This window comes from Streptosporangium sp. NPDC050148 (assembly GCF_055586505.1).
On record NZ_JBVJIA010000039.1, the window covers coordinates 20133 to 74599 of the forward strand.

Here is a 54467-nt window from a genome sequence, read left to right on the forward strand (position 1 = left end):
GAGGGGGGGCGGCCCCCTCCCCCCCCCCCCCCCCCCCTCCCCCCCTCCCCCCCCCCCCCCCCCCCCCCCCCCTCCCTTCCCCCCCCCCCCCCCCCCCCCCCACGGAGGGAGGCGTCAGACCTCGATGACGACCGGGATGATCATCGGACGGCGGCGGTAGGTGTCGCTCACCCAGCGCCCCACGGTCCTGCGGACCACCCTGCGGACCTGCTGGATGTCCACCACCCCGTCGGCCGCGTTCTCCTGCAGGGCCCTTTCGACCTGCGGCAGGATGTCGTCGAACATGGCCGGGTCGATGCCCGACCCCCTGGCGTGGATCTCCGGTCCCCCGGTGAGCTTGCCGGTGGCGGTGTCGACCACGATGACGACGGAGATGAAGCCCTCCTCGCCCAGGATGCGACGGTCCTTCAGCGCGAAGTCGGTGACGTCGCCCACCGAGGTGCCGTCCACGTAGACGTACCCTGCCGGGACCGCGCCCACGATCTTGGCGCGGCCGTCGACCAGGTCCACCACGACGCCGTCCTCGGCGATCACGATGTGGTCGTCGGGCACCCCGGTCAGCGCGGCGAGCTTGGCGTGCGCCCGCAGGTGCCGCCACTCGCCGTGCACCGGCATGAAGTTGGACGGCCGGGTCAGGTTGAGCACGTACAGCAGCTCACCCGCGGCGGCGTGCCCGGAGACGTGCACCTTGGCGTTGCCCTTGTGCACCACCCGGGCGCCCCAGCGCGACAACCCGTTGATCACGTTGTTGACCGCGGTCTCGTTGCCCGGCACCAGCGAGGAGGCCAGCAGGACCGTGTCGCCCTCGGCGATCCGGATCGGGTGGTCGCGGTTGGCCATCCTCGACAGCGCCGCCATCGGCTCGCCCTGGGACCCGGTGCAGATCAGCACCACGTCCTCCGGCGGCCAGCCCTCGATCTCCTTGGAGTCGACGATCAGGCCCGGCGAGACCCTCAGGTAGCCCAGGTCGCGGGCGACGCCCATGTTGCGCACCATCGAGCGGCCGACCAGCGCGACCTTGCGGCCGTGCCTCTCGGCGGCGTCGATGACCTGCTGGACACGGTGGATGTGCGAGGCGAAGCTCGCCACGATCACCCGCTTGCCCGCGGTGCGGACGACCTCGTCGATGACCGGCGCGATCTCCCGCTCGCTGGTGACGAATCCCGGCACCTCGGCGTTGGTCGAGTCGGACATCAGCAGGTCGACGCCCTCGGCGCCGAGCCTGGCGAACCCTCCCAGGTCGGTCAGGCGCCCGTCGCTGGGCAGCTGGTCCATCCGGAAGTCACCGGTGTGCAGGACGATGCCCGCGGGCGTCCTGATCGCGACGGCCAGCGCGTCCGGGATGGAGTGGTTGACCGCGAGGAACTCGCACTCGAACGGACCGAACCGGTGCCGCTCGCCCTCCACCACCTCCCGCTTGACCGGCTGGATCCGGTGCTCGGTGAGCTTGGCCTCGATCAGCGCCAGCGTCAGCCTGGAGCCCACGACGGGGATGTCGCGGCGCTCGCGCAGCAGGTACGGCACGGCACCGATGTGGTCCTCGTGCGCGTGGGTCAGGACCACGGCCTCGATGTCGTCCAGGCGGCCCCGGATGTACTCGAAGTCGGGCAGGATCAGGTCGATGCCGGGCTGGTCGGGCTCGGGGAACAGCACCCCGCAGTCGACGATCAGCAACCGGCCCTCGTACTCGAATACGGCCATGTTGCGGCCGATCTCACCGAGACCGCCCAGTGCGACGATGCGCAGGGCGCCCTCGGGCAGCGCGGGCGGCGGCCCGAGCTCGGGATGGGGGTGACTCATCAGGCCACACCTCTCTCAGAGGTCTCACAGGTGGCGACGGTCCCCGCGGGCAGCAGGACTACTCCCTCGCCGAGCACCCCGTCCCCCAGCGGACCGACGTGTCTTCTCTCTCGCAAACTCTCGTTCCTCCCGGATGCGGCCGATGAAGGCCGCTCTGCTGCATTTCAGGTCACAACTTCGTCGGACGGCTTCACACCGCCCGCGATCAAGTCTTCGCGCAGCCTCGTCAGCTGCTCGCCGGTCGCCTCCGCAAGGGGAGGCCTCACCGGCCCCACGGGCCGCCCCACCATGCCCAGCGCCGCCTTCGCCATGATCGCGCCACCGGCCTGCATCATGATCCCCGAGATCACCGGGAGCAGCCGCCGGTGGATCGCGAGCGCGCCCGCGACGTCCCCGGCACGGTACGCCTCGATCATGGCGGCGATCTCCGCCCCCACGACGTGGCCGATCACGCTGACGCACCCCACGGCCCCCACCGACAGCCACGGCAGGTTGAACGCGTCGTCCCCGGAGTAGTAGGCCAGGCCGGTGGAGGCGATGACCTGCGACCCCTCGTACAGGTCGCCCTTGGCGTCCTTCACCGCGACGATCCGCTCGTGCCGGGCGAGCCGGGCGAGCGTCCCGCTCATGATCGGCACGCCGCTGCGCCCGGGGATGTCGTAGAGCATGACCGGCAGGGCCGTGGCGTCCGCCACCGTCACGAAGTGGCGGTAGATCCCCTCCTGGGGAGGCTTGCTGTAGTACGGCGTCACCAGCAGCAGGCCGTGGGCCCCGGCACGCTCGGCGGTGCGGGCCAGCTCGACGCTGTGCCGGGTGTCGTTGGTCCCGGCCCCGGCGACGACCGTGGCGCGGTCGCCGACCGCCTCGACGACGGCGCGCAGGAGGCGCTCCTTCTCGTCGTCCCCGGTCGTCGGGGACTCCCCCGTCGTGCCGCTCACGACGATACCGTCATTGCGCTGCTCGTCCACCAGGTAGGCGGCCAGCCGCCGTGCTGCGTCGTAGTCGACCGATCCGTCGTCGGTGAACGGCGTGACCATCGCGGTCAGCATGCGGCCGAAGGGGGCGTCGGAGGTTCCAGTTGGCGCTGCCATAGACCGAACGGTACCCGGATCCGTCGAAACGGTGGACCCCGCCACCCCGCCTGACCTCCGTCCACCGATGGGCACAAGAGCGAACATCCCGCCCACCGGCCCGCTGCACACCGTACACGCGGATATGCGCCGCCACCGTGACGACCCCGGTCGCGTCAGGGCGGATCCGGCCCGCAGGGACGGATCCCTCCCCGACGGCGCCCGGGGGACGGGGCCGGACGAGGCCGATCGCCCTCACCGCGCACGCGGGCGTGGCGCCCGGAGTTTCATGCCTCATATGATAGCGGAGAGGTGTTTTGACGGTTTTCGTAGGCCCAACGATCCCGGGAACGGCCCCGGAATGCCCCCGGGACACGAGAAGAGGCCGCCGATATGTGCTCGGGGGTACACACATCGACGACCTCTACCGTTGAATCGGCGCTTCTTACGCGGGCGTTACACGGTCTCTGAGATATTTTTGGCCACTTCTGGGAGCCGGCCCGCAAAGTTGGGGTTCCAAATCGTTACCATTACCCTGCGTTGCGCCTTGAATACGACAGGATGGGACAACCCCAGAACCCAGGGATGGACACGTGGCAAGCTCCGATCCTGTCTACCTGCGCGTCGTCGCCGACATCCGGCGCCAGATCGTCGACGGCTCCCTTCCTCCCGGTGCCCCCGTCCCCTCCCGCGCCCAGCTGACCCGCAGATACGGCGTGGGAGAGACCGCCGCCCGGCACGCGCTGCGGGTGCTCGCCGCCGAGGGCCTGATCGTCGGCCGCGTCGGTTCGGGACACTACGTCCGGGAACGGCCGGTGCTGCTCCCGCTGCACCGCTGGCGTTTCCACGACCACCACACCCCCTTCGGCGCCGACATCCAGTCCCAGGGCACCCGGGCCACCTGGGACTGGCGGACCGAGCCGGCCGAGGCCACCCCCGACATCGCGCACCGCCTGCGGCTGGACGAGTCCGCGCCTATCGTCCGGACCCGCTACGTCTTCCGCGGTGACGGCAGGCCGATCCAGCTCGCCACCTCCTACGAGCCCGCCGAGTTCGCCGAGCCCGCCGAGGAGGTCCCGCGCGGCCTGGTCGCCCGCCTGTCCGCCCAGGGCGTCAAGATCACCGACATCGTCGAGCAGGTCTACACCCGCGTCCCGCAGCCCGCCGAGAGCGACGCCCTGGCCCTGCCGGCCGGGGTCCACGTCCTGCACGTCGAGCGCACCCACTGGGCCGGGGACCGCCCCGTGGAGACCAGCGACATCGTCATCCCGGGCGACCGCTTCCGCCTGGTCTACAGCCACCCCCTGCACCCCTGAGTCCCGGCCTCCAGGGGTCGTCCCCGCGGCCCTCGCACGATCCGGTCCTTCCCCCACCCTGAGCCCTGTCCCTCAGGGGTCGCTCCCGAGGCCCTCGCACGATCCGGGAGCCCTCCGCTCCTTCTGATACCTCGCGTTCCGAGAGCCCTTCGTTCCCCCGGCAGACCCCGTGGCGGGCCCGGCCGGAATGTCGGCGCGCCCTGGTAGAACCGACCTGGTTTTCCGAGCCGGAGGTGCCGATGCGCGTCAAGGACATGCCCGCAGGTGACCAGCCCCGGGAGCGCCTCCTCGCCGGTGGCGCCACCGCGCTGGCCGACCGTGAGCTGCTCGCCCTGCTGATCGGCTCCGGCAGCCGTGGCACCAACGCCGTGGAGCTGGCCTCCCACCTGATCGCCCACTGCGGCGACCTGCACGGCCTGGCCCGCTCCGACGCCCACCGGCTGATGCGGGTCCCGGGCATCGGCCCCGCGAAGGCCGCCCGGGTCATCGCCGCCTTCCACCTGGTGCGGCAGGCACAGTCGGAGCCGGAACGCCGCCGCGTCACCTGCTCCGGAGACCTGGCCGCCGTGGTCGCCCCCCTGCTGCGCGGGCTCGGCCACGAGCGCGTGGTGGCCGTGGTCTGCGACCCGAGCGGCGCGGTGACCCGTACGGCGATCGTCAGCGAGGGGGGCAGCGACCACGCCCCCGCCCCGGTCCGGGAGATCATGAGCGTCGTCCTCACCTCCGGAGGCTCCTCCTTCGGCCTGGCGCACAACCACCCCAGCGGCTCCCTCGACCCCAGCCCGGCCGACCTGGCCGTCACCGACCGTCTCCGCGACGCCGCCGAGACCGTCGGCCTGCGCTTCCTCGACCACCTGATCGTCACCGACACCACCTGGCGCCGCGTCCCCTGCGGCCCGTCCCCCGCGTCCTGTCCGGAGGACCCGGCCTCCGGATCACGTCGTACGCGCGGCGGGTGAGGCGGAGGCCGCGTCCGTCCTCCGCCTCACCGCCCGGGGGTCACGCGGTGCGCGGAAGCGGCGGCAGCGGCAGGGGCAGCCCCGGAAGACCGTCGATGCTGGTCGCGACGTGATCCTTCTTCTGGAAGTACTCGTCGAGCGACTCGTCGGTCTCACGCGCGAAGCGCGACGCGTGCAGCGGGCGGTCCTCGTCGTACGTCATGAACGGGACGGCGTACCCGCAGGTGTCGCGGATCTTCTCCGCGGTCACGACGATGATCGCGCGCAGGCCGTGCAGGGTCGGGTCGATGTCCGGGAAGTGGCTCATCAGCTCGGCCCAGCGCGCGTCGTCGCGGAAGACCGGCTCTCCCCGGCCGTGCACGCGCACGATGTTGGGAGGGCCGTCGAAGGCGCACCACATCAGGGTGATGCGGCCGTTCTCGCGCAGGTGGGCGATCGTCTCGGCGTTGCTGCCGGCGAAGTCGAGGTAGGCCACGGTGAGCTCGTCGAGCACGGCGAACGAGCCGTTCAGGCCCTTGGGCGAAAGGTTGACGGTGCCGTCGCCGTCCAGTGGCGCCGTCGCGGTGAAGAAGATGTGCTGCGCCTCGATGAAGGCACGCAGCCTGCCGTCTATCCGCTCATAACTCTTTCCCATGGGCCGATTATGACAGGGCGATGATCTCTCCCCCAGGGCGTGAGACAGGGATCACTCGACGGCGGGACGGGCCATCGTCCCAGATCACGATCGACTTCCCGGTGCGGACGCCGCCTCGTGCGCGCTCCGCGAGCCCTGACGGCCGCTCGCTTGTCGGTGCCCGTCCCTACCGTGTGCCGGACGTTGGTCTCCGCCTCGGCCCCTCCCGGTTCGAGGCCGGCCGCACGGTGAGAAGGGCACGGCGTGAGCGATCTCGTACTGCGCGACACGATCCAGGACGACCTCCAGGCGTTCTACCGGCACCAGCTGGATCCGAAGGCCAACCGGATGGCGGCGTTCACCGCGAAGGACCCCTCGGACCTGGACGCCTTCACCGCCCGCTGGAGGCGGATCCTCGACGACGACAGCGTCAACGAGACGATCCTGCTCGACGGTGAGGTCGTGGGTCACGTCCTGACGTACGGCCCGCCCGACGAGCTCGAGATCACCTACTGGATCGCCCCGGAGCACTGGGGACGCGGCATCGCGTCCAGGGCGGTCACGGACTTCCTCACCCGCCAGCCGGCACGGCCGCTGTTCGCCCGGGTCACGAAGGACAACCTGGGATCCCTGCGGGTCCTGCAGAAGTGCGGTTTCAGCGTCTACGGCGAGGACAGCGGGTTCTCCCCCTCCCGCGGGGAGACCGTCGAGGAGTTCCACCTCAAGCTCACCTCGTGACGGCCGCCCGTCATCCCGATCACGACGTACACCCGAGCATCGGGAGCGGACGGGCTCCACCCGCGGGGGTTCTTCGGATGAGTGGGCTGCGAGGCGTTCCGCATGGACGGCCGGGCCGAACCAGGGCCGAAGTGGGTCGTACAGGGCGCACGAAGCCCGTACGGCTCGATTCATGGGCTGCGAGCAAGGGTTTTCCATGATCTGTTGGGATCGTTCCCATCCAACGAGAACGATCCCAACAGATCATGAGACTCCCTGTCCCCGAAACGAGAATTCGGACGAGGCGTTCGGGATTGATTACGAAAAATCAGGGCGAAAGGGGGCCCTTCCCCGTTCCGAGGCCTGTTCGTTCGGTGATCGAAGGGTTTCGAAGCCCGGCACAAGGCCCCATCCGCACCCTCGCCCCTTCCCCTCCTGTTCCTGATGTGACCTCTTCGGGAGATACGGCGCGTTCTCCAGGAGAAAGAGCCCGGCAGGCGTGTGGGAAGGGAAGCCTGCCGGGCGTCGTTCGGCGGTTCCGCACCGATCCCCTCCGAACTGTGCGGAACCGCCGCCCGACCTTCCCGGATCGTCATGGCCCCTCAGGAAGGTCGGGAGCTCGGGTGTGCCGGTTGGAGGGCTCCCCTCCTACCGGCACACCGGCGTCAGTGGGCGGCGCCCTCCAGGAGCCGAAGCCACAGATCCTGTGTTCGCCGGGCGATCGTCCAGGGCGACTCGTGCACGACCACTTCCCTTCTCGTCCGTTCCGTTCGCCGTACGAACATCAGCCCACCCGCCTGACAGAGCTCGTAGAAGATGGGCCGGCAGTCACAGGTGTGCTCCTTGATCCGCAACCGGCCGGCCCTGGGCCGCTCGGGCCGCCAGTCGACGAGCTGGTGCCTGTGCCGCAACGGCGCAACGTGGTGCCCGTGATGCCGTTCGACCAGCACTCCGATCACCGCTGACGCCCCCGTCTCCTACGTGCTCACCGGAGTGAGCATAAGTGAACTCGTCTCCTCCGGTCTACCAGCCCGTACATGTTCGTGCTGGTGAGTGTCTAGTTTGTAGGTGAACGTGCCTATTGGTCTAGCATTTAGCCGTGCTCGATCGCGATGGCCCAATACCGGTCTACAAACAGATCGCCGATGTCATTCGAGAGCGAATCAACAACGGTGAAATCGTCCCCGGTGAGGCGATGCCCAGCGAGACCGAGCTCGGGGACGAGTATGGAATCGCCCGGACCACCGCCCGCCGGGTGGCCCGCGAGCTACGCGAACAAGGGCTGGTCTACACGGTTCAGGGCGAGGGCACCTTTGTCGGTGAACCGGACGTTCCGCGCGCTCCTCGCAAAACACCGCTTTATCAAGAGATCGCCCTTGAAGTCGCCAAACAAATCCGTGATGGAGAATTCCAGCCGAACAGGGCCATTCCCAGCGAGAAGATGCTCATGCAGCAGTACGGCGTGGCCAAGGTGACCATCCGCAATTCCGTCGCCTTCCTGCGGGAGCAAGGGTGGGTCTTCACCGTCCGCCATCGCGGTACGTACGTGTCACAACCCGAGAGATGGCCCGAGTCGCCGAAGAACGAATGAAGAGGGCCCACAGGCGGCAGATCCCGGAATCACCCTGCCTCGAGGCCTGAGATCTCCGCACATCGGTGCTCTCGGCCCGGCCACCCGTCACCGGCTCCCTGACGCCGTCCCCCCTGCCGCTTCACCTTTTACGGCGGATGACCGTGACGAGCGGGGGACGACGGAGGACGTCTCCCGTGCCGCTCCGGTCGATGGAGATCATGGCTATCGGCTTGCGCGTCCGCGCGAGGGCGAGCAGGTGAGGGTTTATCCACAGAACGACATTCGGCTCAAGGGCTCTTCCGCAGGAAACGCCATTCTTTGAGCATGCGAACCCCGTCCTGCCGAGATCTCCCTCCGTCGCTGAAGGCCCTACCTACGAGCGATATCGGACGGTCGTCCATCTCGACGGCCGGGTCGGGCACCTCCACCGTGACGCCTTTCGCGACATGCGCAGGGACGACGCCGCCGCGGAAAGAGACTGCGCCTCGCTGAGATACGGCTACGCCGACGTCACTCATCGTCCGTGCACGGTCGCCGTCCAGGTGTGCCGTGTCCTGATGGCACGAGGCTGGAGCGGACCCCCCGCTCCTTGCCGACCGGACTGCCCGGTTCTCGATCTGTTGACCCAGCCATCGGCTCTCTGACAGAGATCCGACCGACCGAGGGAAGGGCGAACACGTGCGACTCGTCGTCCGATCACCGTTGAGGGCGGGAGCGGAGGACCTCCAGGGCCCGGTCGGCGTGGGACTGCATGGAGGTCTCGCTGTGGACGACCTCCAGGATGCGGTGGTCCACGTCGATGACGAAGGTCATCCGGCGGGTGAGGAAGGGGCCGACCGCGATGGTGCGGCGGGCTCCGAGCTGCCGGGCGACCGTGCCGTCCGGGTCGGAGAGCAGGGGAAAGCCCAGATCGTTGGTCCGGGCGAACCTCGCCTGCCGCTCGACCGTGTCGCGGCTGATGCCGATCCTGGTGGCGCCCACCTCCGCGAAGTCGGCCGCCATGTCACGGAAGTGACAGCTCTCGGCCGTGCATCCGGAGGTCATCGCCGCCGGATAGAAGAAGAGCACCACCGGTCCCTTGGCGAGGAACTCGCTGAGCCGTCTCGGCGTGCCCGTCTCGTCGAGAAGCTCGAAGTCCTCGACCTTGTCTCCCACCGCGAGGCTCACGCCCACGACCCGTCTCCCTACGTCATCGGAGGGCTCCCGCCCCGCCACCGGGTCGTACCGGCCGGCGGGAGCGAGAGTCAGTGTTCCAACCTATTGTCCGGTGGCGGGGAGTCGAGCAACAGAGGCCCCCGGCCGACTCGCCGTGGAATGTCCGTTCCTCTGCTCCGAGAACGAGGAGAGGACCGTCCAAAGGCCCGGGGAGCGCGCGTCGTACCCCGCTCAGCCGCCCTGGCAGTGCACGCCGGAGGCGATGGAGAAGATCTCCTCCGTCGAGACCGGGCGGACGTGCGGGTTGACGGAGAGCGTCATCGCGCGCCTGTCGTCGGCGCGGAAGGAGAAGGTCAGGTAACCGATCAGCTCGCCGCTGTGCCCCCAGACCGTCCTGCCGCACGGCAGCGTGTACCGCTGCAGGCCCAGGCCGTACGCGAAACCGGCACCGGTGTCGACGGCGGTGCGCATCTGCTCCAGCATCGCCGCGCTGGTCAGCCTGCCGCCGAGGAGCGCGGTGAGGAACGTGTTGAGGTCGCCCGTCGTCGAGATCATCTCTCCGGCCGCCCAGTCCAGGGACGGGTTCATCCGGGTGGCGTCCACCACCTTGCCCGAGGGCAGCGCCTCGTAGCCGTGCGCGTGCGGCACCGGCAGGCCGGGCGCGTCACCGGGGACGGAGGTGCGGGTCAGCTTCAGCGGACGCAGGATGCGCCGCTCCACCTCCTTCCCGTACGGCCGGCCGGTCACCTTCTCGATCAGCATCCCGGCGACGACGTAATTGGTGTTGGAGTAGCGCCAGGAGCTCCCGGGCGTCGTGAAGTACGGCGGCTTGGCGAGGGCGACCGCGAGCAGCCGCCGGGGACCGTACGACCGGAACCGGTCCGCTCCCCGCCACCGGTTGGTGGAGAGGCCCTCCTCGCTCATGTAGTCGTACAGGCCGCTGGTGTGGTTGAGCAGGTGCCGGATCGTGATCGCGTCGCCGTTCGGCACGAGGCCCGGCAGGTGACGCTGTACCGGGTCGTCGAGCCTCAGTCGGCCCTCGTCGGCCAGTTGCAGGATCACGGTCGCGACGAAGGTCTTGGTGACGCTGCCGATGCGGAAGTGGCCGTTGGCGGTGGCGGGGCGCCTCGTCCTCAGGTCGCGGACCCCGGCGGCGCTCGTCCGGGTACGGGTGCCGTCGTCCACCCGCAGCAGCGCGGCCGTCGCCGCCTTCGTGGCGACCATGCGCCGCAGCGGGTCCTCCTCGGTGACGGCCGTGCGCCGCGGCTCCTCTTCGGACGTGACCGTGTGCCGTGGCAGGCCCTCACCGTCGGCGAAGGCCGGGGACACCGGGAGCACGGACAGCAGGGAGAGCAGGGTGAGCAGGACGGCCGCCGTGAGCGGCGCGCGTCGATGAAGGATCATGGGAAGACGCTATGGACGGGACGCCTGCCGTCCCATGGGGCGGGCCGCCCGTCCGGCCGCGGGGCTCCGCAGCAGGTACCTGAGGAAAACCCCAGGGGCGTCCTTTCGACGACGGCCCGGCGCTCAGGTGCGCGTCCGCTGGGTCAGCGCGACGCACGCCAGTACGGCCAGGGCCGCCACGACCGTGGCGAGGCCGAACCGCTCGTCGAGCAGGAGCCAGGCCCACAGCAGGGTCAGCAGCGGCTGGGCGAGCTGGGTCTGCCCGGCGCGGGCGATCCCGCCCATGGCCAGCCCGGCGTACCAGGGGATGAAACCGAGGAACATCGAGATCAGGCCCGCGTACGCCAGCCCGGTCAGCGAGGCGGCGTCGGGCCGCATCTCGGTGGTCAGCGCCAGCACCGCGGTGATCGGCACGGTCAGCGGGGCGGCGACGACGAGAGCACGGGAGACCACCTGCCAGCCGGGGGTCTCCCGGGCCAGGCGCCCGCCCTCGGTGTAGCCGGCCGCGGCCGAGAGCAGCGCGCCGACGAGCAGGACGTCGGCCCAGCTGACGTGCCCCCCGCCCATGCTGAGGGTGAAGACCGTGATCGCGGCGGCGCCCAGGCCGCAGGAGACCCAGAACAGCGCCCTGGGCCGCTCTCCGGCGCGCAGCACGGCGCACGCGGCGGTGGCGGCGGGCAGCAGGCCGATCACCACGGCGGCGTGCGAGGTGGAGGCCCCGGCGTCGAGCGCCACCCCGCTGAAGATCGGGAAGCCGAACACCACGCCGCCCGCGATGACCACGTAGGACCGGAGCTGCGACCTGGGCGGCAGCAGCGGCACCCGGGCCACGAGCAGGAACGCGACCGCCGCGACCAGGGCGATGACGGCTCGGCCGATGGCCACCAGGTAGGGGTCGAAGCCCTCCATCGCGAAGACCGTGGCCGGGAACGACCCCGAGAACGAGAGCACCCCGAGCCCGGCCAGCACGGTCCCGCGCCGGGCCGTCCCCGGCCGCACCCCGCCCCGGCCCGGCGTGCCGGGTGACGTCGCACCACCGCCGGCGGCACCGGCACCGACACCGGGGTCCTTGTCGACCGCTACTGGATCCGGAACGATAGCGCTACTCTTATCCCTCATGAATGACGATAGCAGTATCGTCCGACTGGCCGCCATGCTCCGCGAGGAGGTCGGGCGCCTGCGTCCCGGCGACCGGCTGCCGTCGAGCCGCGAGCTGGTCCGGCTGCACGGGGTGAGCCCGGTGACCGTGTCACGGGCGATCGGCAGGCTCGCCGCGGAGGGACGGGTGGTCACCCGGCCCGGCAGCGGGGCCTATGTCGCGCCGGCCGTCACACCTGCCGTCGCGCGCGGTGACGACGGTGCCGACATGTCGTGGCAGACGGTGGCCCTCGGCGACCGGGTGGTGGACGACAGCGCGGTCGCGTCCCTGCTCACCCCGCCCCCCGAAGGGGTCGTCCCGCTCACCGGCGGCTATCTCAACCCGGCCCTGCGTCCGTCCAGAGCCCTGTCGGCCGCCGCCTCGCGAGCGCTCCGGCGCCCCGACGTCTGGGCGATGCCCCCGCAGGCCGGGCTGCCCGAGCTGCGCAGGTGGTTCGCCCAGGAGGTGGGCGGCGACGTCACCCCGTCCGACGTCCTCGTCGTCAGCGGCGGACAGGCCGCGCTCACCCACGCCTTCCGCGCCCTGGCCGCCCCGAACACCCCGATCCTGGTGGAGACGCCCACCTACCCGGGCGCGCGGGCCGCGGCACGGGCCGCCGGGCTGCGGGCGACGGCCGTCCCCATGGACCGCGACGGGGTCCGGCCCGACCTGCTCGCCGAGGCGTTCGCGGTGACCGGCGCGCGGGTCTTCTTCTGCCAGCCGACCCTGCACAACCCCACCGGCGCGACGCTGTCCCTGGAGCGGCGTGAGCAGGTGCTGGCGATCGCCCGCGCGGCCGGCGCGTTCGTGATCGAGGACGACTACGCCCGCTACTTCGCCTCACCGTCCGCGCCGCCGCCGATGGTCGCGCTGGACGCCCACGGCACGGTGGTGCACGTCAACTCGCTGACCAAGCCGCTCTCGCCCAGCATGCGGGTCGCCGGGGTCGTGGCCCGCGGGCCCGCGGCCCACCGGTTGAGGGCGAACCAGCTGGTGGAGTCGTTCTTCGTGGCCAGGCTCCTCCAGGAGACGGCCCTGGAGTTCGTCAGCTCGCCCGCCTGGCGGCGTCACCTGTCCACCCTGGAGACCGAGCTGACGCTGCGCAGGAACACGGTCGTCGCGGCCCTGGCCGCCAGGATGCCCGAGGCCGAACTCCACCTGGTCCCCCGTGGCGGCCTGCACCTGTGGTTGCGGCTCCCCGCCGACCGGGACGAGGACGCTCTGGTGGAGACGGCCAGGAGGGCGGGCGTCCTGGTGGGCCCCGGACGCGTCCACTACCCGGCCGAGCCCCCCGGGCCGCGCATCAGGATCACCCATTCCGCTCCGGTGCACACGGCCGAGCTGGTCGAGGGCGTCCGCAGGCTGGCGACCGCCCTGAACGGATCCTGACCGCTCACGACGGACCTCGAACGAGCCGCGGACGGGCCGCAGAAGGACCGAACAGGCCGCGGACGGGCCGCGAACGCGACACCGACGCACCAGGGACGAACCGCGAACGCGACATCCACGGGCCGCGGATGACACCCGGACGGCCCGGGGATCCCGATGCCCGCCCCCGAAGGCATCGGGATCCCCGGGGACGCGCCTTCCGAAACGCCCCCAAGGAACGCCCCGAAGGAACCCACGAAGGAACCCCCGATGGAACGGCCTGCGAGGAATCCCCATGAGGAACGCCCCAGCAATGGGACCGAAGGCTCACAGGGAAACGGCTCAGGATGCGGCGAAGACCTCGTGGTGGGTGACGACGAGCTCGCGCTCCACCAGGAAGCGGTCGTCCTCGTCGTAGAAGACGGCGCGCGACGGGTCCTCACCGGCGAAGGCGCGGATCGCCTCCCAGGACTCCCAGAGCGAGGTCAGCAGGAACTCGCTCCTGTCCCCCACGTCGCGGCGGGTGAAGCACACCCCGCGGTTGCCCGCGGTCGAGGTGTACCCCACGTAACCGGTGGCCAGCAGGTACTTCTCATAGGCGGCGGCGTCCTCGGCGCGCGTCCAGCCCCTCCACGTCCTCATGATCATTTTTTCTCCTCCGGTACGACTCCTGCCTGCGGCTCTCCCTGAAGGCGACATAGGCCAGGTACCACACGCGGAACTCCCATCACGAAACCAGCTATCACGTTATGACGGTGTCGCCGCGAGCACAACCCCCTAATGGCGTACAGTGGTTGTGAAGAGGTGAGCGACATGGACAATCCCTCCGGCCTGGTGATCGACTTCGTGAACACGTACGACGTCGAGACGGGCACCGAGTCGATCCCCTCCCCGGACGCCCTCACCGCCTGGCTCGGCCGGCGCGGCCTGATCGGGCCCGGGGACGCGGCCGGCGGAACGGATCTGGCGCGGGCCGTCGAGCTCCGCGAGAGCCTGCGCGAGGCGCTCCGCCACAACCACGACCGCCCCTCGGCCCGGGACCGTCCCCCCGCCACCGCCACCGGCACCGACGCGGGCACCGCCATCAACACCGCCACCGGCACCGCCACCGGCACCGGCGCGGGAGAGACCCGTGCCGGAACCGGTCACGACGAGGGGAACGGCCCGCCCCCCGGGCTCTCCCGGGCGTTCGCCGGGCTCCCGCTCCAGGTCGTGCTCGGCCCGGCCGGGCCGGTGCTCGAACCGGTCGACACCGGCGTGCCCGGGGGACTCGCCCGGATCGTCGCCGCCGTGATGGACACCCACGCCGCCGGCATGTGGCCGCGCCTGAAGGTCTGCACCGAGAGCACCTGCCAGTGGGCGTTCGTCGACTCCTCCAAGAACCGTTCCCGGTCATGGTGTTCCATGAAGGTCTGCGGCAACCGCACGAAGACACGGGCATATCGGGCTCGTCAGCAGACGGAGCCGGGTTCACGTCATCTCTGAGTCGGATTCCCCGATACGGTGTAAGAGCCTGCCTCACGGATCCACCCGCCTGATGCCCGCTCGCGTGGCACGAGATCTGCGAGACAGCGCGTTCCGAGGCGACGGCAGACGGCAGATAAGGAGCGGGCCGAGATGGCAGACGTAGGCGTGCGGGCGGCTCGGCACGAGGATGTCGCCGCGGTGACGGGCACCCAGATCCGCGCCTGGAAGTACGGCTACCGGGAGTTCCTTCCCGAAGGACCGCTGGAGCAGATGACGAGCCCGGCGGCCGAGAACATGTGGCGGCAGCAGTGGGAGGACGCGATCACCTCCCCGCCCAGCTCCCGGCACCGCGTGCTGGTGGCCGTGGAACAGGTCGTCCTGGACACCGACGCCTTTCCCGCCCTCGGCCCCGGCGGCATCGAGGCCATGGCGGCGATGCGGGGCGCCGAGAAGGTCGCGGGCCTGGCCTCGCACGCCCCCGCCGAGGATCCCGACCTCGACCCGACCGTCGCCGGTGAGATGCTCACCTTCCTGATCGACCCCGACCACGTCCGGCGCGGGCACGGCAGCCGGTTGCTCAACGCCACGGTCGACTACCTGCGTGACGACGGCTACCACACCATCGTGACCTGGGTCTTCGCCGACAACCACGCGGTCCTGGGCTTCCTGGAGTCCGCCGGGTGGGGCGCCGACGGTGCGGAGCGGGTCATCGACATGGGCCGTACGGTGCGGATGATCCGCCTGGCGACCGACATCAGCTAGAACCGGAGAGGAACGCCGTACCCCCATGGCCACCCCGAGCCAGTGGATCGCCGGAGCACGCCCGCGCACCCTTCCCGCCGCCGTCGTCCCGGTCGCCGTCGGCACCGGGGTCGCCGTCGGGTACGACGGCGGGGTGTGGTGGCGGGCACTGGTGGCCCTGTTCGTGGCGCTGGCCCTGCAGGTGGGCGTCAACTACGCCAACGACCACAGCGACGGGGTACGCGGCACCGACGCCGAACGGGTCGGCCCGATGCGGCTGGTCGGCTCGGGCGCGGCGTCTCCCCGGCAGGTCCTGGTCGCGGCGCTGCTCTGCTTCCTGGCCGCCGCGGTGGCCGGACTGGCGCTGGTCGTGGCGACCGGCGCGTGGTGGCTGCTGCTGGTCGGCGCCGCCTCGATCGCCGCCGCCTGGTTCTACACCGGCGGCTCGCGCCCGTACGGGTACCGCGCGCTCGGCGAGATCTCGGTGTTCGTGTTCTTCGGGCTGGTGGCCGTGGCGGGCACCACCTACGTGCAGCTCGAACGCCTGCCCTGGCTCGCGGTGGCCGCGGCCGTCCCGGCGGGCCTGCTGGCCTGCGCGATGCTGGTGGTCAACAACCTGCGCGACCTGGTGACCGACGGCCCGGTGGGCAAGCGCACCATGGCCGTGGTCCTCGGCGACCGGCGCACCCGCGTCCTGTACACCCTCTGCCTGGTGCTGCCCCTGGTGATCGCGGTCGCCCTGGTGCCGTGGCGGCCGTTCGCCGCGCTGGCCCTGCTCGCCGCGCCGCTCGCCCTCGCCCCGGTGCGGGCCGTCCGCGCGGGCGCGGTCGGACCGGCGCTCATCACGACGCTCCAGCAGACCGGCCGCTTCCAGCTCGTGTACGGCCTGCTGCTGACCGTCGGACTGGCCCTCTGAGAGGCCGGGGAGCTCCCCGGCCGCGCGCCTGACGGCCCGGCGCGGGAGGCGGCCGTCTCACACCGTGCGGCGCATCACCACGCGGGGGGCGACCTCGATGCCCAGCTCCCGCTCGTGGCGTACCAGCTCCGACAGCTCCGGCCCCCAGTGCCCGGCGTCCAGCACCGAGAAGCCGCGCCGGGCGTACCAGGGGGCGTTCCAGGGCACGTCGCGGTAGGTCGTCAGCGTCACCGCGGTGTGGCCGGTCGCCGCGGCGTGGGCGCACAGGGCCTCCACCAGGCGTCCCCCGGCTCCCCTGCGCCCGTGGTCGGGGTGGACGGCCAGCTGGTCCAGGTGGACCTGGCCGTCGACCGTCCCGAACAGGGCGAACCCGATCGGGGGCTCACCCGCGACGAGCACCCGGGAGGGGTCGCCGACCCCCTCGATCATCGTGCTCCCGGGCGGGAAGGTGATCCCGACCCGGGCGAAGAGGCCGTCGGCCGCGAGCTCCACCGCGACCAGCCCGGCCAGCTCCTCCCGCCGCGCCCAGCGGACCTCGGACGTCGAGGGTCGAGTGCCTGTCATGAGCCGAAGGATAACCCCGCGTACCGGCCGGATCCCACGGGTTTCCGGGCACGCGGCGCGGCGCGGGGCTCATCGGGATCCGCACGGGTCGTCCGGGGACGCACGGCGCGGCGCAGGTCTCGCCGGGACCCTCCGGGACGGGCATGATGAAGGGACCCGGAAGCACCGCGTACCCCCGAACGCCACGCCGCCCCCTCCGCGGCCCCGGTCCGACGACCTGGCCGAGGCCTTTCCCTCCTTCCGTCCGGTTCCTCCGGTGAAGGTCCCTTTCCCGCGGACGAAGATCACCTCAGATCGTGATTCACAGGCATATGAAAATCTTTTGCGGCAATTCATGTGAGGCCCCTCCTTGTAGTCCTCTCCGGCGCCGCCGGCAATGAGGTGCGGGATGTGAGAGCACGGGAGCAACGGCGATGACGACGATCGGAAAGAGAACCCCGCCCGCGGAAGAGGACGTCCCCGCCTTAGCGGGCCGTCGGTCCCTGGTCACCGGGCTCGTGGCCCTGGGAGTGCTGCTCCTGGTCTCCGCCTGGACGGTCGTGGACCTCAACCCCTCGTCGGTGAGCCCGCCCGACGCCCCGGCGCGGACCTTCAGCGCCCAGCGGGCCTTCTCCCACATCGAGCGCTTCGCGACCAGGCCGCACCCGGTCGGCACCCCCGAGCACGCGCGGGTGCGCGACTACCTCGTCGGCGAGCTACGGCGGATGGGCCTGCAACCCCAGGTGCACGAGGCCACGGGCCTGGCACCGCGGACGCTGGAGACGCCGTCCGTCATCGCCGGCCGCGTCTTCAACATCGTGGCGGTCGTCCCCGGCACCGCCCCCACCGGGCGGGTCTTCGTGACGGCGCACTACGACTCGGTCCCGCAGGGACCGGGCGCCAACGACGACGGATCCGGTACGGCGAGCGCGCTGGAGGCGGCCCGCGCGCTGATCGCCGGCGGGACCCGGCCGCGCAACGACGTCGTGCTCCTCATCACCGACGCCGAGGAGGTCGGGCTCCTGGGCGCGGAGGCGTTCGTCGCCGGGCACCCGCTCGCCAAGGGCCGGAGCGTGGTGATCAACAACGAGGCGCGCGGGGCGAAGGGCCCCGTCCTGATGTTCCGGACCACCAGGCCCAACTCCGGCCTCATCTCGATCTTCGGATCGGTGGCCCCCCACCCGGTGGCCGACTCGGCCTTCGCCGAGCTCATGGAGATCCTGCCGAACGACACCGACTTCACCGCCTTCAAACCGGCCGGGATGTCGGTGTTCGACTCCGCCTACGCCAACGAGGGCACCTACTACCACAGCGTCCTCGACGACCCGGCCCACGTCGACCTGCCGACGCTGCAGCAGATGGGGGACAACACGCTGGCGCTCGTGCGGGCGTTCGGCCAGGCCGACCTGACGCGGCTGGAGACCGGGCAGGAGCTGGTCTACTTCAACGTCCCCCCCGACGTCCTGGTCCGCTACCCGGCCTGGGCGGCGTCCGTGGTGGGCGGCCTCGCCCTCGTGGCGACGACGGCGCTGGTCCTGCTGGCCCGCCGCCGGGGCGTGACCACGCTGCGCAGGACGCTCCTGGCGTCCGTGTCGGCCCTGGTGCCGCTCGCGCTCGGCGTGGGCGCGGGCATCGGGTTCTGGGACGCGCTCGTGACGGTCCGGCCGGAGCTCGGCGGGACCACGACCACGACGCCGTACCGTCCCGAGGCGTTCTGGGTCGCCGTGTTCGCGATCGCGGCCACGGTCCTGCTGGCCTGGTACGTGCCGCTCCGCCGCCGGCTCGGCCCCTCCGCGCTCGCGCTGGGCATGCTGGTCTGGCCCGCCCTGCTGGGCGCCGCCCTGGGCGTGCTGTCGCCGGGATCGTCGCACGTGATGACCTGGCCCGTCCTGGGGGCCGCGCTGGGCGCGCTGACCGCCCTGTACCTTCCCCCGCGGTGGCGCGTCGTGGCCCTGACCGCCGGTCTGCTCCCGGCCGCGCTCATCCTGGCGCCGGGCGCGTGGGCCGCCCTGCCGATGGGACTGTCGTACGCGGGCTACGCCGTCATGCCGCAGGCGATCCTGTTCGGCGGTCTCGTCCTGCCGCTGGTCGAGATGATCTGGCCGCGCCGGCGTGCCCCGCTGGTCCCGCTGGCGGCGCTGGTCGTCTCGGTCGCCCTGGTGGGCATGGGCCTGCAGCTCGAGAAGGTCGACAAGGACCACCCGAGGAAGACCGCCCTGGGGTACGGGCTGGACGCCGACACCGGCAAGGCCGTCTGGGTGACCTCCACCTCACCCGACCGGTGGGCCCGCCGGTACGGTGGCGTGGCCTCGGGCGCGCGGCCGTTCCCCGAGGTGTGGGAGACACCCGAGCTCATCGCCCCCGCGAAGGCCGCCCCGCTGCCGGCCCCTTCGCTGAAGGTGATCGAGGACACGACCGGGGCGGGGGTCCGGACCGTGCGCGTGCTGATCCGCTCCGAGCGCGGGGCCGGCCTGATCGGGTTGCGCGTGGCCGGTGACACGGCGACGCCGCGCTCGCTGACCGTGGCGGGCCGTACCGTGCCGGAGGGCACCTCGAAGGACCTGGGGGCGGGCTTCGTCTTCCACGCGCCCGGACCGCAGGGCGTCGAGGCGTCCCTGACCTTCGCCGCCGAGGAGGGGCCGATCCGGCTGCGGGTCACGGACGTCAGCTCGCTCCCCGGGGACATGGCCGGGCTTCCCGGGTACGTCCCGCTACCACAGGAGCTGTTCCTCGGCGACTCCAGGATCGCCGTCGCCAAGACCCACACCGTCCCCTGAGCGTGCGGGTCCCCACCCCGGAGGGCAGGGACCGGCGCGGACGCCTACAGGTCGAGGAGGTGCTCCAGGCCGACGGTGAGGCCGGGGAGCTCGCGGACCCGGCGCACGCCCAGGAGCACGCCCGGGGTGAACGACGAACGGTTCATGGTGTCGTGGCGGATGGTGAGGATCTCGCCGTCGCCGCCCAGGATCACCTCCTGGTGGGCGATGAGCCCGGCCAGCCGCACCGCGTGCACGCGGACCCCGTCCACGTCGGCGCCGCGGGCCCCGTCCAGCTCGGTGCTGGTCGCGTCGGGCATCGGCGCCGAACCGGCCTTGCGCCGGGCCTCGGCGACCAGTTCGGCCGTGCGGCGGGCGGTGCCGGAGGGCGCGTCGGCCTTGTTCGGGTGGTGCAGCTCGACGATCTCCGCGGACTCGAAGTAGCGGGCGGCCTGCTGGGCGAAGTGCATCATGAGCACGGCCGCGATACCGAAGTTCGGGGCGATCAGCGCGTTGACCCCGGGGCGGGCGTCCAGCCAGCCCCGCACGGTCGCCAGCCGGCCGGCGTCGAAGCCGGTGGTGCCGACCACCGGGTGGACGCCGTGCGAGATGCACCATTCGAGGTTGTCCATGACGACGTCGGGGTGGGTGAAGTCGACCACCACCTCGGCGCCCTCCAGGCGCTCGATCGGGTCGCCCTGGTCGACGGCCGCGACCAGCTCCAGATCGCCCGCCGCCTCGACGGCCTTGCACACTTCGACACCGACGCGCCCGCGGGCGCCGAGAACTCCGACCCTGATCACCGGGCCAATATACCGAAGGGCCCCGGACGGGGACGGCCCGCGGCGCGGACGAGCGCGACGGCACCCGGCAGGCCCCGGACGGCGGACGGCCCCGGCGCGGGAGCGCCGGGGCCGCCTCGCGAGGGAACCTCAGCCGGTCAGGACCGCGCCGAAGTCCTTGTCCTCGTCGTACGGGCCGATGACCGCGAGGGTCATCGGGCGGGTGAGCACGTCCTGGGCGACCTCGGTGAGCTGCTCCGGGGTCACCGCGTCGATCCTGGCGAGCAGGTCGTCGACCGACAGGAGCTCGTCGAAGACCAGCTCCCCCTTGCCGATCCTGGACATCCGGGAACCGGTGTCCTCCAGGCCGAGCACCAGGCCGCCGCGCATCTGGCCCTTGCCGCGGACGATCTCCTCCTCGGTGATGCCGTCGGCGACCACCCGCTGCACCTCCTCGCGGCAGATCTTCAGCACGTCGTCGATCTTGGACGGCAGGCAGCCGACGTAGATGCCGAACTGGCCGGTGTCGGCCAGGGAGGAGGTGTAGGAGTAGGTCGAGTAGGCCAGGCCCCTCTTCTCCCTGATCTCCTGGAACAGGCGCGAGGACATGCCGCCGCCCAGGGCCGCGTTGAGCACGCCGAGCGCGAACCGGCGCTCGTCGGTGCGGGTCAGCGCGGTCGTACCGAGGACCAGGTTGGCCTGCTCGGTCGGCCGGTGCACCACCCGCGTGCCCGACCGGCTCTCCACCCCGGGCCCGGTCAGCCTCGGCGGCACCGGCGAGGCCTCCCCGCCCAGGGCCCCTGCCCGCTCGTAGGCCGCCGCGACCAGGGCGACGACCCGCTCGTGGTCGACGTTCCCGGCCACCGACACCACCGTGTGGGTGGGCAGGTAGTAGCGCCGGTAGTACTCGGCGATCCGGTCCCGGGTGACCGCGGTGATGGACTCCACGGTGCCCAGGATGGGCCGGCCGACGGGCGTGTCGCCGTACAGCTCGGCGGAGAACTGCTCGTGCACCACGTCGGAGGGGTCGTCGTCGTGCATGGCGATCTCCTCCAGGATCACGCCACGCTCGGCCTCGACGTCCTCGGGGGTGATGATCGAGGAGGTCACCACGTCGGCGAGCACGTCGATCGCCACCCGCAGGTCCTCGTCGAGGACCCGCGCGTAGTAGCAGGTGTACTCCTTGGCGGTGAAGGCGTTGATCTCACCGCCGATCCCCTCGATGGCCGCGGAGATCTCCAGCGCGTCCCTGGTGGGCGTGCCCTTGAACAGCAGGTGCTCGAGGAAGTGGGAGGACCCCATGTGCTGGGGGGACTCGTCTCTCGATCCGATGCCGACCCACATGCCGACCGCGACGGAACGCACGGTCGGCATGGACTCGGTCACCACCCGGAGCCCACCGGGGAGGACGGTGCGCTTCACGACCCCGGCGCCGTCCCTGCCGGGGTGCAGAGTGGTGGTGATCACGAGTTGCGGTCTTCCCCTCCGCCGCCACCGCCGCGGTTGCCGCCGCCACCGCCACCGCTGCTGCGGGTACGGGTGCGGCGCGGCCGCTCCTCGCGGGGCCGGTCGTCACGCGACCGCTCCTCGCGGGGCGGGCGGCTCTCGCCGGACGCCTCGGCCGCGGGTGCCGCCGCCGGGGAGTCGTCGTCGCCGGAGTCGTCGTCGGTGTCGGCACCGGTCGCCGACTCCTTCTCGATGACCTCGACGGGCACCAGGGAGAGCTTGCCGCGCGCGTCGATCTCGGCGATCTCCACCTGGACCTTCTCGCCGACGTTCATGACGTCCTCGACGTTCTCGATGCGCTTGCCGCCGTGCAGCTTGCGGATCTGGGAGACGTGCAGGAGGCCGTCCTTGCCCGGCATGAGGGAGATGAAGGCACCGAAGGCGGCGATCTTGACGACCGTGCCCAGGTAGCGCTCGCCGACCTCCGGCATGTGCGGGTTGGCGATGGCGTTGATCGCCGACCTGGCCGCCTCGGCGGACGGGCCGTCGGTGGCACCGATGTAGATGGTGCCGTCGTCCTCCAGGGTGATCTCGGCGCCGGTGTCGTCCTGGATCTGGTTGATCATCTTGCCCTTCGGGCCGATGACCTCTCCGATCTTGTCCACCGGGATCTTGATCGTGATGATGCGCGGGGCCGTCGCGTTCATCTCCGCCGGGGAGTCGATGGCCTCCTGCATCACGTCGATGATCGCCAGCCGGGCGCCCTTGGCCTGCCGCAGCGCGGCCGAGAGCACCGAGGCGGGGATGCCGTCCAGCTTGGTGTCGAGCTGGAGCGCGGTGATGACGTCCTTGGTGCCGGCGACCTTGAAGTCCATGTCGCCCATGGCGTCCTCGGCACCGAGGATGTCGGTCAGCGTGACGTACTGGTCGCCCTCGTTGATCAGGCCCATCGCGATGCCCGCGACGATGCCCTTGAGCGGGACGCCCGCGTCCAGCAGCGACATCGTCGAGGCGCAGACCGAGCCCATGGAGGTCGAGCCGTTGGAGCTCAGCGCCTCGGAGACCTGGCGGATCGCGTACGGGAACTCCTCGCGCTGCGGCAGCACCGGCAGCAGCGCCCGCTCGGCGAGCGCGCCGTGGCCGATCTCGCGCCGCTTGGGCGAGCCCACCCGGCCGGTCTCGCCGGTGGAGTACGGCGGGAAGTTGTAGTTGTGCATGTAGCGCTTGGTGCGCTCGGGGTTGAGCGTGTCGATCATCTGCTCCATCCGGAGCATGTTGAGCGTGGTGATGCCCAGGATCTGGGTCTCGCCGCGCTCGAACAGGGCCGAGCCGTGCACCCGGGGAACGACGTGGACCTCGGCGCTGAGCTGCCGGATGTCCTTGACGCCGCGGCCGTCGATGCGGACGCCCTCGGAGATGACCCGCTCGCGCATGAGCTTCTTGGTCAGCGACCGGAACGCCGCGGCGAGCTCCTTCTCGCGGCCCTCGAAGTCGGGGCCGACCTTCTCCAGCAGCAGCGTCCTGACCCGGTCGATCTCGGTCTCGCGCTCCTGCTTGCCGGCGATGGTCAGCGCGGCGGCGAGCTCGCTCCTGACCGCGCCGTTCACGGCCTCCAGGGCGTCGTCCTGGTAGTCGAGGAAGAGCGGGTACTCGGCGGTCTCCTTGGCGGCGACCTTGGCGACCTTGGCCTGCGCCTCGCAGAGCACCTTGATGAACGGCTTGGCGGCCTCCAGGCCCTGGGCCACGGTCTCCTCGGTGGGGGCGACCGCGCCCTCGGCGACGAGCTTGAGCGTGTCGCGGGTGGACTCGGCCTCGACCATCATGATCGCGACGTCGCCGTCGTCCAGGACGCGGCCCGCCACCACCATGTCGAAGGTGGCGCTGCCCAGCTCGGTGTTGGTCGGGAAGGCGACCCACTGGCCCTCGATCAGGGCGACGCGCACGCCGCCGATCGGGCCGGAGAACGGCAGGCCCGCGAGCTGGGTGGACAGCGACGCGGCGTTGATCGCCACGACGTCGTACAGGTGCTCGGGGTGGAGCGCCATGACGGTGGCGACCACCTGGATCTCGTTGCGCAGGCCCTTGACGAACGAGGGGCGCAGCGGGCGGTCGATCAGGCGGCAGGTGAGGATGGCGTCCTCGGAGGGACGGCCCTCACGCCGGAAGAACGAGCCCGGGATGCGGCCCGCGGCGTACATCCGCTCCTCGACGTCCACCGTGAGCGGGAAGAAGTCGAGGTTCTCGCGGGGATTCTTGGACGCGGTGGTCGCGGACAGGACCATCGTGTCGTCGTCGAGATAGACGACGGCGGAACCCGCCGCCTGGCGCGCGAGCCGCCCGGTCTCGAACCGGATGGTACGCGTGCCGAATGAGCCGTTGTCGATGACGGCTTCACTGCTGTGGACACCCTCCACGGGGGACCTCCTTGGGATCGGTCGCCCGCGTCCGGCCAGACGCACGTGTCGCGCCTGGTTCGTCGTGTTGCCGGCTCCCCGTAGGTGCAGCGCCGGTCTTCGATCGAAGCGCCCGGTTCCGTATGGCTTCGCGCCATGATGACCGGGGGCCACTACCGAGGACCGGCCCTCCGACGCCGTGGGGCGCGCTTGCTTGCGGACGCGGGGCACTTTCTCGGCTGTTCAGTTTGCTCACCGGGCCGGTGTCTTTCCTGCGCGACGCGCCGACGAACGGACCCGATGAGAGGGGGGAGCGGCGTGGACGCCGCCCCCCCGTCAGGCTATCGGCGCAGGCCGAGACGCTCGATGAGCGAACGGTAGCGCTGGATGTCCTTGCTCTGCAGGTACTTCAGCAGCCGGCGGCGGCGGCCGACGAGCAGCAGCAGGCCACGGCGGCTGTGGTGGTCGTGCTTGTGCACCTTCAGGTGCTCGGTGAGCTCGCTGATGCGCTTGCTCAGCAGCGCGATCTGCACCTCGGGGGAACCGGTGTCGGTCTCACCCTTGGCGTAGTCACCGATGATCTGCTTCTTTGCGGCGGTGTCGAGCGACACTTTTCTCCTTGAACCTCTGCGGGCACGCGCGATTTCCGGCTCCCCGAACGACCGTGCGTGCCTACAGTCGCCGTGGCGAGATCAGCGCCGGGGTGGCCGTACCACCGGTCACAGAGCTGACATGCCAGGTTACCACCGGCTCCGACGCCCTCGCACATCCCGGGCGGGCCGGGCGGGGAGGGGGAGACGGCGGGGGACGAAAGGGAGGGGCCGGGCTCAGCTCGTCAGGTCCCGGACCCTCTCCACGTCTGCGTGGATCTGCTCGACGAGGGCCTCGATCGAGTCGAACCTGGTGTTGCCGCGCAGCCTGGGGCCGAAGTCCACGGCCATGTGCGCGCCGTAGAGATCCAGGTCGTCGCGGTCGAGCGCGTACGCCTCCACGGTGCGCGGCACGCCCTCGAAGGTCGGGTTGGTGCCGACCGAGATCGCCGCGGGCCAGCGCTCGCCGCCGTAGGCGGCCGGCAGGTTGCCGGTCGAGACGCCCTGCAGCCAGCCCGCGTAGACGCCGTCGGCCGGGATCGCGGTGAACTCCGGCGACTCCAGGTTGGCCGTGGGGAAGCCCAGCTGCCGGCCGCGCTGGTAGCCGCGGACGACCACCCCCTCGACCCGGTGGGGGCGGCCGAGCGTCAGGGTGACCGCCTCCATGTCACCGGAGGCGATCTGCTCGCGGATCAGCGTGGAGGAGATCGTCTCCCCGTCGCTGACCAGCGGGACCCCCTCGGCCACGAAGTCGTACTTCTCGCCGAGAGTGCGCAGCGTCTCCACGTCGCCGGAGGCGTTGTGGCCGAAGCGGAAGTTCTCCCCCACCACGACTCCGGCCGCGTGCAGCCGGTCCACCAGCACGGTCTGGACGAACTCGTCCGGGGTCATCTGGGAGAACTCCAGCGTGAACGGCAGGACGCAGACCGCGTCCACGCCCAGCGCGGCGAGGAGCTCGGTGCGGTGCCTGGCCGTGGTGAGCCGCGGGGGGTGCGTGCCTGGCCGCACCACCTCCTCGGGGTGCGGGTCGAAGGTCACCACCACCGAGGGCAGCCCGAGGTCGGCGGCCATCGCGACGGCACGCGCCACCATCTGCTGATGCCCGCGGTGCACGCCGTCGAAGACGCCGATCGTGATGACGGACCTGCCCCAGTCCTCGGGCACGTCGTCCAATCCGTGCCAGCCTCGCACCGCAGCCTCTTCCCCTTGTAGTTTCCCCGTGTAGCGGATCGACCCCTAAAGCCTGCCATGCTCACGGACCTCCTCCCCAATCGGGGAGGTCCTTGGCACCCGCGACCCCCGTCCCCACCGGGCCGGAACGGGACGTCACGGCACGAAGACCGCCAGTGACCTGGAGATCCCGCCGCGCTCCTCCGCCAGCGCCACCAGCGTGCCGTCGGGGGCGAAGACCCCGATCGGGCCCTGGCCCAGGCCCAGCGCGGGCAGCCTGCCGCCGTGCGCGATCGAGGCCGCCTCCTCTGCGGTCACGTCCCGGCGTGGGAAGGCGGCCGCGACCGCGTCGGCCATCGGCAGGATCACGCACTCGGCGGCGAGCCGCTCCAGGGTGTGGGCCTCCGGCAGGGCGTAGGGTCCCACCCGGGTACGGCGCAGCGCGGTCAGGTGACCGCCGACCCCCAGCGCGGCCCCCAGGTCGCGGGCGAGCGCGCGGATGTAGGTGCCGCTGGAGCAGGAGACCGAGGCGTCGACGTCGACGAGGTCCCCGTGCCTGCGGATCGCGGTGATCTCGAACTCCGAGACGGTCACCGGCCGGGCGACGAGGGCGACCTCCTCCCCCGCCCGGGCCCGCTTGTAGGCCCGCTCGCCGTTCACCTTGATCGCGCTGACCTGGGGCGGGATCTGCATGATCGGGCCGGTCAGGGCGGTGACGCCCCTGCGGAGGCCGGCCTCGTCGACCCCCGCGGCCGAGGCCGTCGCGACGGTCTCGCCCTCGGCGTCGTCGGTGTTGGTGGACTCGCCCAGCCGGATGGTGGCGTCGTAGCCCTTCTCGGTGAGGGCGAGGTGGCCGAGCAGCCGGGTCGCCTTCTCCACGCCGACCACCAGCACCCCGGTGGCCATCGGGTCCAGGGTGCCGGCGTGGCCGACCTTGCGGGTGCCGGCGATGCCGCGGAGCTTGGCCACGACGTCGTGGGAGGTCCAGCCCGCGGGCTTGTCGACGATGATCAGGCCGCTCGGCGGCGGGGTGCGCTTGACGCGAGCCGTGCTCGTGGACGTGCTCATGGGAGTTCCTTAACAGGCGTGCCGGAAGACGTCTACAGCTGGGCCCGCAGGCCCGCGATCGTCTCCTCGACGGGCAGGTGGGAGGTGAAACCCGCGGCCTTGGCGTGCCCGCCGCCGCCGAGCGCGGCGCAGACGCGCGAGACGTCCACCCCGCCCTTGGAGCGGGTGGAGACCTGCCAGGCGCCGTCGTCGTCCTCCTTGAGGATCGCGCTGACGTCGGCCGCGTCGGTGCGCCGGACCACGTCGATGATCCCCTCCAGCTCGTCGTACGACAGCCCGTGGGCCTCCCGGTCGGCCCGGGTGACGAACGTCCAGACCAGGCCGCCGCCCACCTCGGGCTCCAGCCGGGCGCGCTCCAGGGCCAGGCCGAGCACCCCCAGGTAGCCGAACGGGGAACGGTCCCACACCTCGCGGGCGATCCGCTCGGGGTCGACGCCGGTGGCCAGCAGCCGGGCGGCCATGGCGTGCGCCTCGGGGGTGGTGGAGGAGTGCCGGAACGAGCCGGTGTCGGTGACGAGCCCGACGTACAGGCAGGTCGCGATGTCCTGCGACAGCGGCAGGCCGAGGCGGTGGATCAGTTCCTCGGCGAGCATCGCGGTGGCCGCGGCGCCGGGGTCGACCAGGTTGAGCGTGCCGAAACCGGTGTTGGAGGGGTGGTGGTCGAGCACGATCAGCCGGCCCGCCCTGGCGATGCCCGCCGCCAGCGTGCCGAGGCGCTCGACGCTGGGGACGTCGAAGGTGATCATCACCTCGGGGGCGGCCGGGTAGCACGCGGGATCGACCAGCAGGTCCTGGCCGGGCAGGAAGCGCAGCAGCCTGGGCACGCTGAAGCGCCGGTCGCCGAAGGAGGCGACGACCCGCTTGCCGGCGGCGCGCAGCGCGAGCCCCACGGCCAGCGTGGAGCCGAGCGCGTCGCCGTCGGGCGAGACGTGACATGCGAGCGCGATCTCGTCGGCGGACGAGACGATCTCGACGGCCCGGTCCCAGTCGCGGCCGGGCACCGGGCCGTCGTCGTGCAGGTGGTGCATCACGTCGCGGAGTGTCCCGCGCGCTCGGAGGGCTCGGCGACGTCGGCGTCGGCGGCGTCGGCTACGTCGTCGGCACCGTCGAGGTCGTCGTCCTCGCCGTCCCTGTCCTCGGGCTTGCGGTAGGGATCGGCGTCCCCGGCGTGCCGGGCGCCCTCGGCCCGCTTGGCGATCTCCACGTCCCTGGCCTTGGCCTCGGCGAGCAGGTCCTCCAGGTGGCGGGCGCTGTCGGGGAGCGGGTCGTGGGTGAACGTCAGCGTCGGCGTGTGGCGTAGCCCGGTCTGGCGGCCCACCTCCGAGCGGATGAGCCCCTTGGCGCTCTCCAGCGCCGCGGCGGAGTCCGCCCGCTCGGCCTCGGAGCCGAAAACGGTGTAGAACACCGTGGCGTCGCTCAGGTCGTTGGTGATCCGCGTGTCGGTCACGGTCACGAACCCCAGCCTGGGGTCCTTGATCCGCCGCTCCAGCATCTCCGCGACGACCTGCTGGATCCGATCGGCGATCTTACGCGCGCGTGCGGCGTCCATAGCTCCCCCCTTCTCACGGGGAGACCGGGGCGAGGGGGGTGCCCTCTCGCCGGCCGTCCCCGTATCTAGTCCTCGTCCTCGTTGTAGAGCCGGTGCCGGGCGGACAGCAGCTCGATCTCCGGATGAAAGGCGATCAGCCGCTCACAGTCGTCCAGCACGGCGCCGGCGTTGGCGGCGGTGGAGGAGACGACCGCGATCCCGATCTCGGTGCGGCGGTGCAGGTCGAGATGACCGGTCTCGGCGACGGCCACACCCGGGAACCGCCGCTGTACCTCGGCGACGATGGGACGTACCACCGAGCGCTTCTGCTTCAGCGAGTGGACGTCGCCGAGCAGGATGTCCAATGTCAGGGCACCTACGTACATGGTTGCTCACCGCCACGGTCACCGTCGTACCGCCGGGGGCGGGGGCCGCCCGCCGGTCGCGGACCCTTCTCGGGTCCGCGACCGGCCGGGCGGTCTTCCCGCCGTACCAATGGCATCAGGCGCGCGGCTTCTCCCGCATCTCGAAGGTCTCGATGACGTCATCGATCTTGATGTCGCTGTAGCCGACACCGATACCGCACTCGAACCCTTCGCGGACCTCGGTCGCGTCGTCCTTGAAACGGCGCAGCGAGGAGACGGTGAGGTTGTCGGAGATGACGACCCCTCCACGGATGATCCGGGCCTTGCTGTTGCGGACGATGGTGCCCGAACGGACCAGCGCACCGGCGATGTTGCCGATCTTCGGCACCTTGAAGACCTCGCGGACCTCGGCGGTGCCCATCTGGACCTCTTCGAACTCCGGCTTGAGCATGCCCTTCAGGGCCGCCTCGATCTCCTCGATCGCCTGGTAGATGACCGAGTAGTACCGGATGTCGACGCCCTCGCGCTCGGCCAGGTCGCGCGCCCTGACCTCGGGGCGCACGTTGAAGCCGATGATGACGGCGTTGTCGTCGGCGACCGCCAGGTTGACGTCGTACTCGGTGATCGCACCGACGGCGCGGTGGAGCACCCGCAGGCGCACCTCGTCGCCGACGTCGATCTTGAGCAGCGCGTCCTCCAGGGCCTCGACGGAACCGGAGACGTCACCCTTGATGATGAGCTTGAGCTCGTCGATCTGGCCCTTCTCCATCTCGCTGAAGAGCTCTTCGAGGGTGCGGCGGCGGCCGGAGCGGGCCATGTCCGCGATGCGCTTGCGCGCGGCGCGCTGCTGGGCGATCTGGCGCGCCATCCGGTCGTCGGTGACGACGATGAAGTTGTCACCGGCTCCCGGCACCGCGGTCAGACCCAGGACCATCACCGGACGGGACGGGTCGGCCTCCAGGATCGCCTCGCCCTTGTCGTCGAGCATCGCCCGGACGCGGCCGAAGGCCTCGCCACAGACGATCGAGTCGCCGACGCGGAGCGTGCCGCGCTGGACCAGGACGGTCGCGACCGGGCCGCGGCCCTTGTCCAGGTGCGCCTCGATCGCGACGCCCTGGGCGTCCATCGTGGCGTTGGCCCGCAGGTCGAGCTCGGCGTCCGCGGTGAGCAGGATGGCCTCGAGCAGGTTCTCGATGCCGGTCCCGTTCTTGGCGGAGATGTCGACGAACATCGTGGTGCCGCCGTACTCCTCGGCGACGAGGCCGTACTCGGTGAGCTGGGCACGGACCTTGCCCGGGTCGGCGCCCTCCTTGTCCACCTTGTTGACCGCGACGACGATCGGCACGTCGGCCGCCTGGGCGTGGTTGAGCGCCTCGACGGTCTGCGGCTTCACGCCGTCGTCGGCCGCGACGACCAGGACGGCGATGTCGGTCACCTTGGCACCGCGGGCACGCATGGCGGTGAACGCCTCGTGACCCGGGGTGTCGATGAAGGTGATCTTGCGGTCCTCACCCTCGTGCTCGGTGCCGATCTGGTAGGCACCGATGTGCTGGGTGATGCCACCGGCCTCCCGCGCCACCTCGTTGGTGTTGCGGATGGCGTCGAGCAGCTTGGTCTTACCGTGGTCGACGTGACCCATGACGGTCACCACCGGCGGGCGCGCGACCAGGTCGGACTCATCGCCCTCGTCCTCGCCGAACTCGATGTCGAAGGTCTCCAGCAGCTCGCGGTCCTCCTCCTCGGGGCTGACCACGAGGAGGTTGTAGTCGAGCTCGGCGGCGAGGAGCTGCAGCGTCTCCTCGTTGACCGACTGGGTCGCGGTCACCATCTCGCCCAGGTGCAGCATGATCTGCACCAGGGAGGCCGGGATCGCGCCGATCTTGTCGGCGAAGTCCGACAGCGAGGCGCCGCGCGACAGGCGGATCGTCTGCCCGTTGCCGCGGGGAGCCTGCACGCCACCGATCGCCGGGGCCTGCATGTTGTCGAACTCCTGGCGCCTCTGACGCTTGGACTTGCGACCGCGGGTCGGGCGTCCTCCCGGACGGCCGAACGCTCCCGCGGTGCCTCCACCGCGGCCACGGCCACCGCCACCGGGACGACCGGCGAAACCGCCGCCACCGCCACCGGGACCACCGGTTCCGGTACCGGGACGGCCTGCGCCGCCACCGCCGCCCGGACGGCCGGCGAAACCGCCGCCACCGCCACCGGGACGACCGCCACCGCCGCCGGGACGGCCTGCGCCGCCACCGGGACGACCGGCACCCGCACCGCCGCCGGGACGGCCTGCGCCGCCACCGCCGCCGGGACCGGCGGGCCGGCCCTGGGGCATCATCATCGGGCTGGGACGCGGCCCACCCGGACGCGGGCCACCGGGACCACCGGAGCCGCCGCCGGGACGCGGGCCGCCTGCGCCGGGACCCGGACGCGGGCCACCGGTTCCGGGCGGGCCGGAACGGGCGCCGGGCGGACGGGGACCGGCGTTGTCGCGGTCCTGGCGAGGACCGCGGTCCTCACGGGGACCGGGACGCGGGCCCCTGTCGCCGGGGCCGCCGTCACGGCCGGGACCCCCGGGACCACCGGGGCCGCCCGGACGCGGCGGACGGGCCTGGCCCATGCCGCTGGCGTTGGACGAGAACGGGTTGTTGCCGGGACGCGGGCCGCGCGGGCCCGGACGCGGACCCGGCTTGGGGCCGGGACCCGCACCGGGAGCACCGGCACCGGGCCTGGGACCCGACGGCGCCCCACCGGGACCACCGGTGGGACGGCCCTCCGGACGCGCCTCGGGGCGCGGGGCCGGACCGGGGCGCGGAGCGGGCCGCGGGCCCGGCTTGGGACCGGGGCCGGAGGCCGCCGGACGGCCGGGCTCGGCACGGGGCGCCTCGAAACGCGGCGCCTGCACCTGCGGAGGCTGCTGCCTCGGCGGCGCGGGCGGAGCCGGAGGCTGCTGGGCCTCGGGCACGACCGGCGGCGCCTGCTGCGGCGCGGGCGCCGCGGGACGGGCCGGCGCCGGGCCAGGACGGGGACCCGGCCTGGGTGCCGGTCCCGGCTTGGGGATGGATGTCGACGCCGAAGGGGCGCCGTTGGGCTGGCCGTCACCCGGCCGAGGAGCCGCCTGAGGCGGCCTGGGGCCTCTGCCCCTGTCGGACGATCCCTTGCTGGGACCGCCCAGAGCTTCCGTGAGCCTGCGGACCACCGGCGCTTCGATGGTCGAGGACGCCGAACGCACGAACTCGCCCATCTCCTGGAGCTTGGCCATCACGACCTTGCTCTCCACACCGAACTCCTTGGCGAGCTCGTATACCCGGACCTTCGCCACTGCACTCCCTTGTCTCGGCCCGGGAGGCGGTGCCGCCGGACCGTCGTTACGTTGACGTACTCATCGCCGCATGCTCATCAGGCGCTCATAGCTATCTGACCAGCCCATCAAATCGGCGTTCTACATGACAGTCGGTAACCATTTCACCCGATCCTTTCAGCCTGCTTGCCCTTCCAGGTGGCCGCGCAGCCGCGACAGGTCGAGCGGGACCGCGACGCGAAACGCGCGCGGAAACGCTCGGCGACGCTCTGCGAGTTCGAGACAGCTCAGGGTTGGATGCAGTGAAGCACCACGCCCCTGGAGCCGTCGTCGCAGGTCAGGGACGATAACGCCCTCGACCACCACCAGGCGGAGCAGCTCGGAGGAAACCGTGCGAACCCGGCACCCCACACATGTTCTCAGTGGGGCAGCCTGGCCACCATATTCCAGCTTACCGTGTGGACGCATCTGCGGAACCGGCCGCGTCCCCCGGCTGGGTGTCGGGACGGATGTCGATGCGCCAGCCGGTGAGGCGGGCGGCCAGCCGGGCGTTCTGCCCTTCCTTGCCGATGGCCAGGGAGAGCTGGTAGTCCGGCACGGTCACGCGCGCGGCGCGGCCGTCGAAATCGATCACCTCTACGTGGGTAACGCGCGCCGGAGAAAGCGCATTCCCCACGAACTCCGCGGGATCCTCTGACCAGTCGATGATGTCGATCTTCTCGCCGTGCAACTCCGTCATCACGTTCCGTACCCGCGAGCCCATCGGGCCGATGCAGGCGCCCTTGGCGTTCACCCCGGGCCGCCGGGACCGGACCGCGAGCTTGGTGCGGTGGCCGGCCTCGCGCGCCACGGCCGCGATCTCGACGGTGCCGTCGGCGATCTCGGGCACCTCCAGCGCGAACAGCTTCTTCACCAGGCCCGGATGGGTGCGCGACAGGGTGACCGAGGGGCCCTTGTGGCCCTTCTTGACCTGCACCACGTAGCAGCGCAGCCGGTCGCCGTGCACGTACTCCTCGCCCGGGACCTGCTCGCTGTGCGGTAACACGGCCTCGATCTTGCCCAGGTCGACCAGGACCACCCTGGGGTCCTTGCCCTGCTGGATGACCCCGGCCACCAGCTCGCCCTCGCGGCTGGCGAACTCGCCGAAGTTGATCTCGTCCTCGGCGTCGCGGAGCTGCTGCAGGATGACCTGCTTGGCGGTGGTCGCGGCGATGCGGCTGAAGTTGCCCGGGGTGTCGTCGAACTCCCTGAGCACCTCCCCGCTCTCACCGTCGAGCTCGGCGGCGAAGATGGTCACGTGCCCGGACTTGCGGTCGAGCTCGGCCCGCGCCTTGGCGGCCGCGCCCTCGCTCCGGAAATACGCGATCAGCAGCGCGTCCTCGATCGCCTTGACGACCAGGTCGAAGGAGATGTCCTTCTCCCGCTCCAGGCTGCGCAGGACGCTCATGTCGATGTCCACGAGGCTCCCCCTTAGCCCTCGTCGCCGTCTTCGCCGTCGTCTTCGGCGTCGTCGAGCCGGCGGAATTCCACCTGAACCCGTCCTCGGGTCAGGTCCTCATAGTCGATGCGGCGCGGTGCGCCGCCGACGTCCAGCTCCACGCCGGTCTCGTCGGTGGCGACGATCCGGCCCTCCACCACGGTGCCGTCCTTCAGGTCGGCCTTGACCAGCCGCTTCACCGCGCGGCGCCAGTGGCGCGGCTCGGTGAGCGGGCGGTCGACCCCCGGAGAGGAGACCTCCAGCACGTACGGGGTGGCTCCCATCGCGTCGTCGGCGTCCAGCGCCGCGGAGACCGCGAGGCTGACCTCCGCGACGTCGTCGAGGCTGACGCCTCCGTCACGGTCGACGACGACGCGCAGCAGCCGCCGCTTGCCCGCCGGGGTGACCGTGACGTCCTCCAGGTCGAGCCCTTCGGCCTCGGCGACAGGTTCCAGAAGCTTCATCAGGCGGTCGCGGGATGTGGCGCTGCCCATGCCGACCTCCCATTGTCACGATCTCAGCCGGGCGGACCTCGCCCATGCGATTAACCAGCCTATCCACACCAGGGCGTAGAAACAGCGCCACTCGGTGTGGCGGAGCCGCCCGAGAAGCGAAGTGAGTGCCATTATTCCAATCTCCCGGCTGCCCGTACGATGCTGGGTGCGTCAGCTGCCGACAGAGAACCGGAGGTCGTCCGTGCGTTCCGTCTCCCGGCGCGTCCTGCTGCGGGGCGGCGCCCTCGGGGTGACCGTCGCGGTGACGGCCGGATGCGCGGCCGAGGAGGCCGCGGGGCCCGCGACCGGGAGGCCGGTGCCGCCCGATCCCGAGACGGTGCTGCTGCGGGAGCTGATCGCGGGCAAGGAACGGGCCGTGGCGCTGTACGCCTCGGCCGCCTCGGAGCGGCTGACGCCCTTCCGGCAGCGGCACGAGGCCCACCTGGCCGAGCTCCGCCGCCGCCTGCCGCCGGCCGACCGGACGCCCTCGGCCGCCCCCTCCGCCGCGTCGCCGGGCGCGACGCCCACGCCGTCCGACGGTCCCGCCCGGGGCGGCAGGGCCTCGCTGCGGTCCCTGCGCGACCTGGAGCGCAGGGCCGCGGCCTCACGGGTCCGGCAGATCGCCGGGGCCTCGCCCCCGCTGGCCCAGCTGATCGCCTCCATGGGCGCCTGCGAGGCCGCGCACGCCGTGGCCCTGCCGAGGTCGCTGTGAGGGCGCCGTGCGGAGCGAAGCGGAGGACGTCGTGAGGGCCGGCGCGTCCGGGGCCGGCAGGGCGCGGCGGGCCGGGCGGGGGCTGGAGGTCGCCCTGGCGGCCGAGTACGCCGCCGTGTACGCCTACGGGGTCATCGCGGCCAGGACCACCGGTGGCCTGCGCGCCACGACGACCGCGGCCTACAACGCCCACCGCGCCCGGCGGGACCGGCTCCGCTCCATGATCGTCGCCGCGGGGGGCACGCCCGCCGAGCCGAACGCGGCCTACGAGCTCCCGGTCACCCCCTCCACCGCGGCCCAGGCGGTGGAGCTGGCCGTGCTGGTCGAGCGGGGCGTGACCGGTGCCTACCTGGAGCTGGCGGCCTCCGCGGACACGGCCCTGCGCACGATGGCGGCACTGGCCATGCAGGAGTGCGCCACCCGGTCCTACGGCCTGCGTCCGGAGATCGACGCGTTCCCCGGCATGCCGTCCGGGCCCGGGGGCACGTCCCCGGCGCCCTCCGCACCCTCGACGTCCCCGGCACCCCCGTCGTCCCCGGCGTCCTCGGCGCCCCCGTCGTCCGGCACCCCCGGCACCCCCGGCGCCCCCTCCTGACCCCGTTGCGGCCCTCCCCCCTCCGGTCAGCCGCCTTTCCGGAAAAAGGGTGATTTTCCGTGGCGGAGAGAAAGGCGCTGGTCAGCGCGGAGAGAAAGGGAAACCCGGCCCGCGGCGGTCGCCGCGACGGCTTCCGGTCACGTTTGACCGGGGAATACCGGGTAGCTCAATCATCGCGAACACGTCGAGGAGGAAACAATGGGCTGGGGATACCGCAAATCCATGAAGTTCGGTCCGTTCCGTCTTAACCTTTCGCGGAGTGGAGTGGGACACAGCGTCGGAGGCCGTGGTTTCCGGGTCACCAAGACGGCCGACGGACGGCGCACGCTCACCGTCAACCTGCCCGGCGGCTTCCACTGGCGCAAGACGCTGAGCGGCAGCTCAAAGCGCTGATCCGTCCTTGCGGGAACCCATGGCGGACGCGGGTCGTTCTTCTTGCAGATCACGAGATCGAGGGGGAACAATGGGCTGGGGTTACAGGAAGTCGATCAAAGTCGGTCCCTTCCGGATCGACCTGTCCCCGCGAGGGGTGGGGCAGAGTTTCGGCAACCGCAGATTCCACGTCACGAGAACCCCGGACGGCCGCAAGTACGTGACCGTCAACCTGCCGGGCGGGTTCCACGTGGGTAAGACGATCGGCGGCCGTTCCCGCCATCACCACCATTACTGACGTTCCGTGGACACCGCGGCCGGGCACGGGAACGGGACAGGGGGGCATGCCCGCGCCCGCCCCGCCCCCGGCCCGCGGGGTCACTCCTGGCAGGCCGCCACGACGCGGTCGACGGCCTCGGCGAGCGGGATCTCCTCCTTGACGCCGGTGGCGCGGTCGCGCAGCTCCACCACGCCTTGGGTCAGGCCACGGCCGACGATCAGGATCGTCGGCATGCCGAGCAGCTCCGCGTCCTTGAACTTCACGCCCGGCGAGACACCGGCCCGGTCGTCCACCAGGACGCGCAGGCCGCGTCCCTGGAGCTCCTCGGCGATCTTGACGGCCGCCTCGACCTGGCCGTCCTTGCCGGTGCCGACGACGTGGACGTCGGCGGGGGCGATCTCGCGCGGCCACAGCAGGCCGAGCTCGTCGTGGCGCTGCTCGACCAGCACGGCCACGGCCCGGGAGACGCCGATGCCGTAGGAGCCCATGGTGATCCTGATCGGCTTGCCGTCGGGGCCGAGCGCGTCCAGCCGGGCGGCGTCGGCGTACTTGCGGCCGAGCTGGAAGATGTGGCCGATCTCGATGCCGCGGTCGATGGACAGGCCCGAGCCGCAGACCGGGCAGGCGTCGCCCTCGCGGACCTCGGCGGCCTCGATGGTGCCGTCGGCCGTGAAGTCACGGCCCGCGACGACGTCCGCGGCGTGCCTGCCGGGCTCGTTGGCGCCGGTCACCCAGGCGGTGCCGTCGACCACGCGGGGGTCGACGAGGTAGCGGATGCCGAGATCCTTCAGGACCTGCGGGCCGATGTAGCCGCGGACCAGGCCGGGGTGCCTGGCGAAGTCCTCGGCCTCGAAGATGGTGGGCTCGCCGGGGGCCAGGGAGGCCTCCAGCCGCTTGAAGTCGATCTCCCGGTCTCCGGGCACGCCGACGATCAGGGTCTCGGTCTTGCCCGAGCCGGGGACGGTCACCTTGACCACGATGTTCTTGAGCGTCTGGGCGGCGGTGATGCCCAGGCCGTGGTGGGTGTTGACGTGCTCGACCAGCGACTCGATGGTCGGGGTGTCGGGGGTGTCGAGCACCCGCATGGCGGGCCGGTCGGCCGCCCCGGCGCCCTCGGCGGCCGGCGCGGGGGTGACGACGGCCTCGGCGTTGGCCGCGTACCCGCACGCGTGGCAGGCCACGAAGGTGTCCTCGCCGGTCTCGGCGGGGGCGAGGAACTCCTCGGAGGCCGACCCGCCCATCGCGCCGGAGGTGGCGAAGCAGATCTTGTACGTGATGCCGAGCCGGTCGAAGGTCGCGATGTAGGCCTCGCGGTGGCGCTCGTAGGAGCGCTTGAGGCCCTCGTCGTCGAGGTCGAAGGAGTAGGAGTCCTTCATGACGAACTCGCGGCCGCGCAGGATGCCGGCGCGGGGACGGGCCTCGTCGCGGTACTTCGTCTGGATCTGGTAGAGGGTCACCGGATAGTCCTTGTAGGAGGAGTACTCCCCCTTGACCATGTCGGTGAACATCTCCTCGTGGGTGGGGCCGAGCAGGTAGTCGGCGCCCTTGCGGTCCTTGAGACGGAAGAGCGTGTCGCCGTACTCGGTCCAGCGGCCGGTGGCCTCGTAGTACTCGCGGGGCAGCAGCGCGGGGAAGAGCACCTCCTGCCCGCCCATCCGGTTCATCTCCTCGCGCACGACGCGGGTGACGTTCTCCAGCACCGTCTTGCCGAGCGGCAGCCAGGAGTAGACGCCGGGCGCGACGCGGCGGACGTATCCGGCGCGGACGAGCAGCTTGTGGCTCGGGACTTCCGCGTCTGCCGGGTCGTCCCTCAGCGTTCGAAGAAACAGCGACGACATGCGCAGCAGCACGGCTACTCCTAGCTAGCGGGAATCGGTGTTCTACAGGCTATCGAGTACCGCAAGCCCATTGTCGGCGGTCGGCGGCATCCGAGCCCCTTCCCGGACCGCCGGGGGATCGTTCCGGGGCCACGGTGGGACCGAGGCCGGGGACATGGCCGTGAAGGGATCGAAGGACCTGAGGGACCGTTTCCGGGACGGGCTCCGGGGCCCCGCCTGACGGGACCGCGCCGGAGCCGACTCAGAGACCGGCCAGGAAGACGAAGTACGAGGCCCCGAGGACCAGCGCGACCGCACCGGAGCAGAGCCGGTCGCAGCCGCGGCCCAGGGAGAGGATCATCCCTCCCACCAGGGCGGTCATCATCAGGGCGTCCCACACCAGGAAGCCGGGGACATGGTCCGCCGCGCCGGGCAGCGCCCTGTCGATGCCGCTGAGCAGGGCCAGCCCGGCCGCCCCGCCCGCCGCCAGGTCCCCCCAGCGGTCACGGCGTTTGGCGAGGTAGGACAGGACGCCGATCGCCACGAGCTTGGCGATCGTGAGGTTCACCGCGGTGCCGTCACCGCCGAGGCTCATCGACCAGGTCCCCGAGCGGAAACCGGTGGCGAGCAGCAGCGACAGGATGGTCCCGAAGGTGGCCAGCATGCCGGACAGGACCGCCCACCCGAATCCGACCGCGGTCCGCCCGATGACGACGACGAGCAGGATGTAGGCGTAGGGGTTGTAAAGGGTGTGCACAACTTCGGGCCCGGAGAGCAGCAGGGCCCCGACGCCACCGAGCAGCATCCCCGCGAAGAGCGAGAGGACGATGTGCCGGAGAATGAGGCGATCCCGGCGGTCCCTGGCCGCGAAGTCAACGGCACAATCGTGTTCAACCAAAGCCACTGATCCCCCGATCATGTTTTCTCGTGGCCATGGGAAGTATATCTGACCTGCGATAACATCTAAAACGGGCCAAGTTTCCAAAAGCAAGTGGTCGCTTGGTCACGCTGCCTCGGCGCCCTCTCCTCCACGAGTCTCTCCCGCGAGCGGTCAGAGCCTCGCGACGCCGTCCGCGCCCTTCTGCCCCCGTCCGGACGCCCCCTGGAGCGGTTCGCCGGTGAGCCGGGCGTGGCCGGTCCGGCCGCCGGGCAGGTGGTCGTGGTCGGTTCGCCACCCGCCGACGCCGATGGGAAGATCGGCAAGAACGCACTGCGCGAGGCTGGCAGCCCGGCCCCGCGGTGATACAGAATCAGACGGGGAATCGCGTTCATGACATCCAACGCCGAGGAGGCGATGTGTCACTGCGAGTCGCGATCGTCGGATCAGGGCCCGCCGGGATCTACACGGCCGAGGCGCTGATCAAACAGGCCGCCGTGCCCCTCGAGGTGGACGTGCTGGAACGGCTCCCCACGCCGTACGGGCTGGTGCGGTACGGCGTGGCCCCCGACCACACCTCGATCAAGTCGATCGCGGGCTACCTGCGCGGGGTGCTGGAGATGCCGCAGGTGCGCTTCCTCGGCGGCGTGGAGCTCGGCAAGGACGTCGACGTGGCCGACCTGCTCGACTGCTACGACGCCGTGGTCTACTGCACCGGCGCGATGCTGGACCGGAGGATGGGCATCCCCGGCGAGGACCTGCCCGGCAGCGTGGCCGCCACCGACTTCGTCAACTGGTACTGCGGCCACCCCGACATGCCCGCCGACCGGTTCGTCCTGGACAGCCCCGAGGTCGCGGTGATCGGCGTGGGCAACGTGGCGGTCGACGTGGTGCGCGTCCTGGCCAAGACCGCCGACGAGCTGCGCGCCACCGACGTCCCCGAGGACGTGCTGTCCCGGCTGGCGGCCAGCGAGGTGAAGGTCGTCCACATGATCGGCCGCCGCGGGCCCGAGCACGCCAAGTTCACCCTCAAGGAGCTGCGGGAGCTGGGCGAGCTGGCCAACGCCGACGTGCGGGTGCGGCGCGACGAGTGCGCCGCGGACGTCTCGGCGGCGTCCCGGCAGATCCGGGGGAACGTCGAGGTGCTGCAGAGCTGGGCCGGACGTACCCCGGCCGGCCGTCCCCGCCGGGTGGAGGTGCGGTTCTGGATGCGCCCGGTGGAGATCCTCGGCGACGGGCGGGTGGAGGCGCTCAGGCTGGAGCGGACCCGGCTGGTGGACGGCCGGGTGAGCGGCACCGGCGAGTTCGAGACCCTCCCGGTGGGCATGGTGCTGCGCTCGGTCGGGTACCGCAGCGTCCCGCTGCCCGGCGTCCCCTTCTCCGAGACCACCATGACCGTGCCGAACGAGGCCGGGCGGGTCCGCGACCGCGAGTACGTCGCGGGCTGGCTCAAGCGCGGCCCGACCGGCGTGATCGGCACCAACAAGTCCGACGCCGCCGAGACGGTCCGCACCCTGCTGGCCGATCTGGCCGGCCGCGAGCCGGTACGCCGCGCGGACCTGGACGACCTGCTGGCCGAGCGGGACGTCTCACCGGTCACCTACGAGCACTGGCTGGCCATCGAGGCCGCCGAGACCGCGCTGGCCAGGTCCCTCGACCGGGGCGAGCGGGTCAAGCTCCTCGGGCTCGCCGCCATGCGCACCGCCTACGGCCGATGACCGGCGGGTACGACCAGGAGAGCACCGGCATGCGCGTCACGCTCGCCGACCCGTCCGCCCTGATCCCGGACTTCGAGCGGGTCCACCGCGAGCAGCGCGCGCTGTACCCGTACCGGCCCGCCGGGTGGCAGCCGGTGCACACCGTCTACGTCCCGGCCGACCGGTTCGGCGCCGGGACGGTGCGCGCGTGGGGAGAGGCCGCGCTGGAGCTGTTCCGGCGGCACCTGCCGGAGAGCGAGCTGGCGGCGATCCTCGGCCCGGTCGTCGATTCGGTCATCGACCCGGTCATCGGCGCGGTGCCGGGCGGCGCCGGCGGGGCGTTGGCCGGGGACCTCGCCGGGGAGGTGCACGCGAGGGTGGCCGCCAAGCTGGGCCGCGAGCCCGTCGAGGACCTGCGCGTCGACTTCGAGGACGGCTACGGGGTGCGTCCCGGCGAGGAGGACGGCCACGTCTCGGCCGCCGCCGCGGCGATCGCGGCCATGGACGCGGACGGGACGCTCCCCCGCCGCTGGGGGCTGCGGGTGAAGTCGTTCGCCGACGGCGACCCGGTCCGCTCCCTGCGGACCCTGGACGGTCTCCTCACCGGCGTCATGGAGCGGGCCGGGCACCTGCCGGAGGGGTTCACGGTCACCTTCCCCAAGGTCCTGATGAGGGCGTACCTGCACCAGTTCGCCGACTGCCTGGGGGCGCTGGAGGACGGGCTCGGCCTGGACCGCGGGCGGTTGCGGTTCGAGATCCAGGTGGAGGCGCCGCAGACGGTACGGTTCCTCGACGCGGGGCTGGTCACCGCCCTGGAGGGCAGGCTGGCCGCGGCGCACTTCGGCGTCTTCGACTACACCGCGAGCTGCGGGCTCCCCCCGCACGAGCAGCGGCTGGACCACCCCGCGTGCGACCACGCCCGGCACGTCATGCAGACCGTCTTCGCCGGGACCGGGGTGGAGCTGTCCGACGGCTCGCTGGCCGCGACCCCGGCCTCGGACGACGGCCCTGCGGTACGCGGCCTGTGGCGGCGCCACGCGCGGCTGGTCGGGCACTCCCTGGCGCACGGCTTCCCCCAGGGCTGGGACATGCACCCCTCCCACCTGGTCAGCCGGTACGCCGCGGTCTACGCCTTCCACCTGTCCCGCCGCGGGGAGTACGCCCGCCGGGTACGGGCCTGGCAGGAGCGGCGCGACGCCGGTGGGGGCGTCATGGACGAGCCCGCCACGATCGCGACGATGACCGCGGCCCTGCGCCGCGCCGACCTGGTGCTGGGCGACGTCCCGCCCTCCGGTCCTGGCGCGGGAGGGGCGGAGGGTTAGTCGATCATGGCGCGCCACTCGCGGACCCGCCGGACCTCGACCGGGTCGGACCAGGAGGCCCGCACGGCGCTGCCGACGTGGAAGGCGCGCACGCCGTACTCCAGGAGCGTCCTGACGTAGCGCGGGCGGAGCCCGCCGCCCGCCATGATCAACGGGCCGTCACCGGCCTCGCACCGGGTCTTGATCGTCGACAGCCCGTACCCGATGCCGCCGGGGGCGCCCGCGGTGAGGACGGTGGCGAGGTTGGGCAGCAGGCGGACGGCCCGCCAGCTCGCCTGGACGTCGGCCGCGTGGTCCACCGCCCGGTGGAAGGTCCACGGCAGCGGCGCCACCGCGTGGATGAGCGCCTCGGTGGCGGCCAGGTCGACCGCCCCCGACCCGTCCAGGAAACCGAACACGAACCCGGCCGCGCCCGCGTCCGCCAGGGCCCTGGCCTCACGGCTCAGGGCCTTCAGCGACTCGGGCGTGGCCAGGAACGAGGCCTCGCCGCGCAACATCACCATCTGCGGCAGCGCGGACTCCTTGGCGATCGCCGCGACCGTCTCCGCCGCCGGGGTGAGACCGTCGGAGGCCATGTCCGCCACGACCTCCAGACGGTCGGCGCCGCCGGCTTCGGCCGCGACGGCGTCACGCACGTTGAGCGTGATCACCTCAAGCAAGGATCCGGTCATGAATGGAGGCTATCCGATGCCTTTGTCCTGTACCGCCCCGGTTCAGACGTGCTCGGGGACGGGCGCCCCGCGACGGTCCGAGAAGGGCAGCCCCAGACCGGACGCGCGACCACGCAGACCTCCCGGCCGCTGGAACAGGGCGCCGGACGCGCGGTGCGGCAGGTCGACCGTGCGGAGGTGCGTGAAACGCTGCCCCCGATAGTAGCCCTGCAGCCCCGGGTTGTCCTTGGAGCAGTCAAGCCGGAGCCATCTCTTTCCCAAGGACAGGACCCGCAGGCCCGCCCAGTCCAGGAGCGCCTCCCCGAGCCCCCTGCCGGAGTGGTCGCGCGCCACCGCCAGCTTGTGGACGTAGAGCGCCGCGCCCGGGTCGTCGGCGGGCGTCCAGAACTCGGGGTCGGCGTGACCGTCCAGCGCGAGGGTGGCGGCGGGCCCGTCCTGGCCCTCCAGCAGGTAGAGGGTCCCCTCGTCGATCAGGGGGGCGATGCGGCCGGCGGGGAAGCCCCCGGCGGGCCACTGCCGTACGCCGCGGCGGTTCAGCCAGGCGGCGGTCTCGGCGAGGAGCGCGAGCACCCCGTCGAGGTCGCCGCCGGTGGCCCGGCGCAGCGTGAGCGGACGCGCGGTGGTGAGACCGGCGGTGTTCGAGTGCATGGTTCTTCCCTTCGTTGCGTTCGGTACACGAGATGACACGGAGAGTGCCCGTACGACGACGTACGGCGTCCGTGCCGGACTAGGCGGGTGCCTAGGGACTCGGGGCGATCGGGGAGATCGCGGGGGGCGCGGAGGGCGCGGAGGGCGCGGAGAGGACGGAGCCCGGAAAGACCGCGGGAGGTCCGGAGACCGGGGCCGGGGAGCCCGGGGAGCCGGGGAAGGCCGTGGGGGGTCCGGGGTCCGGGGGGCCGGGGAAGGCCGCGGGAGGCCGGGGGACCGTGGGGCGCGAGCGGGCCGCGGAGGGCGGGGGCACCGCGCGGGCCGCGGGGACCGCGGGCAGAGGGAGGGGCCCGGGGAGGGACGGGTGGTGTCCGGGCGCCCGTCGGACACGGCCCGGTGGTCGCCCGCGTCGCGGGCGGAGCCAGGGCCGGCCCGTGCGGGCGGTCACGGAGACGTCAACGGCTTTCCAGCTCGTACCTGATCAGATGCTTGTCCGCCGGCAGGACGGACATCGCCACCCGTACGGGGGTGTCCTCCTCGTCGTAGCCGACCCGGACGTAGACGACGACCGGCGTGCCGAGCTGGAGCTGGAGCCGCTCGGTCTCGGCGCTGTTGGGCATCCGCGCCCAGATGTCGTCCACCACCCGCACCTGCCGGTGGCCGAGCTCCTCGAGGACCTTGTTCGCCCCCCGCACGATGTCCCCTGGCCGGGCGATCTCCGAGTCGGCGACCAGCGTGAGCGGGAAGTAGGAGTCGTTGGTGTTGTACGGCTGGCCGTCCACGAAGCGCAGCCTGCGGCGGACCACGGCGAGCTCCTCGTCGGCGAGCTCCAGCCTGCTGGCGATCTCCTCGGGCGGCTCCACGATGGAGACCTCGATCTCCTGGCTGGGCACGCGCCCCTCCTGGGAGACGGCCCAGGCGAAGGCCTCCCTGTACTCCCCGTCCGCCCGGACCCGCTCGGGCCGGGGCTGCAGCTCGCGCTGGGGGTGCATGAGCAGCGGGCGGCGTTCGCGCACCACGGTGCCCCGGCGCGGGGTGCGGGTGACCAGGCCCTCGTTCACCAGCTCGCCGAGGGCCAGCCGCACGGTGTTGCGGCTCACCTGATGGGTGGTCATGAGTTCCGCCTCGGTCGGCAGCTGATCTCCCGGCCCGAGCGCACCGGAGTAGATGGTTCTCCGGAGGTCGGAGGCCACCAGTTGATACAGCGTTGACCGCGCCATTAAGTCCCCTTTGTGCCAACAAAACTAGACGATCTGGTTCTAGCGGGGAACAGCCCCTTGACCCAACCTCCCAAGACCCGCATCATCCAATCGTTGGTACAAATCCATCGAAAGGTCAGCGAGGGGGTGGAGGCCGGTGCTGTCGGCCCGCACGGGTACGCCACATCTGCCCTGGCGCGATCCCCGCGAGGCGACGCGTCTCCTGCGCTACGCGTTGCACCGTCAGGGATTCACGCACACCTACCAGAGCAATGCCAGCGGCATGTCGGTGCTGTCGGTACTGACTGAACTGACCGTTTGGTGTAAGAACGGGATGTTTGTCTGGAATGAGGACGGCCACGAGTCGACCCATCCGGCGGACGACCCGGTGGGTGCGGCCCGGCTCATCTCACGGCACTACCGGTCCCCCGCGCCCGGCGACGACCTCACGGAGGAGGAGGCGGACCAGGCGGTCCGCGCCTTCACCGCCACAGACTCCGCGCGCGACTAGCGGCCGAGGACCCCATCCCTCGCCGGGGTCCTCCGCCGCCGCGCCGGAGCGGAACGCGTCCTGGCGGGTCCCCCACGCCCGCCAGGGCGCGCTTCCCCTCACGGAGGCGCACCCGGCGGGCCCGGACCCGCCGGGACGCCTCTGCACCGCCTTCCCGGCGGCGCCCTCCCCGGACGCGAGTACGCGAAGGGCTGCCGGTGATCCGCGGCGCCGTTCCCGCCGTCAGATGAGGCCGCCGTCGGCGCGGACGTTCTGGCCGGTCAGCCAGCGCCCGTCCGGCCCCGCCAGGAAGGCCACGACGTCGGCGATGTCCGAGGGGGTGCCCAGCCGGCCGAGCGGGGTCATCGCGGCCATCTGGCCCAGCACCTTCTCGGGGTTGCTGGAGCGCAGCAGGTCGGTGTCGGTGGCGCCGGGGGAGACCGTGTTGACGGTGATGCCCCGCCCGCCCAGCTCGCGGGCCGCGACCGCGGTGAGCTGTTCCAGGGCGCCCTTGCTCGCCACGTAGGAGGCGCTGCCGGGAGCGGCCCTGACCGTGTTGACGGTGGAGATGTTGACGATGCGCCCGCCGTCGCGCATGTGCCGGGCGGCGTGGCGGATGGTCAGGAAGGGCGCCTTGGCGTTGACCGTCATGGCGCGGTCGTAGTGCTCCTCGGTGGTCTCGGCGAGGGGGGTCGGCGGGAGGTACGGCGCGGCGTTGTTGACCAGGATGTCCAGGCCGCCGAGGATCTCCCCCGCGGTCTCCATCAGCCGTTCGGCGGCGCCCGGCTCGGCGAGGTCGGCCTGGACGGCGCGGGCGCTGCCGCCCGCCTCCTTGACCGTGCGCTCCACGTCGGCCGCGGCCGCGGCGTCGCTCGCGTAGCCGAAGACGACGTCCGCCCCGTCGCGGGCGAGACGCTCCACGATCGCCCTGCCGATGCCCCGGGACCCCCCGGTGACCACGGCCGCCTTGCCCTCCAGCACCGACATGCCCGCCTCCACGGTCTCCGCGGCCTCGCCGGCCCCGGCGACCGGCCGCACGGTCCTTCCGCCTTCGACCCTATGATCGCGGGGCGCGGTTGTCGACGCCCCGGCGGCCGCGCCCGGATCCGCGGCACGGCCGCCCCGCACCCGGGGCCCGTGCCCTGGCACGTTCCACATTCGTGACGCGCCGGGACTGGCACGCACCCGGTTCCACCGCCTACGGTGCGCACCATGAACACCGATGGGCGCTCGGCGCACATTCTCGACGTCCTGGTCACCGAGTTCGGCGACTCCATGAGGCGCGACCCGGCCGCCTTCCGGCGCAAGTTCCGCAAGATGGCCGCCTCCCCCTTCGCCTTCTACCGGGGCAGCGCCAGCCTGTTCTACGCGGACATGACCGGCGCGTTCGCCGACGACGCCTTCCTGGACGGGCCGACCCGCCGGGTCTGGATCCACGGCGACCTGCACGCGGAGAACTTCGGCACGTACATGAACGCCTCGGGCGTGCTGGTCTTCAACGTCAACGACTTCGACGAGGCCTACGTCGGCCCCTACATCTGGGACCTGCGGCGCCTCGTGGCCAGCGTCGCGCTCATCGGGTACGCCAAGGCGCTGTCGGACGAGGTCATCACCGGCCTGGTGACCGGCTTCGCCGCCTCCTACCTCGCCGAGCTGACCGCCGTCTCGCACGGCGGGGACGACGCGATCGGCTCGCTGACGCTGGACACCACGACCGGCGTGCTCCACCGGGTGCTGCAGCACGCCCGGCTGCACACCCGGGTGGCGCTGCTGGAGCTGGAGACCACCGTCGAGAACTTCGACCGCAGGTTCGCCGTGATGGACGGCCGCCACCCGGTGGACGCCGACACCCGCCGGGCCGTGGAGGCGGCCTTCCGGGACTACCTGACGACGCTGCCGGCCACCTCGGAGATCGAGCACAGGATCAAGGACTTCGCGCTCCGCACCGGTGTGGGGATCGGCTCGGCCGGGCTGCCGTCGTACAACATGCTGCTGGAGGGCCACACCCAGGCGCTGGAGAACGACGTCATCCTCTACATGAAGCAGGCGCAGGTCCCGGCCGTGGCGCGGCACATCGCCGACGAGAAGGTGCACGGCCACTTCGAGCACCAGGGCCACCGCACCGCCGAGTCGCAGCGGGCCCTGCAGGCGTACGCCGACCCCTGGCTCGGTTACACCACGCTGAACGGCGTCGGCCAGCTCGTCGCCGAGGTCTCCCCGTACTCGGCCGACCTGGACTGGGGGGACGTCAACGAGCCCGACGAGCTCGCCTCGGTGATCGGCGACCTGGGCCGGGCGGTGGCCCGGATGCACTCGGTGGCCGACGACGAGTCCAGCCACGACCTGGTCGACTTCTCCACCGAGGACGCGATCGTGGCCGTGATCGGCGACGACGCCGAGGGCTTCACCCGCACGCTCGTCGACTTCGCGCACGCCTACGGGGCGCGGGCCAGGGCCGACCACGGGCTCTTCGTCGACCTGTTCAGGAACGGTCGTCTGCCCGGCCTGTGAGCATGGTGGCCTCGGCGTGGTGGCAGGCCACGTGGGCGCCGGGCGAGGACGGCAGGACCGGCAGCGGCCTGGACGCGCAGAGCCCGTCGACCCCCGCCGCGGCCGCCGCGCCCGACGCCAGCACCTGGCAGCGCGGGTGGAAGCGGCAGCCCGCCGGGACGCGGGTCGCGTCCGGCGGCTCCCCGCCGAGCACCACCGGTGCCGGCGAGTCCGGCAGGACCGACAGCAGCGCCCGGGTGTAGGGGTGCGACGGCGCGGTGAGGACGTGCTCCACGGGCCCCGACTCGACGATCCTGCCCAGGTACATCACGGCCACGCGGTCGGCGATGTTCCAGGCCAGCCCGAGGTCGTGGGTGACGACCAGGGCGGACAGCCCCAGCTCGGCGCGCAGGCGCAGCAGCAGGGAGAGGATCTCGCCGCGCACCGAGGCGTCCAGCGAGGCCACCGGCTCGTCGGCGACCAGCACCCTGGGCTCCAGCGCCAGCGCCCCGGCGATGACGACGCGCTGGCGCTGCCCGCCCGACAGCTCGTGCGGGTGGCGGCCGAAGAACCGTTCCGGGGGACGCAGCCCGGCCCGCGACAGCGCCGACGCGACCCGCTCGCCCTCGTCGGGCAGGCGGTGGATGCGCGGCCCCTCGGCCACCGCCTCGTAGACGGTGTGCCGGGGGTTGAGCGCCCCGGTGGGATCCTGGAGCACGAGCTGCACCTCGCGCCGGTAGGCCTTCAGGGCCCGCGAGGAGTAGGCCAGCGGGGTGCCGCCGTAGCGGACCGAGCCGGAGACCGGCCGCTCCAGGCCGAGCAGGGTGCGGGCCAGCGTCGTCTTGCCACAGCCGGACTCGCCGACCAGCGCGACGATCTCCCCCTCGGCCAGGGAGAGGTTGACCCCGTCCACCGCGCGGGCCCGGCGCCCGCGCGAGACGAACTCCACGCGCAGGTCCCGCGCCTCCAGCAGGGTCATCGGGCCTCCTCGCCGACGTGCACGCACGCCGCGACGTGCGCCGGGCCGGGGATCTGCGCGGTCACCGGCCGGAGCTCGACCGGTTCCGAGGCGCACGAGACCAGCGAGACCGGGCAGCGGGGATGGAAGGAGCACCCGGCGGGCAGGTGCGCCGGGTCGGGCGGGTCTCCGCCCAGCCCGCGGGGCGCCCTGCGGGAGGCGGCGTCGCCGACGACGGGGAACGCCCCGGCCAGTGCCCGGCCGTAGGGGTGCGCGGCGTCGCGGAAGACCCGCCGCGCCGGGCCGGACTCGACCACGCGCCCCGCGTACATGATCGCCAGCCGGTCGCACGTCGCCGCCAGCACCGACAGGTCGTGAGAGATCATCATCAGGCCGATGCCGTGCTCGGCGATGAGCGAGCGGATCAGCGTGAGCACCTGCGCCTGGATCATCACGTCCAGGGCGGTGGTCGGCTCGTCGGCGACGATCAGGCGCGGCGAGCAGGCGAGCGCCATGGCGATCATCACGCGCTGGCGCTGCCCCCCGGACAGCTCGTGCGGGTAGCCGCGCGCCCGCCAGGCGGGCAGGCCGACCTGTTCCAGCAGCTCCGCCGTCCTGCGCCGGGCCCCGTCCCGGGTCGCCGCGCCGTGCACGAGCAGCGGCTCGGCGATCTGGTCCCCGATCCGCCGCACCGGGTTCAGCGCGTGCTGGGCGCCCTGGAAGACCACCGAGGCCGACGCCCACCGGACGGCGCGCAGCCGTCCCCAGCTCATGCCGAGCACGTCCTCGCCCTCCAGCAGGATCCGCCCGGACACCCGCGCGTCCCGGGGCAGCAGCCGCAGCAGGGACATGGCCAGCGTCGACTTGCCCGACCCCGACTCCCCGGCCACGCCGAGCGCCTCACCGGCCGCCAGGCCGAGCGAGACGCCCCGTACGGCGGGCACGTCCCCGGCCGCGCCCCGGTAGGTCACCGACACGTCGTGCAGTTCGAGCAGGCTCACCGGGCCACCCCCCGCAGCCGCGGGTTGAGCACGGCCTCCAGGGCGCGCCCGCACAGGGTGAACGCCAGCACCACCGCGACGATGCACAGGCCCGGCGGCAGCACGTACCACCAGGCGCCGGAGGTGGCCGCCCCCCAGTCGTAGGAGCCGCGCAGCATGCCGCCCCAGGACACCTGGCCCGAGCCCGCGCCCAGGAAGGCCAGGGTGGACTCGGCGACGATGGCGCTGGCCACCATCAGGGTGGTGTTGGCCAGCACCAGCGGGGCGACGTTCGGCAGCACGTGCCGGGTCATGACGTGCCAGTGCCCGGCCCCCAGCGCCCTGGACCTCTCGATGTACGGCCTGGCCTCGACCGCCAGCGTCTGGGCCCGGATCAGCCGCGCCGTGGAGGCCCAGGAGGTCACCCCGATCGCCAGGATGATCGTGGACGCGCCGCCGCCGAGGACGGCCGCGAGCACCATGGCCAGGACCAGCGAGGGGAGCACCAGGAACCAGTCGGTGACGCGCATCAGCACGGCCCCCAGCGGGCCGCGGAAGTGCCCTGCGGCGATCCCGAAGACCGTGCCGATCACCATGCTGAGCAGGGCGGACATGAAGCCGATGAGCAGCGAGACCCGCGAGCCCCACAGCAGCATGAGCAGGACCGAGCGGCCCGACTCGTCGGTGCCCAGCGGGAACTCCGCGCTCGGCGGTGCCATCGCGGTGCCCGTGGCCCCGGTGACGTCCATCCCCGCCGGGTCGGTGACCAGCGGCGTCACCAGGGCCGCCGTGACGGCCGCCAGCAGGATCGCCGCCCCGTACAGCCCGGACCGGTTCGCGGCGTACGCGCGGCAGAAGCGGGCCAGGGCGGCGCGGCGGCGGGCACGGGCGACGCCGCGCCGGGTCACCGTGCCGGACGGGCCTGTCGCGTCCGGGCTCATGCCGACCTCACCCTCGGGTCCAGGACGTGGTAGACCACGTCGGCCAGCGTGTTCATGACGATGACCGCGACGCAGACGAGCATGAAGGTCCCCTGCATGACCGCGTAGTCGGGTCCCTTGATGGCCTCGACGAACAGCAGGCCCAGGCCGGGCCAGGAGTAGACGAACTCCACCGAGACCGCGCCGCCCACCACGAACCCGATCTGCATGAAGACCAGCGTCACCGTGGGCAGGAGCGCGTTCGGCACGGCGTGGCAGCGCCGGACGTCGTCGTCGCGCAGTCCCTTGGCGCGGGCCGTGGTCACGTAGTCCTGGCCGATCTCCTCCAGCAGCGACGACCGCATGACCAGCAGGTACTGCGCGTAGACCACGGCCACCAGGGTGAGGCAGGGCAGCACCAGGTGGTGGGCGACGTGCAGCAGGTACATCGGCCCCCCGGGCGCGTCGACGTCCTGCATGCCCCGGGTCGGGAACAGGCCGGGCAGCGGGCCCGCCCCCGCGGCGAAGACCATCAGCAGCAGCAGTCCCAGCCAGAAGGTCGGCACCGACCACAGGGTCAGCGCGGTCCCGGTGGAGACGCGGTCGAACCTGCCGCCGTGCCGCCAGGCGGCCCTGGTGCCCTGCCACATGCCCAGGCTCACCGCGACGGCCAGCCCGGTGCCCACCAGCAGCAGCGTGGGACCCACCCGCTCGCCGATCAGCTCGGTGACCGGCCGCCGGTACTCGTACGAGGTGCCCAGGTCCAGCCGCAGGGTGCGCAGCACGAAGTCGAGGAACTGCTCGCCCAGCGGCCGGTCCAGCCCCATCCGGCGGCGGAGCAGGTCGAGCTGCTCCGGGGTGACCGGTACGTCGCGGGTGTAGGCGATGGTGGGGTCGCCGGGGATCAGGCGGAACAGGAAGAAGGTGGCGACGACCACCAGCGCGATGCTGAGCAGCGCCCCGCCGAGCTTGACCAGCGCGTAGCGCGCCAGGCTCCGGCGCGCGCCCCACGGCCCGTCCTGTCCGTCCTGTTCGCCCTGTCCGTCCGGGCCGCTGTTCCACTGTCGCGCCAGGGTACGCGGACAGGCCCACGCCGGGGTTCGCGACGAGGTTCGCGACGAGGTTCGCGACGGGGTCCGCGGCGGGGTCCGCGGCGAGGGGGCCGGGGTTCGCACGGGCGTCACTCGCGGTCGTCGGCGCGGGCGCGGCGGCGCCTGGCGAGCAGGACTCCCCCGGCGCCGAGGGCCAGCGCGGCGATCGCCGCCACCGCCACGGCGGCACCGGTGCCCGTGCCGCTCCCGGCGGGGGCCGCGGGACGCTCCACCGCCCGCAGGGAGTAGACCGGCCAGTAGCCGCTGGCGCCGTACAGCAGGCCCCTGTCCTCGGGGAGGGGGGTGATGGAGGCGATCCTGTCCCTGCGGTAGCCCTCCAGGTTGTTGGGGTAGTAGAGCGCGATGACCGGGGCCTCGGTGTAGAGGCGCCGCTGCATCCGTTTGATCAGTTTCACGCGTTCGGCCCGGTCGAGCTCGGCCAGCTGCGCCCTGTACAGCCGCTCGAACTCGTCGTCGCAGAAGAACGACTCGGTGCCGCCGCCCTGGCCGCTCGCGGTGGGCCTGCGGCCGCACAGGTGGGTGGCCAGCACCTCCTCCGGATCCGGGTTGACCGACCAGCCGCTGATCGCGATGTCGTACAGTGCCGTGCTCCCGGTCTCCTCGGTGTACCTGTTGGCGTCGATCCTGCGGACGGTGAGCGAGATGCCGATGTCGCGGAGCCAGCCGGTCAGGTACTGGGCGATCTTCTCCTCGACGGGCTCCTCGGTGCGGACGCTGAAGCGCATCTCCAGCCTGCGCCCGCCGCCGGGCATGGTCCGGATCCCGTCGGCCCCCCTGGCGTACCCGGCCTCGTCGAGGATGCGACCGGCCTCGGCCGGGTCGAAGGTGACGGCGTCGTCGCCCTCGGCCCGCCAGAAGAACTCCCGGTACATCGGCGGGACGATCGAGCCGTCGGCCGGTACGGCCAGCCCGTTCTGCACCTGCCGGACGAGGGCATTCTTGTCGATCGCGTGGTGAACGGCCCGGCGCACCCGGGCGTCCTTGAGGGCGGGGTGGCCGTCGCCGATCGGCTCGCCGCCGGAGGTCTCGGCCCCCGGGTTGAGCTGCAGGTAGGCGGCCCGGCGGCCGGGGGTGTTCCACTGCACGATGTCGGGGTGGCCGGCGAGGGCCTGGAACTGCGGGGGCGCCAGCCTGCCGATCCAGTCGACGTCGCCCTTCTTCAGACCGGCGATCGCCGCCTCGGGGTTCTCGTAGAAGACGACGTGCAGCTCGTCGATCGCGGGGGCGCCGCGCCAGTACGACGGGTTGGCCCTCAGCTTCACGTACGCGTTCTTCCGGTGCTCGACGGGGATGTAGGGGCCGTTGCCGACGGCCGGGTAGGTCTCGTTCTCGAACGTGCCGACGTCGCCGACGCCCTCCCAGACGTGCCTGGGCATGATCGGGATCGGCAGCTCCAGCATGGAGGCCTGCGGTTTCTCGGTCCTGATGACCAGGGTCCGGTCGTCGGACGCGGTGACGGTGTCGAAGTTCTCCACGGCGGGGCCGTTCGCCGTCTTGGCCGCGTCGTCGGTCATGATCTTGTTGAAGGTCCACGCGGCGTCGTGGGCGGTGACGGGCCGCCCGTCCGACCAGGTGGCGCCGGCGCGCATGGTGAAGGTCCAGGTCAGCCGGTCCGCCGAGGTCTTCCACGACTCGGCCAGGTCGGGGGCGGGCGCGAGGGTCCTGGGGTCGGGCATGGTGAGCTGGCCGTAGGTCCAGCGGTGGATCGCCGTGGAGATCAGCCTGACCGCCAGGAACGGGTTCATCGAGTCCACGCTCTGGGTGGCGCCCATCCGGACGACCTTCCTGGCCGGCGGGGGTGCCTCGGCCCTCCGGCCGGCCGTCCCGTCCGGCTCGGCGGCCGGCGCCGATCGGGGATGCGCGGCCGAGGCGTGGGCGGGGACCGGCGCCTGGATCGGCGGGAGGATCGACACCGAGAGCGCCAGACCCAGTGCCGCCATCCGCGCACCCGTTGCGGCCATGGTGTGCCTCGCCTTCGCGTCGATGATCCCTGACAACGAAGGCACACCATCCGAACAGCTCCTGTCAATGAGCGTTGGAAGATTGTTTCATTCTATTTTTATTCTCCGGCTTTATTTTTCAGGACGTTTCTCCCGTACGGGCACGAAGCCCGGGAAAAACCGATCCCATCGGCTCGGCCGTGCCGTCCCGGTCAGGAACCGACCGGTCGGTATGGACGGGGTCGCGGGGCGTGCGGCATGCTACCGAACATGACTCTGTTCTCCGTGGAAGGCAAGACCGTCGTCGTCACCGGCGGCTCCCGTGGAATCGGCCGGATGATCGCGGCCGGGTTCGTCGACGCGGGGGCCACGGTGTACATCTCCTCGCGGAAGGCGGCCGAGGTCGAGAAGACCGCCGCCGAACTGGGATGCGTCGCCGTACCGGCCGACCTGTCCACCGAGGACGGGGCGTCCGCGCTGTTCGAGGCGGTCTCCGGGCGCGAGTCCCGCCTGGACGTGCTGGTCAACAACGCCGGGGCGACCTGGGGGGCACCGCTGGAGGAGTACCCCGGGCAGGCGTTCGACAAGCTCTGGGGGATCAACGTCAAGGGCGTGTTCCACCTGACCCAGCGGTTCCTGCCGATGCTGCGCGCCTCGGCGACCCCGCAGGACCCGGCCAGAGTGATCAACATCGGCTCGGTGGACGGCATCCGGGTGCCCTCGATGGAGAACTACGCCTACTCGGCCGCCAAGGCCGCCGTGCACATGCTCACCCGCCACCTGTCCCAGCGGCTCGCCAAGGAGTCGATCACGGTCAACGCGATCGCGCCGGGGCCGTTCGAGTCGAAGATGATGGCGTTCGCCCTCGACGACCCGGAGATGCGCGCGGCCGTGGCGTCCCATGTCCCGCTGGGCCGCATCGGCACTCCCGAGGACATGGCGGGCACCGCGATCTTCCTGTCCTCCCGGGCCGGCGCCTACCTGACCGGGGCCGTGATCCCGGTGGACGGCGGCATCTCCGGCCACGCGTAGGCGCGGGCGGGTCGGCCCTCGCCCGTACCACCCGTGACACGAGCGTGGAGTCCTTACCTTGCCGTGACCCTTTCCAGGTGTCAGCTTTACCTCATGCTGAAGCGTTTCACGGCGGTGGGGGGGGGGGGGGGGGGGGGGGGGGGGGGGGGGGGGGGGGGGGGGGGGGGGGGGGGGGGGGGGGGGGGGGGGGGGGGGAGGGGGGGGGGGGGGG

Annotated in this window: 51 protein-coding genes; 18 read left to right on the forward strand and 33 right to left on the reverse strand. The window is 72.0% G+C overall.

Annotated features, from left to right (window positions below):
* Window positions 1–114 precede the first annotated feature (114 nt).
* Both ACZ6RT_RS31855 and dapA read right to left on the reverse strand, forming a co-directional pair.
* Window positions 115–1800 (reverse strand): ribonuclease J, encoded by a 1686-nt coding sequence (locus ACZ6RT_RS31855; protein WP_399197343.1) that lies wholly within the window; start codon window positions 1798–1800, stop codon window positions 115–117.
* A 164-nt stretch (window positions 1801–1964) separates the two neighbouring features.
* Window positions 1965–2891 (reverse strand): 4-hydroxy-tetrahydrodipicolinate synthase, encoded by a 927-nt coding sequence (gene dapA / locus ACZ6RT_RS31860; protein WP_399197342.1) that lies wholly within the window; start codon window positions 2889–2891, stop codon window positions 1965–1967.
* 572 nt (window positions 2892–3463) lie between these two features.
* On the opposite strand from dapA, the gene ACZ6RT_RS31865 reads away from it, so the two are divergent.
* Together ACZ6RT_RS31865 and ACZ6RT_RS31870 are read left to right on the forward strand one after the other, a co-directional pair.
* The gene (locus tag ACZ6RT_RS31865; RefSeq protein ID WP_470157552.1) at window positions 3464–4186 is read left to right on the forward strand and encodes a GntR family transcriptional regulator; all 723 of its coding nucleotides are present in this window, start codon (window positions 3464–3466) and stop codon (window positions 4184–4186) included.
* A 239-nt stretch (window positions 4187–4425) separates the two neighbouring features.
* Complete coding sequence (locus tag ACZ6RT_RS31870) at window positions 4426–5145, forward strand: JAB domain-containing protein (RefSeq protein ID WP_470157553.1); 720 nt, start codon at window positions 4426–4428, stop codon at window positions 5143–5145.
* A gap of 40 nt (window positions 5146–5185) precedes the next feature.
* On the opposite strand, the gene ACZ6RT_RS31875 is transcribed toward ACZ6RT_RS31870, so the two are convergent.
* A complete protein-coding gene (locus ACZ6RT_RS31875) occupies window positions 5186–5779 on the reverse strand; it encodes a pyridoxamine 5'-phosphate oxidase family protein (protein ID WP_399196905.1) in 594 nt (197 codons plus the stop codon).
* Window positions 5780–6022: 243 nt separating this feature from the next.
* Here ACZ6RT_RS31875 and ACZ6RT_RS31880 point away from each other — a divergent pair, with 243 nt between their 5' ends.
* Window positions 6023–6496, forward strand: coding sequence for a GNAT family N-acetyltransferase (locus ACZ6RT_RS31880; RefSeq protein WP_470157554.1), 474 nt, complete (start codon window positions 6023–6025; stop codon window positions 6494–6496).
* A 644-nt stretch (window positions 6497–7140) separates the two neighbouring features.
* Here ACZ6RT_RS31880 and ACZ6RT_RS31885 read toward each other — a convergent pair.
* On the reverse strand, window positions 7141–7386 hold the full coding sequence (locus ACZ6RT_RS31885) for a hypothetical protein (RefSeq protein ID WP_470157555.1): 246 nt from the start codon (window positions 7384–7386) through the stop codon (window positions 7141–7143).
* A gap of 188 nt (window positions 7387–7574) precedes the next feature.
* Between ACZ6RT_RS31885 and ACZ6RT_RS31890 the strand changes: the two genes are divergently transcribed.
* A complete protein-coding gene (locus tag ACZ6RT_RS31890) occupies window positions 7575–8066 on the forward strand; it encodes a GntR family transcriptional regulator (RefSeq protein WP_399196907.1) in 492 nt (163 codons plus the stop codon).
* A gap of 678 nt (window positions 8067–8744) precedes the next feature.
* Here the strand turns inward: ACZ6RT_RS31890 and ACZ6RT_RS31895 are convergent.
* The 3 genes from ACZ6RT_RS31895 to ACZ6RT_RS31905 all read right to left on the reverse strand — a co-directional run bounded on the left by ACZ6RT_RS31895 (window position 8745) and on the right by ACZ6RT_RS31905 (window position 11726).
* Complete coding sequence (locus ACZ6RT_RS31895; RefSeq protein ID WP_399196908.1) at window positions 8745–9221, reverse strand: peroxiredoxin; 477 nt, start codon at window positions 9219–9221, stop codon at window positions 8745–8747.
* Window positions 9222–9434: 213 nt separating this feature from the next.
* The gene (locus ACZ6RT_RS31900; protein ID WP_470157556.1) at window positions 9435–10607 is read right to left on the reverse strand and encodes a serine hydrolase domain-containing protein; all 1173 of its coding nucleotides are present in this window, start codon (window positions 10605–10607) and stop codon (window positions 9435–9437) included.
* A 123-nt stretch (window positions 10608–10730) separates the two neighbouring features.
* Window positions 10731–11726, reverse strand: a complete 996-nt coding sequence (locus ACZ6RT_RS31905; RefSeq protein WP_399196911.1) for a DMT family transporter — start codon at window positions 11724–11726, stop codon at window positions 10731–10733.
* Between ACZ6RT_RS31905 and ACZ6RT_RS31910 the strand changes: the two genes are divergently transcribed.
* On the forward strand, window positions 11725–13134 hold the full coding sequence (locus tag ACZ6RT_RS31910) for a PLP-dependent aminotransferase family protein (protein WP_399196913.1): 1410 nt from the start codon (window positions 11725–11727) through the stop codon (window positions 13132–13134). The two genes, ACZ6RT_RS31905 and ACZ6RT_RS31910, sit on opposite strands and share 2 nt — an antisense overlap.
* Window positions 13135–13455: 321 nt before the next feature.
* Here the strand turns inward: ACZ6RT_RS31910 and ACZ6RT_RS31915 are convergent, their stop codons facing one another.
* Window positions 13456–13755, reverse strand: coding sequence for a hypothetical protein (locus ACZ6RT_RS31915; protein WP_470157557.1), 300 nt, complete (start codon window positions 13753–13755; stop codon window positions 13456–13458).
* Between the two features lie 171 nt (window positions 13756–13926).
* On the opposite strand from ACZ6RT_RS31915, the gene ACZ6RT_RS31920 reads away from it, so the two are divergent.
* The 3 genes from ACZ6RT_RS31920 to ACZ6RT_RS31930 all read left to right on the forward strand — a co-directional run bounded on the left by ACZ6RT_RS31920 (window position 13927) and on the right by ACZ6RT_RS31930 (window position 16237).
* A complete protein-coding gene (locus tag ACZ6RT_RS31920; RefSeq protein WP_470157558.1) occupies window positions 13927–14598 on the forward strand; it encodes a CGNR zinc finger domain-containing protein in 672 nt (223 codons plus the stop codon).
* Window positions 14599–14730: 132 nt separating this feature from the next.
* Window positions 14731–15342 carry a GNAT family N-acetyltransferase gene (locus ACZ6RT_RS31925; protein ID WP_399196917.1) on the forward strand — a complete coding sequence of 204 codons (612 nt, stop codon included), beginning with the start codon at window positions 14731–14733 and terminating at the stop codon, window positions 15340–15342.
* Between the two features lie 25 nt (window positions 15343–15367).
* Window positions 15368–16237, forward strand: a complete 870-nt coding sequence (locus ACZ6RT_RS31930; RefSeq protein WP_399196918.1) for a 1,4-dihydroxy-2-naphthoate polyprenyltransferase — start codon at window positions 15368–15370, stop codon at window positions 16235–16237.
* 57 nt (window positions 16238–16294) lie between these two features.
* Here ACZ6RT_RS31930 and ACZ6RT_RS31935 read toward each other — a convergent pair whose 3' ends face one another.
* Window positions 16295–16801: a GNAT family N-acetyltransferase gene (locus tag ACZ6RT_RS31935; RefSeq protein ID WP_470157559.1), complete on the reverse strand. Its 507-nt coding sequence runs from the start codon at window positions 16799–16801 to the stop codon at window positions 16295–16297.
* 413 nt (window positions 16802–17214) lie between these two features.
* Here ACZ6RT_RS31935 and ACZ6RT_RS31940 point away from each other — a divergent pair, with 413 nt between their 5' ends.
* Window positions 17215–19557, forward strand: coding sequence for a M20/M25/M40 family metallo-hydrolase (locus ACZ6RT_RS31940; RefSeq protein ID WP_470157560.1), 2343 nt, complete (start codon window positions 17215–17217; stop codon window positions 19555–19557).
* Between the two features lie 44 nt (window positions 19558–19601).
* On the opposite strand, the gene dapB is transcribed toward ACZ6RT_RS31940, so the two are convergent.
* The 13 genes from dapB to rimP form a co-directional block, all read right to left on the reverse strand.
* Window positions 19602–20339 (reverse strand): 4-hydroxy-tetrahydrodipicolinate reductase, encoded by a 738-nt coding sequence (gene dapB, locus ACZ6RT_RS31945; protein WP_470157561.1) that lies wholly within the window; start codon window positions 20337–20339, stop codon window positions 19602–19604.
* A gap of 129 nt (window positions 20340–20468) precedes the next feature.
* On the reverse strand, window positions 20469–21782 hold the full coding sequence (locus ACZ6RT_RS31950; protein WP_399196948.1) for a M16 family metallopeptidase: 1314 nt from the start codon (window positions 21780–21782) through the stop codon (window positions 20469–20471).
* The gene (locus ACZ6RT_RS31955) at window positions 21782–24178 is read right to left on the reverse strand and encodes a polyribonucleotide nucleotidyltransferase (RefSeq protein ID WP_470157562.1); all 2397 of its coding nucleotides are present in this window, start codon (window positions 24176–24178) and stop codon (window positions 21782–21784) included. The genes ACZ6RT_RS31950 and ACZ6RT_RS31955 overlap by 1 nt, the downstream gene beginning before the upstream one ends.
* Before the next feature lie 320 nt (window positions 24179–24498).
* Window positions 24499–24768 carry a 30S ribosomal protein S15 gene (gene rpsO / locus ACZ6RT_RS31960; protein ID WP_344905268.1) on the reverse strand — a complete coding sequence of 90 codons (270 nt, stop codon included), beginning with the start codon at window positions 24766–24768 and terminating at the stop codon, window positions 24499–24501.
* A 216-nt stretch (window positions 24769–24984) separates the two neighbouring features.
* Window positions 24985–25938: a bifunctional riboflavin kinase/FAD synthetase gene (locus ACZ6RT_RS31965; protein WP_470157563.1), complete on the reverse strand. Its 954-nt coding sequence runs from the start codon at window positions 25936–25938 to the stop codon at window positions 24985–24987.
* Window positions 25939–26073: 135 nt separating this feature from the next.
* Complete coding sequence (truB, locus tag ACZ6RT_RS31970; RefSeq protein ID WP_470157564.1) at window positions 26074–26985, reverse strand: tRNA pseudouridine(55) synthase TruB; 912 nt, start codon at window positions 26983–26985, stop codon at window positions 26074–26076.
* 32 nt (window positions 26986–27017) lie between these two features.
* On the reverse strand, window positions 27018–28013 hold the full coding sequence (locus ACZ6RT_RS31975) for a bifunctional oligoribonuclease/PAP phosphatase NrnA (RefSeq protein ID WP_399196949.1): 996 nt from the start codon (window positions 28011–28013) through the stop codon (window positions 27018–27020).
* Window positions 28013–28534 (reverse strand): 30S ribosome-binding factor RbfA, encoded by a 522-nt coding sequence (gene rbfA, locus ACZ6RT_RS31980; RefSeq protein ID WP_470157565.1) that lies wholly within the window; start codon window positions 28532–28534, stop codon window positions 28013–28015. The genes ACZ6RT_RS31975 and rbfA overlap by 1 nt, the downstream gene beginning before the upstream one ends.
* Window positions 28535–28599: 65 nt before the next feature.
* The gene (locus tag ACZ6RT_RS31985) at window positions 28600–28899 is read right to left on the reverse strand and encodes a DUF503 domain-containing protein (RefSeq protein ID WP_344905283.1); all 300 of its coding nucleotides are present in this window, start codon (window positions 28897–28899) and stop codon (window positions 28600–28602) included.
* A gap of 115 nt (window positions 28900–29014) precedes the next feature.
* Window positions 29015–32194 carry a translation initiation factor IF-2 gene (gene infB / locus ACZ6RT_RS31990; RefSeq protein WP_399196925.1) on the reverse strand — a complete coding sequence of 1060 codons (3180 nt, stop codon included), beginning with the start codon at window positions 32192–32194 and terminating at the stop codon, window positions 29015–29017.
* Between the two features lie 156 nt (window positions 32195–32350).
* Window positions 32351–32641, reverse strand: coding sequence for a YlxR family protein (locus tag ACZ6RT_RS31995; protein WP_344905288.1), 291 nt, complete (start codon window positions 32639–32641; stop codon window positions 32351–32353).
* Window positions 32625–33632, reverse strand: a complete 1008-nt coding sequence (gene nusA / locus ACZ6RT_RS32000; RefSeq protein WP_344905290.1) for a transcription termination factor NusA — start codon at window positions 33630–33632, stop codon at window positions 32625–32627. Before nusA ends, ACZ6RT_RS31995 begins: the two co-directional genes overlap by 17 nt.
* Before the next feature lie 11 nt (window positions 33633–33643).
* Window positions 33644–34144: a ribosome maturation factor RimP gene (gene rimP, locus ACZ6RT_RS32005; RefSeq protein ID WP_399196926.1), complete on the reverse strand. Its 501-nt coding sequence runs from the start codon at window positions 34142–34144 to the stop codon at window positions 33644–33646.
* A gap of 202 nt (window positions 34145–34346) precedes the next feature.
* On the opposite strand from rimP, the gene ACZ6RT_RS32010 reads away from it, so the two are divergent.
* From ACZ6RT_RS32010 to ACZ6RT_RS32025, 4 genes are all read left to right on the forward strand, one after another.
* On the forward strand, window positions 34347–34856 hold the full coding sequence (locus tag ACZ6RT_RS32010) for a hypothetical protein (protein ID WP_470157566.1): 510 nt from the start codon (window positions 34347–34349) through the stop codon (window positions 34854–34856).
* Window positions 34857–34863: 7 nt separating this feature from the next.
* A complete protein-coding gene (locus ACZ6RT_RS32015) occupies window positions 34864–35451 on the forward strand; it encodes a ferritin-like domain-containing protein (RefSeq protein WP_470157567.1) in 588 nt (195 codons plus the stop codon).
* Window positions 35452–35649: 198 nt separating this feature from the next.
* The gene (locus ACZ6RT_RS32020; RefSeq protein ID WP_399196929.1) at window positions 35650–35844 is read left to right on the forward strand and encodes a DUF4236 domain-containing protein; all 195 of its coding nucleotides are present in this window, start codon (window positions 35650–35652) and stop codon (window positions 35842–35844) included.
* A 70-nt stretch (window positions 35845–35914) separates the two neighbouring features.
* Window positions 35915–36121, forward strand: a complete 207-nt coding sequence (locus tag ACZ6RT_RS32025; RefSeq protein WP_344905303.1) for a DUF4236 domain-containing protein — start codon at window positions 35915–35917, stop codon at window positions 36119–36121.
* Window positions 36122–36201: 80 nt separating this feature from the next.
* On the opposite strand, the gene ACZ6RT_RS32030 is transcribed toward ACZ6RT_RS32025, so the two are convergent.
* Together ACZ6RT_RS32030 and ACZ6RT_RS32035 are read right to left on the reverse strand one after the other, a co-directional pair.
* The gene (locus ACZ6RT_RS32030) at window positions 36202–37953 is read right to left on the reverse strand and encodes a proline--tRNA ligase (RefSeq protein ID WP_470157568.1); all 1752 of its coding nucleotides are present in this window, start codon (window positions 37951–37953) and stop codon (window positions 36202–36204) included.
* A 229-nt stretch (window positions 37954–38182) separates the two neighbouring features.
* Window positions 38183–38824, reverse strand: coding sequence for a hypothetical protein (locus ACZ6RT_RS32035; RefSeq protein ID WP_470157569.1), 642 nt, complete (start codon window positions 38822–38824; stop codon window positions 38183–38185).
* Between the two features lie 392 nt (window positions 38825–39216).
* On the opposite strand from ACZ6RT_RS32035, the gene ACZ6RT_RS32040 reads away from it, so the two are divergent.
* The gene (locus ACZ6RT_RS32040) at window positions 39217–40515 is read left to right on the forward strand and encodes an FAD-dependent oxidoreductase (RefSeq protein WP_399196933.1); all 1299 of its coding nucleotides are present in this window, start codon (window positions 39217–39219) and stop codon (window positions 40513–40515) included.
* A complete protein-coding gene (locus tag ACZ6RT_RS32045; RefSeq protein WP_470157570.1) occupies window positions 40512–41816 on the forward strand; it encodes a DUF6986 family protein in 1305 nt (434 codons plus the stop codon). Before ACZ6RT_RS32040 ends, ACZ6RT_RS32045 begins: the two co-directional genes overlap by 4 nt.
* Here ACZ6RT_RS32045 and ACZ6RT_RS32050 read toward each other — a convergent pair.
* The 3 genes from ACZ6RT_RS32050 to ACZ6RT_RS32060 all read right to left on the reverse strand — a co-directional run bounded on the left by ACZ6RT_RS32050 (window position 41813) and on the right by ACZ6RT_RS32060 (window position 44355).
* A complete protein-coding gene (locus ACZ6RT_RS32050; protein ID WP_399196935.1) occupies window positions 41813–42487 on the reverse strand; it encodes a copper homeostasis protein CutC in 675 nt (224 codons plus the stop codon). The genes ACZ6RT_RS32045 and ACZ6RT_RS32050 overlap by 4 nt on opposite strands.
* Window positions 42488–42529: 42 nt before the next feature.
* A complete protein-coding gene (locus ACZ6RT_RS32055) occupies window positions 42530–43135 on the reverse strand; it encodes a GNAT family N-acetyltransferase (protein ID WP_399196936.1) in 606 nt (201 codons plus the stop codon).
* Between the two features lie 455 nt (window positions 43136–43590).
* Entirely contained in the window at window positions 43591–44355 is a 765-nt protein-coding gene (locus tag ACZ6RT_RS32060; protein WP_399196938.1) for a GntR family transcriptional regulator, read from the reverse strand.
* Between the two features lie 136 nt (window positions 44356–44491).
* On the opposite strand from ACZ6RT_RS32060, the gene ACZ6RT_RS32065 reads away from it, so the two are divergent.
* Window positions 44492–44845 (forward strand): hypothetical protein, encoded by a 354-nt coding sequence (locus ACZ6RT_RS32065; protein WP_399196939.1) that lies wholly within the window; start codon window positions 44492–44494, stop codon window positions 44843–44845.
* A 222-nt stretch (window positions 44846–45067) separates the two neighbouring features.
* Here ACZ6RT_RS32065 and ACZ6RT_RS32070 read toward each other — a convergent pair whose 3' ends face one another.
* Window positions 45068–45862 (reverse strand): glucose 1-dehydrogenase, encoded by a 795-nt coding sequence (locus ACZ6RT_RS32070; protein WP_399196940.1) that lies wholly within the window; start codon window positions 45860–45862, stop codon window positions 45068–45070.
* 174 nt (window positions 45863–46036) lie between these two features.
* On the opposite strand from ACZ6RT_RS32070, the gene ACZ6RT_RS32075 reads away from it, so the two are divergent.
* Window positions 46037–47335 carry a DUF2252 domain-containing protein gene (locus ACZ6RT_RS32075; protein ID WP_470157571.1) on the forward strand — a complete coding sequence of 433 codons (1299 nt, stop codon included), beginning with the start codon at window positions 46037–46039 and terminating at the stop codon, window positions 47333–47335.
* Here ACZ6RT_RS32075 and ACZ6RT_RS32080 read toward each other — a convergent pair.
* The 5 genes from ACZ6RT_RS32080 to ACZ6RT_RS32100 form a co-directional block, all read right to left on the reverse strand.
* Window positions 47307–48293 (reverse strand): ABC transporter ATP-binding protein, encoded by a 987-nt coding sequence (locus ACZ6RT_RS32080; RefSeq protein ID WP_470157572.1) that lies wholly within the window; start codon window positions 48291–48293, stop codon window positions 47307–47309. The two genes, ACZ6RT_RS32075 and ACZ6RT_RS32080, sit on opposite strands and share 29 nt — an antisense overlap.
* Window positions 48290–49273 (reverse strand): ABC transporter ATP-binding protein, encoded by a 984-nt coding sequence (locus tag ACZ6RT_RS32085; protein WP_470157573.1) that lies wholly within the window; start codon window positions 49271–49273, stop codon window positions 48290–48292. The genes ACZ6RT_RS32080 and ACZ6RT_RS32085 overlap by 4 nt, the downstream gene beginning before the upstream one ends.
* Window positions 49270–50193 carry an ABC transporter permease gene (locus tag ACZ6RT_RS32090; RefSeq protein ID WP_470157574.1) on the reverse strand — a complete coding sequence of 308 codons (924 nt, stop codon included), beginning with the start codon at window positions 50191–50193 and terminating at the stop codon, window positions 49270–49272. The genes ACZ6RT_RS32085 and ACZ6RT_RS32090 overlap by 4 nt, the downstream gene beginning before the upstream one ends.
* A complete protein-coding gene (locus ACZ6RT_RS32095; RefSeq protein WP_470157578.1) occupies window positions 50190–51245 on the reverse strand; it encodes an ABC transporter permease in 1056 nt (351 codons plus the stop codon). The genes ACZ6RT_RS32090 and ACZ6RT_RS32095 overlap by 4 nt, the downstream gene beginning before the upstream one ends.
* Window positions 51246–51352: 107 nt before the next feature.
* The gene (locus ACZ6RT_RS32100; RefSeq protein ID WP_470157575.1) at window positions 51353–53224 is read right to left on the reverse strand and encodes an ABC transporter substrate-binding protein; all 1872 of its coding nucleotides are present in this window, start codon (window positions 53222–53224) and stop codon (window positions 51353–51355) included.
* Window positions 53225–53494: 270 nt separating this feature from the next.
* Here ACZ6RT_RS32100 and ACZ6RT_RS32105 point away from each other — a divergent pair, with 270 nt between their 5' ends.
* Window positions 53495–54256, forward strand: a complete 762-nt coding sequence (locus ACZ6RT_RS32105; protein WP_470157576.1) for an SDR family oxidoreductase — start codon at window positions 53495–53497, stop codon at window positions 54254–54256.
* Window positions 54257–54467 lie beyond the last annotated feature (211 nt).

Coding starts and splice junctions, on each gene's coding strand:
- ACZ6RT_RS32080 (WP_470157572.1), bottom strand. CDS start 48,293: ATGACCCTGCTGGAGGCGCGGGACCTGCGCGTGGAGTTCGTCTCGCGC.
- ACZ6RT_RS32045 (WP_470157570.1), top strand. CDS start 40,512: ATGACCGGCGGGTACGACCAGGAGAGCACCGGCATGCGCGTCACGCTC.
- ACZ6RT_RS31875 (WP_399196905.1), bottom strand. CDS start 5,779: ATGGGAAAGAGTTATGAGCGGATAGACGGCAGGCTGCGTGCCTTCATC.
- ACZ6RT_RS31940 (WP_470157560.1), top strand. CDS start 17,215: ATGACGACGATCGGAAAGAGAACCCCGCCCGCGGAAGAGGACGTCCCC.
- ACZ6RT_RS31925 (WP_399196917.1), top strand. CDS start 14,731: ATGGCAGACGTAGGCGTGCGGGCGGCTCGGCACGAGGATGTCGCCGCG.
- ACZ6RT_RS31910 (WP_399196913.1), top strand. CDS start 11,725: ATGAATGACGATAGCAGTATCGTCCGACTGGCCGCCATGCTCCGCGAG.
- ACZ6RT_RS31975 (WP_399196949.1), bottom strand. CDS start 28,013: ATGCACCACCTGCACGACGACGGCCCGGTGCCCGGCCGCGACTGGGAC.
- ACZ6RT_RS32105 (WP_470157576.1), top strand. CDS start 53,495: ATGACTCTGTTCTCCGTGGAAGGCAAGACCGTCGTCGTCACCGGCGGC.
- ACZ6RT_RS32050 (WP_399196935.1), bottom strand. CDS start 42,487: ATGACCGGATCCTTGCTTGAGGTGATCACGCTCAACGTGCGTGACGCC.
- ACZ6RT_RS31915 (WP_470157557.1), bottom strand. CDS start 13,755: ATGAGGACGTGGAGGGGCTGGACGCGCGCCGAGGACGCCGCCGCCTAT.
- ACZ6RT_RS32025 (WP_344905303.1), top strand. CDS start 35,915: ATGGGCTGGGGTTACAGGAAGTCGATCAAAGTCGGTCCCTTCCGGATC.
- ACZ6RT_RS31900 (WP_470157556.1), bottom strand. CDS start 10,607: ATGATCCTTCATCGACGCGCGCCGCTCACGGCGGCCGTCCTGCTCACC.
- truB (WP_470157564.1), bottom strand. CDS start 26,985: ATGAGCACGTCCACGAGCACGGCTCGCGTCAAGCGCACCCCGCCGCCG.
- ACZ6RT_RS32020 (WP_399196929.1), top strand. CDS start 35,650: ATGGGCTGGGGATACCGCAAATCCATGAAGTTCGGTCCGTTCCGTCTT.
- ACZ6RT_RS31985 (WP_344905283.1), bottom strand. CDS start 28,899: ATGTACGTAGGTGCCCTGACATTGGACATCCTGCTCGGCGACGTCCAC.
- ACZ6RT_RS31905 (WP_399196911.1), bottom strand. CDS start 11,726: ATGAGGGATAAGAGTAGCGCTATCGTTCCGGATCCAGTAGCGGTCGAC.
- ACZ6RT_RS31995 (WP_344905288.1), bottom strand. CDS start 32,641: ATGCGTCCACACGGTAAGCTGGAATATGGTGGCCAGGCTGCCCCACTG.
- ACZ6RT_RS31855 (WP_399197343.1), bottom strand. CDS start 1,800: ATGAGTCACCCCCATCCCGAGCTCGGGCCGCCGCCCGCGCTGCCCGAG.
- ACZ6RT_RS32055 (WP_399196936.1), bottom strand. CDS start 43,135: ATGCACTCGAACACCGCCGGTCTCACCACCGCGCGTCCGCTCACGCTG.
- dapA (WP_399197342.1), bottom strand. CDS start 2,891: ATGGCAGCGCCAACTGGAACCTCCGACGCCCCCTTCGGCCGCATGCTG.
- ACZ6RT_RS32100 (WP_470157575.1), bottom strand. CDS start 53,224: ATGGCGGCACTGGGTCTGGCGCTCTCGGTGTCGATCCTCCCGCCGATC.
- ACZ6RT_RS32075 (WP_470157571.1), top strand. CDS start 46,037: ATGAACACCGATGGGCGCTCGGCGCACATTCTCGACGTCCTGGTCACC.
- ACZ6RT_RS31930 (WP_399196918.1), top strand. CDS start 15,368: ATGGCCACCCCGAGCCAGTGGATCGCCGGAGCACGCCCGCGCACCCTT.
- rbfA (WP_470157565.1), bottom strand. CDS start 28,534: ATGGACGCCGCACGCGCGCGTAAGATCGCCGATCGGATCCAGCAGGTC.
- ACZ6RT_RS31870 (WP_470157553.1), top strand. CDS start 4,426: ATGCGCGTCAAGGACATGCCCGCAGGTGACCAGCCCCGGGAGCGCCTC.
- rimP (WP_399196926.1), bottom strand. CDS start 34,144: ATGGGCAGCGCCACATCCCGCGACCGCCTGATGAAGCTTCTGGAACCT.
- ACZ6RT_RS31920 (WP_470157558.1), top strand. CDS start 13,927: ATGGACAATCCCTCCGGCCTGGTGATCGACTTCGTGAACACGTACGAC.
- ACZ6RT_RS31935 (WP_470157559.1), bottom strand. CDS start 16,801: ATGACAGGCACTCGACCCTCGACGTCCGAGGTCCGCTGGGCGCGGCGG.
- ACZ6RT_RS32090 (WP_470157574.1), bottom strand. CDS start 50,193: ATGAGCCCGGACGCGACAGGCCCGTCCGGCACGGTGACCCGGCGCGGC.
- ACZ6RT_RS32060 (WP_399196938.1), bottom strand. CDS start 44,355: ATGGCGCGGTCAACGCTGTATCAACTGGTGGCCTCCGACCTCCGGAGA.